Genomic DNA, 57,671 nt, shown 5'->3' with positions numbered 1-57,671 from the left:
GCAAGCCTGTTCTATTCTTTCACAGGTGGCTTGGACGCCGCTTCTTATGATTCGCCTGACGGCCTTGTCGACGGGCTGGTCTATCTGAAGCGAAACCTTGTTGTGCGCAAGCAAATTCTCCAGCGTGTTGTAGATACATACGACCGAAATGAAGACTCTCTCTCCGTCGGTGACGAGTTCTTACTCTACCGATTGGGCGAAAATAAAGATAACAAGCTGCGTGATATCGTCTCCACAATTCAAGCGGAGCAAGATCGGATTATCCGTGCCGCAAAGAACACTGCACTCATTATCCAAGGGGTCGCCGGAAGCGGTAAAACGACGGTAGCCCTACACCGACTCGCATTCCTTCTCTATCAATATCGCGAACAAGTCCGAGCGGAACGCATGATTATATTCGCGCCCAACTCGATGTTCTTGGACTATATATCGGGCGTATTACCTGAGCTCGGCGTCGGCAATATTCAGCAAAGCACCTTTACCGATTGGGCGTTGAATGTGCTTGACAATGAAGTGCAAATCGCAGATCAAGAGCACACGCTGCAGCGCTGGTTCGCCCTCGGAAGCAAACGACCTCCGGTTGACGATCAAGCACCAGGCCGTTTCAAGGGAGCTATCGCCTTCAAGCACTTCTTGGATGACTGTATGAACCGTATTGAAGAGACCTATGTTCCCAAAGCCGACTTCTCGCCTTGGGACGGGGTTAAGCTTCCCATCGCCACCATACGAGAATGGTTCTTCGTCGAGAACAAGCATTACCCGATGATCAAACGCCGTGAACGTGTTGTCGCACGTATCAAGCGTTGGATGGAGATGCAGCTCGATAAAGTTTGGGAACAAAGCCTGAAGAAGGAGCTGAAGAAGAAATCAGCTCAAAAACTACGCACCTACCTTACAGGCTGGCCCGAGTATACAGCATTTTCCTTTTACAAAATGCTGTTCACTGACAAAGGTCGACCAGACAGCCTGCCAGCCGATCTCCTTCAAGGCATACCAGAATCTATCGTGACCTCATCTGCGAAGCTTTTTAAGAAGAAGGAAGTGCAGCTTGAGGATCTTGCTCCTCTTCTCTACATCCACACGCGACTTCATGGCATTTCATCGGAACGACTATTCGATCATGTTGTCATTGATGAGGCGCAGGACTTCTCCCCATTCCAAGTGGCGGTATTAGATGCGTATACGCGAAATAGTTCCTTCACCATTCTAGGCGATTTATCGCAAGGGATTCATGCTTATCAAGGCATTCAAGATTGGAAAGAATTTTCCAGTTTGTTCCAAGCGGAAGAAAACGGATATTTCGAGCTTGAACGAAGCTATCGTTCGACAATGGAAATCATTCAATTTGCCAATCTGGTGCTTCAGCGCGGTGTTAGCAACCCCTTGCTTGCAGTTCCTGTCTTCCGCAGCGGGAACAAAGTCCGCGTACTACAAACAGAGCCCAAAGAGCGACTGCCGCTGCTGCAAAAGGCGATCAAAAGTTTACAAAATGGTACTTCCAGCACCATTGCTGTTGTGGCGCGTACCGAGAAACAAGCGCAAGAGCTGCATGAAGCTTTGACCGTTCTCGGTATCGAGACGAATCTGATCACCTCCAAGCAGCGCGTCTATCGCGGCGGCATTTCCGTACTGCCTGTTTATTTAACTAAAGGCTTAGAATTCGACGCGGTTATTCTGATGGATGTTACTGCGGAGCACTATGAAACCACGCTCATGGATGCAAAGCTGCTCTATGTGGGATGCACACGTGCTCTGCATGAACTCTGGCTGCTCGTGACGGGGGATATGTCGCCGCTCGTCACAACAGACGATTCAGATATCACAACAATGGCTTTTCCATCCTAAGTTTTACATGGATATAAAAAGACACCTATTCTCAGATCACAAGGATCCGGAAATAGGTGTCTTTTTACCCATCTTAGTAAGCGACCAATACGCCGCCTTCGCCTGCGTAGCTACCAATCACAGTGCCCATATTGGAGAACAATACGTTGCGAAACGGATGCTTTTCCAATAGCTGAGCCATGAATTCACGCGCCCTCGCTTCACAATTACTGTGCGCAATCGCTATGACGTCTTTCTCGTAATCATGCTCTTTATCACCGAGATACGAGATTAACCGCTTCAAGGCTTGCTGCGTGCCGCGAATTTTCTCAACAACTTCAATCGCGCCTTCTTCGCTAGCTTTCATGAGCAACTTTATATTCAAAACAGACGCCACAGCACCACGCACTCTATCGAGTCTTCCGCCTTTGATGACATTTTCAAGTGTGTCTAGGAAAAAAAAAGTCCCCGCGTTCGTTACCGCTTGTTGAATCGAAGCTATAACTGACTCATATGCCATTCCACTTGCAACCATCCGAGCGGCTTGATACACGAGAACACCTAATCCGAGTGAGGTTGTTTTAGAATCAATAACCTCAATTCTGCCTGTAAAGCCATCTTCCAACAGCATCTCTTTCGCCATAACCGCGTGATGGTACGTAGAGCTTAACGCCGATGAGAGACAAATCACCAGAATATCCTGATCGGGTCCCGACTTCTTAAATTCACCCAGGAAATGACCAGGTGCAGGGCTAGAGGTCTTTGGCAACGCGCTCTCTCGCTTCATTCTTGCATAGAAATCGGCAAGTTCCATATCTGGCGACATACATTCCTCGCCAAACTGAACGGACAAGGAAACGATCCCTACGCCTATTTCATCCACAGTACTTCTCGGAAGGTCGCAGCTGCTATCGGTGATAATCTTGATTGTCGTCATGAATGTCCACTCATTTCTTATTTTTTGGCGAAAATAATACCTACCGTATGAGGTCCACAGTGGCTTGAAATGACGCAACCGGTTTCCGTTAAATAGATGTTTTTCACGTTTGTATGCAATTCAAATTGCCGTTTAATGTATTCAGCTTCCTCGGATGCTTGCGCATGTGTGATGAACATAAATTCTGTATCCATTTCATCTTTGAACGCCAATGCATTTTCGAGCAGTTGGTTCAGCGCTTTTTCTCGTTTACCTCTAACTTTGTCCGTTAGCTGCATAGCGCCGTCTATGACTTTGACGATAGGTCTAATCTTGAGCAAACTCCCAATGAAAGCTTGTGCACTCGAGCATCTGCCGCCTTTATGTAAATACTCTAATGTATCAATAATGAACGACACTTCGATTTTGCTCTTTAAAGGCTCAACGATCGCTACAATCTCAGATTGGCTTCGTCCTTCTAATGCAGTTTGCGCAGCCTTAACTACTAGTACGCCAATACCCGTTGATAGGTTTCGAGAATCGATCACCCTAATTCTACCAGCCGGAAAACTATTTGCTGCAATAATTGCATTCTGGACAGTGGACGATAATTCTGAGGATAGCCCAATATAAACAATATCCTCTCCTGCCTCGATCCATGGGGCAAATGCCTTCTCAAAGTCAATTGGCGATGGCGCAGCTGTTTTGGGCAGCTTCCCCGTATGTGTCACAAAGTCAAACAGCTGCCCAGCGTTTATGTTAACGCGATCCCGATACGATTGTTCCTCAAATATCACATATAAGGGTACGATCTCGATTTGGTAGCGTTGCAAAATTTCTTCACTCAAATCACACGTACTATCAGTAAAAATACGAACACGTGACATCCGATCCTACCACCTTATCTACATGTTGCCTTTAAAATAAGTATATCTATCATTCGTTCAAATTTGTATACAGTAAAATAGAACGACTAAAAAAGATCAATCCTGCAATTTTAGACAAATTTCGCTAAAATCCGTAAATTGTCATCCCGCCATCCACGAATAGCGTTTGGCCTGTGACATAATTAGCCGCATCGGAAGCCAAGAATACAGCTGGACCGACTAGCTCTTCAAGCTCACCTACTCGACGCAGTGGAGTTCTTGCTATTATTTCGGCTAAATAATCGGGCTGACTCAAAATGTTCTCCGTCAGTGGTGTTTTGAAATACCACGGACCAATGCCATTCACCAAGATGCCATATTTTCCCCATTCCAGGGCGAGTACTTTCGTCATCTGGATCATGGCTGCTTTCGTTGCAGCATAGACGACACCAGTACGGAGCGCAACCTGTCCAGCAACCGAGGCGATATTGATAATTCGCCCATATTCACGCTGCTTCATATGGCGGCCGACAATTTGTGAGCACAAAAATGCGGATTTCAAGTTCGTCTGCATAATCGTGTCCCACTCTTCATCCGTGACAGCCAAAGCCTGGCTGCGGATGTTCATACCAGAGTTATTGATGAGAATATCAATGCGAGCAGTCTGTGCAATGATGGCTTCAACCGCTTGTTCGATTTGTTCACGATTGGTAACATCCACAGTAAATGGATAGGCTTGTCTGCCTAATGCGCGGATTTCCTGCGCTACGTCTTCCAGATCGGATGCCGTTCGAGCGAATATGGCGACATCAGCTCCTGCTTCTGCTAAGCCAACGGCAAGTGCCCGTCCAATACCTCTGCCAGCCCCCGTCACAAGTGCAACTTTATTATTTAGTTGAAATGAAGGTAAATACATGGTTTCAACGTCCAATCTATAGAAGGAATTGTTATTCTGCAAAAGAAAGTAGGGTTTAATATGCAATACTCCTTGAAAGAAGAGAAAGCAAATGCGTGTACGCACGGAATTGGCGTCGTGCTCAGCCTGGCAGCACTTGTGCTGCTCATTGTTCAAGCGTGCTTGCACGGAAATGCTTGGCACATCGTCAGCTTTAGCATCTTTGGTACAGCGCTTGTTATTCTGTATACATGCTCTACACTGCTCCACAGTATCACGAATGCGAAAATAAAAGATGTCTTCGAAATTCTCGACCACTCGGCCATTTATTTGTTAATCGCTGGAAGTTACACCCCTTATTTACTCGTTACGTTACGGGGAACTCTTGGCTGGACCTACTTCGGCGTCATTTGGGGCTTAGCCCTCATCGGCATTGTTTTGAAGCTATTTTACGTAAAAAGATTCATCCTGGTTTCAACCTTATGCTATATCGTAATGGGATGGTTAATCGTTCTCGCATTTAAGCCGCTCTATGTTCATTTGCCTCTAGGCGGCATAGTTTGGCTAGTTGTAGGTGGCTTACTTTACACACTTGGCTCGATTTTCTATGTATGGAGGCGCATCCCCTATCACCATGCCATATGGCACTTATTCGTGCTGGCTGGCAGCGCCTGTCATTTCATTTCGGTTTTTGATTATGTCAGATAGGTTCATCCTAGACAAACAACTGCTGAAGCTGCTGCAAGGATACGGTGACCTCTAATTGATTAGCAACTTTCTCATAACCAAGTTGGTTAGGGTGAATTGCATCTTCAGACAAAAAGCGCGCCGCTTGACCGACAAATGCATCATAGACTTGAACAATTTGGATATGAGGCTGTTCTAGTTTCCTCAGAAATAAGTTAAAACGTTGCACCCAATAGGCTGCATCTGGTACCTGTGGCAGTGGGTTATATAAACCAATAATGGCGATTAAATACGGGGCCTGAATGCCTTTACGCAGCTTCTTAATTTCATTGATGAGCTTCTTATAATTGGACTCATAGGTATGAAGCGCCTTCTTGAGAATCGAATTGTCTCCATCATAGAAAAATGGAATTGCCGCTTGAATCAAATCGTTCCCGCCTGCTGTAATGGTGATGAGAGTCGCTTCCTGGATCGCTTTACGAATTTGCGGATCGGATTCTATCGTCTCCAGCAATTGTGCTGTCGTAGCTCCATTCGTGCCTGCATGCTGCAAAGCTACAGGTACTTGGAGCATGCTTTCTAACCATTGTCGGTAGATTGACACGAAGCCTTGACCTTCCTCAGCACCATAACCAACGGTTAAAGAATCACCAAACGCCAAATATTGAATTCTTTTTTCCATCGCTATCCTCTCCCTAAAGCGTGACGTATATTACTATATGCGCCACCGCCCAGTTTGGGAAGGGATACCTATACGGGTTCATTCGTCGTTTTTTTGGCGCTTACAAGCTGACTAACATAATCTTCGATTTGTGCCTTCTCCGCATACGTGAATTGGAATTCACTATCACAGCCTTCATCGTGCAGGACAATTTGCACAATCTCGCTGACTGTATTGCAAATAACAAGAATGGATGGTGCAAGTAGACCTTCAGGGAGCTCTTCCCCTTCAGCCATATGGATACCTAAGAAAATGTCCCGCCATTGACCGCGGCTATCCTCTTCAAGAAAGGATAAGCTAAATCGGTGTTCCTCGTGCTCTGCCCCATATTTCATCATCGTCTATTCCTCCACTTTCATAAGATCACGAATGATCATGCTTATCGCGTAACGAGCTTGCATTTGGTAGTTCTCGCTTCTTTATACTACAATGGAGTTAAGAACCATTCAACAAAGGAGAAGACAACTTATGAAATCAATCATATCTCAAACCATAGAATGTAACGCAGCAAGATTCAAAGACATCTCCCGCTTCATCGGGGCGAACCCAGAACTTGGACATGAAGAATTCCTTGCATTTGCTCGATTAACGGAAGAATTAGCCTTTCATGATTTTACAATTGAACGTGGTGTCTTAGATATTCCTACGGCTTTTATCGCAACTTATGACTCCGGAAAGCCAGGTCCCGTTGTAGCCTTCATGGCTGAGTATGACGCACTCCCTGACCTCGGTCACGCCTGCGGTCACCACCTCATTTGTATGATGAGCATTGGGGCTGCTATTGGCCTCAAATCGGTTCTAAATGAAACCGGCGGCAGCATCCGTGTCTATGGAACACCAGCTGAAGAAACCAAGGGTGCCAAAGTCCCCATGGCAGCTGCAGGACTTTTCCGAGACGTCGACATCGCCCTTATGGCGCATCCTTATCACTCGTATGAAAAATCAGGCGAATCGCTGGCTATGGATGCCATCGAATACGAATTCTTCGGCCGTTCCGCTCATGCCGCGGCACAACCTTATGAAGGCATCAATGCGCTCGACGCGGTATTGCAGCTATTCAACAGCATCAATGCGCTTCGCCAGCAGCTCAAGACCGATGCCCGCATTCACGGGATCATCAGTGAAGGCGGTAAAGCACCGAATATCATACCGGATTATGCGGTTGCCAGATTTTACGTCCGCTCAGCTACCCGTACCTACACGAATGAGCTGGTACAAAAGGTCCTGCACTGTGCAGAAGGCGCGGCACTTCAAACTGGCTGCACATTGAAAACATCGTTCTATGAGTATTCCTACGATGAACTTCGTACAAACGAAGCCTTATCGGGCGTGTTCACTGATCAATTGTTTGAGCTTGGCATCGATCCGAAAGAAATTGAAATCGGCAAAGACCACGGTTCCTTGGATCTTGGCAATGTCTCCACCCAATGTCCAACCATCCACCCATTTGTGAAGGTTGTGAATGAACGACACCTGCTTCATACGAAGGAATTCCGTGATCTCGCTATGACAGAGCCTGCTTTGGACAGCATGCTCTTTACGGCCAAAGCACTTGCGTACACGGCTTATGAAGTACTTTCCAAACCTGCCTTATTAGCATCAATCAAAGCAGAATTTGAAGCTGCAAAATGACCATTTTTCCGTTCTTCCAGCTGTGCAAGAATCGTAAAAAACAAGCCCATACCGATTAACCCGCTAACCGCAATCATTGAAGCCATTAACCACGATGACAGCATACCGCCAAGGATAACCCCGAGCCCGCCTAGAAACGTAGCTCCTCTATATACCATGCCAAATAAGGCCATATAGGAGCTGCGCGCATGGTCGGGTGCCAGGTTGCCGAGGTAAGCTTGCTTAATCGGCACATACATCAGTTCACCAACGGTGGCAATCAGCATCGAAAGCAAGAGCAGTCCAGGTTGGTTGCTGTAAGCCAGATAGCTATACCCCGCAATATAGCAAGCATATCCGATGAATAGCACTTTCCGGTCAGAACACCTGCGCATGCGAACCCCCATAAAGACAGAGAGAACAACCACGAGCACTGTATTCTCCGTACGCATAAAACCTAGCATTTTAAGGCCATCAATCCGCCAACCTTCGGTTACCCACGGGAGTAGCGGCGTATCCACCATCTCTTTCCCCAAACGAACTGCCACATAATTACCAAGATGAAACTCCACTGAAACTAACAGCAACGAAGCGATTGTGAAAATCATAAACGTCTTATCACGCATCACCATGCGGTAATTCGCCCAGATCGAAGGACTATTTTTTCTCGTTTTATCGCCTTTTGCGATCATTTGAGGCTTATAATCATCCTGAAATTATTAACCTTTGTTCAATTAAAAAGAATAAGAAGTTTATGGCTTCTCATTACTACGCAAAAACAACGCAACACCAATTAATAGCAAACAGCCAGCCCACAACTGCATCGTCGTAATCGTTTCACCTAGCAAGAAATAGGCTAAAATAGAGGCGCCAAGCGGCTCGCCAAGTACGGTCATGGATACCGATGAGGCCTTCATATATTTCAACAACCAGTTAAACACATAGTGTCCAAAAATCGTAGACACGAAGGCTAGGAGGAAAAAGATCGCCCATTCTTTCAACGGATAGCCTGTGAACGATTCACCAGAGTAAACATTCGTAACCGCAAGCGTTAGCCCCGCAAAAAGGAACACGAGAAAACTGTACACATACGCTGAGATGCGCTCGCGCAAGCTTTTGCCAAGTAACATATGTAACGCAACCGCGATCGTCCCTACGAAAGACAATACATCCCCTTTGAGCGCTTCTCCGGAAAATTGAAAATCGCCCCACCCGATGCAAATCGCTCCAACAATCGCAATACACATCGCAATTAATGCGGTACGACTTGTCCGAACGCCATGAAGTAGAAAGGCTCCAATAAGTACAAAGATCGGCTCAAGCGTCAAAATTGCAGTCGAACTGGCTACCGTCGTATAGCGCAGCGAATCCATCCAAAATAAAAAGTGCAAACCAAGCGCAATACCCGAAACAGCTGTACGAAGCCAGTCTCTCAGTTTGATTCTCGCAAACTCGTTACGATAATTCCACAGAAAAGGCAGCATTAACACGTTGGTCATTAGCAGCCTATACATGGCGATCACAGAAGCCGAAACGTCCGACCATTTTACAAAAATAGAGGAAAATGATATCGCTATAATACCGATCAAAAGGAAGATTGGAATGGGAATTTTCGTTTTATTCATGGCATTCATGGTAAATAACTCCTTATGTATCAGATCGCTTCTTGTTGTCGTCAAATAAGTATATAGGAGGATGATCGGATTGCCAATCTTTTTTGGTCAATGTTCAATTAATTGAAAACAAGAAAAACCCTCCGTTTCACCTATTTCACATAGGCAAAACGAAGGGCTTTCGTTACAGAATTAGTCCAAAACCGCGGACATATGTTTGTTCGTTACAGACCAGTGCGATGTATTCCAAATGGATTCCTTATTTTTGAAATAAAGAATTTGCGGGGAAGCATGCTTGATACCTAGGTCCTCTGCGATTTGATTAGAAACCGGACGTGACTCAATGACTTTCACTAAGAAATAATCAACAGCCTCATTGTGTGTACCAGATAAATATTGTTCATATTCATCAAGCGCGCTTGCACTTACTGGACAAGTTGTACTGTGCTTAAGAATAACAGCAGGCTTTTCGATGGAACGATCAAGCACTTCCTGCCATTCTGTTAACGTAGTTAACTCTTTCCAAACAGACATGTTTCACATCTCCTTTCTCTACTTACTCCTCAAAATTATAAGGTAACGACTTGGCATATGCAACTAACTCTCGGAAGAGGCCTTACCGAGAGCTGAGGCTGTCTCTACATGGTCTTGGTCTGTCAGAACATATCTAAGAAGTACAAACTCATTTTCTTACTCTAAGCTGTCTTTTAAGTTTTTCAAATGGAGTAGCATAGGAATCTTCATATTTTTTACAGGTTAAATTCCAGTTGACAGCATAAGTCTATCTATGTTCATAGCCATACGAATAGATAGATGTTGTCGTTAACCCACGCTGAGTTTACCTACATATTGTCATGGTGCCCTTCGATCGGGCTCAGATATCCAATAGAAGTGTTCAACCACTTCTATTCCGTCATTGCATAGACAAGCTGGCGGAATAAGAGTGGTCAACCGCTCTTAACGAGCTATGATTGTCGTTCCAGATGCCATCAGATGCCCCATAGAAGTGGTCAACCACTTCTATTCCGTCATTTAATAGACAAGCTGGCGGAATAAGAGTGGTCAACCGCTCTTAACTGGCGCTAATAGCCGCTCGGTCGGGCTCGGGCTCTCAAGTAGACCTAGGCTATATCTGATACTCCTGTTTAGGAGGCTCACTTACAAAAAAACCCTTCGCGCCAACTGGCAACAGAGGGTTTGGTGTATTTAAGATCTCACATGCAGGAACTGACGGAATAAGAAGACAGCCTTCAGTTTCAATAGATCATTTACTTTTTTGAAATCCACTTGCAAAAGATCACTAATTTTCTCTAACCGGTACGTAACCGTATTACGATGAATGAATAATTGCTTAGCCGCTTCGCTTACTTGGCCATCATTTCGAATAAATACTTCAAGTGTTCGAATCATCTCTTGCGAGTACTCTGGATCCTTCTCTAAGAGAGGACGTAAAATCTTGGCACAGTAATCTTCCATCATTGGAGAAGACAAATGCTGAAAGAGATGAGCGAACTCGATCGTCTCATAATGGAGAACCCGATCTGGCAAACAGAGCTTCTCCGCCATCCTTTGTGTCTCACCACATTCTAAGTACGCTTCACGAAGTGCCGTTGGCTTCACTTTCAGAGCTGAAGTATAGAACACCATGCTATCTGGATCTGATGCCCTTCCTGCATCTCCTTCATATTTACTTAATAGTTGCGACAGCTCTTCTTCTGGAAAGCCATCCGCTTGTGTTGTGGAATAGATCGAGAACATCTGATCCTTCAGAATAAAATGATGTCCGCGCAAATTGCTTGATTTGGCATGAGCTTCCATGTATTGCTTTAGTTCTTTGAGTTTCTCATTGGTCGTTTCCGCAACCAGAGACTCCTTCTTACTCTTTCCGATGACACATTGATAGGCGCCCGTGAATATGAATAAACCTCTTTCTTCCGCTTGTTCCATGAACTCATCAAGGGACGTCCCTTTATCCAAGTAGCGGATCAGGTTATTCTGCATATCCCGCTCAGCTGAAGCTTCCACATGCGATCGGAACGTATAATTCATATGAAAGGTCAGAATATCAGCCGCTTGCTGGAACAAACCTTCCTCTACGGTAGCAAGTAACAGGGCATCAGGAATGATTAGCAAATGGCCAAGCGGCTCGTCATCCTGTTGCTGCAAGCCAACGCGATAAGCCCGATCCTTCCCAGCGTAAACCCAACCTGATTTACGTTTTTTCGGCCAATTTTGAGCTAACTGATCCGGACTCCATGAACTAGTATTATATAAAATTTGCCCTCTTGCACCGACGACCGCCATGGGATACCCTAGAATTTCGCTTACGAGCTGAAACATGGAGAGCATATTATCTTGCTTTAGCCCAAATTGCATCAGCTTCTTCTGCTTTTCGAGTACGGTTTGCAGCAATTCTGTGTTCCGGCGATATTCCGCATTAAAAAGTGCATTCATTTGATCCGAAAAAGTAAATTGAAATGGCATCTCAATGATCGGAAAATGCAAGCGATCCGCCTCATCCATAACAATTTGCGGCAGCTCCGTCCAAAATCTCCCGAGCTTAATCCCTAGACCTGCGGCTCCTCGGTCATTTAATTTGCGCAGGAGGTTCACGGTTTCTTGCGGGCTGTCTTTCATCGCGAATGCGGTTGTGAACAGCATCTCACCCGATTTCGTCCAATCCGCAATATCAGGTGCGTCCATCACATTGACTGATTTAACGATACGGGATTCCCCTTGTTTCCCGGCGACCAACTTTGCTTCCGTTAACGGATAAATCGCTAACGCTTCACGAATGGTAAGATGCATCGTGCTTCCCCCCTATGCCTTTTAAACGATTATAGGATGACCTTATGCTTTCAGTCAATGAATTTGTGTCATGAAACATGACATGAATAGAAAATTTATGAAATTTTCATGAAATTTATTAATGTTATGTAATATTATATGACATTAGAATTATAGAAGAACCCTCACCACCACATCCATTGTGGTAATGAAGGCTCCATTGCTCAAACGTTTTCTCTAAATAACACGAAACGATCCTGTCCCCATCGTCCCCAAATTCCCTTCACCATCCTCGACACGACCTTGCGCTGTAATCATTTTACGTGACTGATGGACAAGTTCTGCTGTCACCAGCAGCCGTCCAGCATAAAGCGGAGATACAAAATGCACATTCAGATTCGTCGTTACGACCTTCTCCTCCGGCCTAGCTACCATGGCTATTATCCCCATAGCAGTATCCAATAGAGATGACGTGACACCGCCGTGAACCATACCTATCGGATTCAAATGATGCGGCTTAGCATCCAGGGCAATTGTAATAATACCGTCCTTCATACTGACAAATTCACAGCCCAGATAACCCCAGAAGGTGGGCTCCGCTGCGGCGGCGAGCTGCTGCAATCTTCTGATTATACGATCGTTTCCATCATCCATTGGACTCCCTCCTTCTTTGTAAGGACTGCCCCTACGCATGATCGTCAAACCCTTCACTTCTTCACTTCTTCCTCCAACAATTGACGCCGCAAGACCTTACCAATCATCGTCTTCGGCAGGGATTGCCGGAATTCAACTTTACGCGGCACTTTATAAGCTGCTAAACGTTCCCGGCACCAGACGTCCAACTCCTTCTCAGTAAGCGTCATGCCTTCCCGTAAGACGATAAAAGCTTTCACGGTTTCTCCACGGTACTCATCAGGAACGCCGGCTACAGCCGCTTCTAGAATGGCAGGATGTTCATAGAGGACCTCTTCTATATCGCGAGGATAAATATTAAAGCCACCTGCGATGATTAAATCCTTCTTCCGGTCAACGATCGAAAAGAAGCCATCCTCATCCATGCGTCCCATATCACCGGTATATAACCAGCCGTCTTTGATCGTCATCGCCGTTTCTTGCTCGCGCTTCCAATAGCCCTTCATGACTTGAGGGCCTTTGATAATAATTTCACCGATTTCACCAATTGGCAACTCTTCACCCGAGGCAGAATCCACCACTTTCGTATCCGTATCCGGAAAAGGAACACCAATCGACCCAATTTTCCGAAAACCCCAGATCGGATTCGCATGCGTAACGGGGGAGGCTTCCGTCAACCCATAGCCTTCTATTAATTTACCTCCGGTCAATGACTCAAATCGTTCTTGAACCTCCAAAGGCAGCGGCGCAGAACCGCTTACACAAACGTTGATCGAGGAAATATCAACCTCTTTCACCCGCTTATGGTTGATTAATGCCACATACATGGTAGGCGCTCCAGGGAAAATGGAAGGTTTTAAAGTATGAATCGTATCCAAAATCATATCAATATCGAACTTCGGAATAAGGATTAGCATACCCGCCCGAAACATGGCTTGATTCAAAAGAACAGTCAAACCAAAAACATGGAAGCAAGGAATTGCTCCTAAGAAACGATCTCCTTCAGGCTGTACACGATAGCACCAATGACTCGTCTGATACGTATTAGCAATTAAATTCGTGTGAGTCAGCATCACACCTTTGGATAGTCCCGTGGTTCCTCCTGTATATTGGAGCAGCGCAATATCTTCATCGGCGCTTACATCCACACAAATAGGCGTTTTGGCAGCAGCATGCACTAATTTCTTGAACGCATAAACACCATCACCATAGGTGACATCCAGCTTAGCGCCATCCTTTTTCATTTTAATCGGGTATAAAAGATTTTTCGGAAACGGTAAATAGTCCTTAATCGATGTCACAATCACATGGCGGATAAATGTTCTTGCTTTTGCCTTCTGTACACGATCGAACAGCAGATCTAACGTTACTATCACCGTTGCTTCTGAATCAGAGAGCTGATGAATCAGCTCTCTCTCCACATACAACGGATTCGTCATGACAACAATCCCGCCCATCATTAACGTACCGAAATACGCGATAATAGCCGAAGGACAATTCGGCAGCATGATCGACACCCGTTCTCCAGGTCGTACCCCAAGATCTGTCAGCACATGTGCAAATTGATAGGACGCTTGAAGCAATTCGCGATACGATAGCTTTTTCCCCAAGAAATACAAGGCAGGCCGTTCGGGAAATTGATTTGCGGAATCAACCAACAGACGTGCTAGATTATGTTTCGGATACTCGTAAGTCGGCGCCACTTCCGCTGGATAATGACGCAGCCAAGGCTTTGTCTCCCTCATACAAAACCATCCCCTTCAGGTTCATGACATCGATATTTTATCCGATGAACTTCTCACCCTGAATTACACGTGCGGCGATGTCACGCTTCAACCCCACCGTATTGACACTGCTCCGTCTAGACAGTTTTTTTAGTAAGGATAGTTGAGTCCGAAGCACATCTCCTTCTTCCATCGTACTGAGCGCTTCTTTCGCATATGCCTCTATTTTGTCAAAAGCTTCATGAACAAATACCGTTGTAAGTTGAATCGCGTTATGCGCCTTCCCTTCACCAAGCTTGTGAATAAGCTTTTGTGTGCGCAGAAGACCGCTTTCTGCTGCAAATATTTGAATCATGATATCCGCTAGGTTGCTCAAAATCTCTTGGTTTTTTTCAAGCGCCATGCCATATTTCTGAACAGCAAGCCCACCTACCATGAGGAAAACCTTCTTCGCCATCGTGACTAGATGCGCTTCTTCCGCAAGAAGGCCTTCGAACGTTTGCCCCGGCATATAAGATAGCAGCTCGCCTTGCAGTTCCTGCGCTTTTTGCAGCAAAGGCAGCTCACCCTTCATCGCTTTCTTCACAAGTGTACCAGGAATGAGCAACCGATTAATTTCATTCGTACCCTCGAAAATCCGATTAATCCGTGAGTCGCGATAGATACGCTCAACTTTATATTCTTGGATGAACCCGTATCCGCCATGAATTTGCAGTCCTTCGTCCGCAACGAAGTCTAGTACCTCCGAAGCGAACACTTTATTAATGGAGCATTCCAGCGCATATTCAGAAATCCCCTTGGCTGACGTTTTCCCTGCATCTGGACTTGTGTGGTCAATATCCTTAAGAATGTTATCAAAAAGGCCCGTCGTACGGTATACCATGCTTTCAAGGATATACGTTTGAATGTTCATCTCTGCCAACTTTTTACCAATCAATGGAAACCTTGAGATCGGTGTCTGGAATTGCTGACGCGTATTCGCATATTTGACTGCAAGCTCAATCGTTTCTTTAGAAGCACCTAGACAGCCTACAGCTAATTTATACCGACCAATGTTCAAAATGTTAAAAGCGATGAGATGACCTTTCCCGATTTCTCCGAGCAGGTTTTCGACAGGCACTTTCACATCCTCGAAAAATAAAGGACGCGTTGAGGAGCCTTTAATCCCCATCTTTTTCTCCTCGGGGCCCATTGTAAAGCCAGGATCGCCTTTCTCTACGATAAACGCCGTGAAGTCCGTTCCATTGATCTTCGCGTATACGATAAAAATATCAGCGAAACCGGCATTCGTAATATAGAGTTTGGAGCCGTTTAACAGATAGTGCTTCCCGTCATCAGAAAGTCTAGCAGTTGTTTTCGCACCAAGGGCATCCGATCCCGACGTCGGTTCCGTTAAGCAATAGGCAGCAATCTTAGCACCGGTGGCAAGGTCAGGTAAATACTTTTTCTTCTGTTCAGGCGTACCGAAGAAAACGATAGGCAGTGTTCCGATGCCGACATGTGCGCCAATCGATAAAGCAAATGACGACGCTCGCGCTAAATTTTCGCTAATAATCGTGGAGCTCACCTTATCCAAGCCAAGACCGCCGTAAATTTCCGGCACATCCGCACCAAGCAACCCGAGGTCACCAGCACTGCGCATTAGCTTTACGGTTAAATCATAATCAAGTTTCTCCAGATGTTCGTCATTCGGCAGGACTTCGCCATTCACGTAGTCACGCGTTGTTTCTGCAATCATGCGATGCTCTTCGGTGAAATCCTCAGGCGTTACGATAGAATGAAAATCAAGATCTGATATGACAAAGCTTCCGCCAACGATTTTGTTCGACATGAGACAACTCTCCTTTGATTGGATATTAAACATTGCGATCTCTACACGCGATTATTCAGGAGCATGCACTTGAAAAACACCTGCCGCTCCCATACCCCCGCCAATACACATCGATACGACGCCATACCCGCCGCCGCGGCGCTGCAACTCATATATCAAGCTTGTTGAAAGCTTCGCTCCTGTACAGCCAAGCGGATGACCAAGGGCAATCGCCCCGCCATTCACATTCACTTTCTCCTCATCAATACCGAGCTCGCGCACAATATGAACACATTGCGAAGCAAAAGCCTCATTAATCTCAAAGAGATCGACTTGATCCTGCGAAATACCTGCCATTTGCAGCGCCTTCGGGATCGCTTTGACGGGCCCAACGCCCATGATTTCCGGCTCCACCCCGGAAAGCGCGAACGACAGAAACGTCGCCATCGGCTTCAGCCCGAGCGCTTCCGCGCGCTCGCGGCTCATCAGTACGGCCGCCGCTGCGCCGTCCGACGTCTGTGACGCGTTACCCGCCGTCACAGAGCCACCCAAGCTGAACGCTGGCTTCAGCTTGCTTAGGCCTTCCACGGATGTATCAGGGCGAACGCCCTCATCCGTGGCAAACACGTACTCACGAACGTAGGCTTTGCCGCGTTCGTCCACGCCCTTCACGCTCGTGCTCACCGGCACGATCTCATCGGTAAAGCGACCGGCGGCGATTGCAGCCGCCGCCTTCTGATGGCTGCGCGTCGCGAAGCCATCCTGCGCTTCGCGCGAGATGCCGAAGCGCTCCGCGACGGCTTCGGCCGTGTGCCCCATGCCCATGTACACCTCGGGCATGGTCTCGACGAGCCGCGGATGCGGCGAGAGCTTGAAGCCCGTCATCGGGACGTGGCTCATGCTCTCCACGCCTCCGGCGATGATCACCTCGGCGTGGCCGAGCATGATGCGCTCCGCCGCATAAGCGATGGCTTGCAAGCCGGAGGAACAGAAGCGATTGACCGTGATCGCTGGCACGGTCACAGGAAAGCCCGCATACAGCGACATTGTGCGGGCAAAGTTCAGCCCTTGCTCGCCTTCGGGCATCGCGCACCCGATAATGATGTCCTCGACATCACCCTTGTCGAGTCCGGGTACACGCCGTACAGCTTCTTCGAGTACGGCTTTGCCTAGATCTTCTGCGCGCGTTTGTGCGAAACTGCCTTTTTTCGCGCGCCCAACGGCGGTACGTGTTATGGATACAATGACGGCTTCCTTCATCGAACTCACCTCATTAGGAATAATTGGATAAAAATTTCACATTTAACATTTCTGTATATTCATCCGGTTAACAAGTACTCTAGGGTCACGATGTGATCTTTCAGCCTCACTTCTATCCCTAAAGGGAACGAGAGTGCGCTATTTCAGTCATTTCAGCCTATTTGGGCGCGTAAGGGAACGTGAGTACGCTATTCTCTCGAAATTAAAGCCAAATGCTCAGATTTGGAACAAATAGCGCACTGTAGTTCCCCTTCACTACAAAGCCAGGGTTATTGAGCACAAATAGCGTCTCTTTTTTCCCTCCGCGTACCTTTCCTGCCACCCGCCAATCAATCTACCTACCACTCACCACAGCTTTACGCATCACCGCACGCAAGCTAATTCCGCAAAGCCTTCCCCTTCGAAAGCATATACTGCATCCGCTGCTGCGTCTTAAGCTCACCACACAAGCTCAAGAATGCCTCGCGCTCCAAATCCAACATGTATTGCTCCGTCACCATCGTCCCTGCTGGTACATTACCTCCAGCCAACACATGTGCGAGCTTATTCGCAATCAATTGGTCATGAGATGAGATATAGCCGCCTTTGCGCATCGTGTATGCACCGACCTGCATAACCGCTTTCCCGTTCTCACCCACAACGCGGATTTTCTCTTGTGCTGGCGGTGTGTAACCCGCTGCATCCATCCGAAGCACCGCTTGCTTCGCTTCATAAATTCTATGATCCGAATTTACAACGACAGAATCTTGCGCTCGCATATAGCCGAGACGTTTCGTATCATGGCCACTCGTGGATACCTTCGCCATCGCCACAGTCTCGAACACGGCATTGATCCAAGGCTGTAGATCAACTTCGGGGTCTCTCACTTGTTGACTGGCCAGCATCGCCAACTCTTTGCATCCGCCGCCGGCAGGGATTAGACCTACCCCCGTTTCAACGAGTCCGTAGTACGTCTCTGCAGAGAATATCGTTTGATCCGCCGGCATACAGGCTTCTACTCCGCCGCCAAGCGTCATTTTATGAGGGGCAGCAACCACAGGTTTATCCAATCTCTTCAGCTTCAGCATGGCGTTTTGGAACAATCGGATGATGCCATCCACTTCGTCCCATTCGCCATCCTGCGCCTCCATCAGCAACAGCATCAGATTGGCACCGACGCAGAAGTTTTTACCTTCATTTGCGACAACCAGCCCGCGATAATTACTTCGTACCTCATCCACACTTTGCCCAATCATCGTAAGGATATCCGCGCCAATCGCATTGTTCGGGGAATTGAACTCCAGGCAAGCCACGCCATCTCCGATATCAATTAAACTCGCTCCGCTGTTCGAGCGGATGACTTTGTTTTGCTGTTTGAGCGCAGCAAGTGAAATGATCTCCGGTCTGGACTCAACCTCTCGAAGCTCCTGATTCAGGATTGCAAAGGTTCGACCCTCTTGCCGTTCATAGAAGCTATCGTGACCCGCAGCAATCCACACTTTTACCCAGTCAGGGACTGTGCTGCCTTCCGCTTCCATGCGATCAACGGAACGCTTCAAACCAATCGCATCCCATGTTTCAAAAGGTCCCAATTCCCAGTTAAAGCCCCACTTGAGCGCATTATCGATGTCCACGATGTTATCCGCGATTTCATCGCGCTTCTCAGCCGCATAGAGGAGAACTGGCTTCAAAATGTTCCACGCCAGCTCCGAGTACCGATCCTTCGCGCCCAATAACGCTTTAATCTTTGCAACTGTTCCCTTTGCCTGTTTGGAGGCTTCCAAGGATGCTGAACTAATATTACGGCTGGCTGAATATTCCATCGTTGCTAGATTTAGAGCCTGAATTTCCTTGCCTTCAGCGTTTTTCACTTTCTTATAAAAGCCCTGACCTTGCTTCTCGCCGATCCAGCCTTTGGCCACCATCTCTTTCAGGAGTGCAGGTGTATCGAAGACATCCTTTTCTACAGGATCCGTCACAAGTTCGAACACATTGTTCGCAACATGAACGAAGGTATCGAGTCCAACCAGATCCAACGTGCGGAAAGTTGCGCTTTTCGGCCGCCCCATGGCAGGTCCTGTAACCGCATCTACCTCTTCAACTGTATATCCTTTCGCCAACATTTCACGTAGCGTAATCAAAAGCCCATACGTACCAATCCGGTTACTAATAAAGTTAGGCGTATCCTTGGCTTGAACAACACCCTTGCCCAGCTTTTTCTCACAAAAATCAGTCATGAAGGTAATAATAGCTGGATCCGTCTGCTCATTCGGAATAATTTCCAATAATTTCATGTAACGCGGTGGATTAAAGAAATGAGTTCCTAAAAAGCTCTTTTTGAATGCGGCCCCAGCGTTTTCGACCATGGCATTGATGGAAATCCCCGATGTATTTGAGGACACGATGATTCCAGGTTTCCATACCGATTCAATACGTGCGATAAGTTCTTGCTTGGCTTGCAGATTCTCAATGATGACTTCAACGATCCAATCGACCCCGCTCAGCTTCGCCCAATCATCCTCGATATTCCCTGGTGTTATGCGCGATGCAAAAGCTTCGCTATACAGAGGTGCCGGATTCGTTTTCGCAAGCTTTTCCATGGCACTAACGGCGAAACGATTACGTACTTTAGGATGATCCAGCGTGAGTCCTGCTGCTGCTTCTTGTGGTGAAAGCTGCTCAGGCACTCGGTCGAGCAATAAGACAGGAATACCTACATTGGCTAAATGCGCAGCAATACCGGAACCCATTACACCCGAGCCAATTACTGCAGCCGTACGAATAGTTGTCATGAAATCATCTCCTTAAAGTTTTTCGATAGAAAAACTAGCTTCGAAAGCATTACCTAAGTTTTTCGATAGAACACCTAGCTTCGAAAGCATTCGCTACACCCTTTTTTCAGTCAGACCAAACACTGATTGTGCAAGAATTTCCGCGATATCTCGCGCTTTTACTTGTTCCTCTACTTCTTTCAGCTTCGTGCCATCCTCAACCATCGTTAAGCAATAAGGACATGCGGAGGAAATGACTGTTGGTTTGACGCTCAACAACTGCTCCGTACGCGCCACATTCACACGAGTACCCGCTGTTTCTTCCATCCACATCATGCCGCCTCCGGCTCCACAGCACATGCTGTTCTCTCGGGAACGCGCTTGTTCCACAAGTTCCACGCCAGGGATCGCCCTTAACACATTTCGCGGCTCCTCATACACCTCGTTATAACGGCCCAAGTAACAGGAATCGTGATACGTGATGCGCTCATTAACCTCATATTGCGGAGTCAAGCGCCCTTCTTTAACCCACAAGTCCAGCAGTTCCGTATGATGATACACCTCAGCAGTTAGGCCAAATTCCGAATACTCATTTTTGAACGTGTGGTACGTATGCGGGCATGTCGTGACGATTTTCTTCACCTTGTACTTCTGAAAAGTCGTAATATTATCCGCGCACAGCTGCTGGAACAGGAATTCATTCCCCATCCGACGAGGCGTGTCACCGGAATTTTTTTCCTCATTTCCTAATATGGCAAAAGAGATACCAGCCTCCTTCATTAATTTCACGAATGCATGGGTAATTTTGCGGCTGCGATTATCGTATGCTCCCATCGAACCCAGGAAGAACAAGTACTCAAATGTTGGATTCTCTTTAACCGTTCGCACTTGAAGCGCATCTTCAGGGTCTACCTCTTTGACCCATTTCACACGATCGTTTCGGGAGATCCCCCATGGGTTACCTTGTCTCTCGATATTCTGCAGAGCACGCCTGCCGTCATGAGGCATACTGCCTTGTGTTAACACCAAGTGCCTGCGCATATCAATGATTTTATCCACATGCTCATTCGCGACTGGACACTGATCTTCACAGTTACGACAAGTTGTGCAAGCCCAAAGCTCCTCTTCGGTGATCACACCGCCTATCAACTCAACCTCTAACGGATCTCCTTGCGATTCCGGCGCAAACAACATGGCAGGCACCCAAGGTGATTTTGAGGTGATCGCCGCACCTTTATCTGTCAAATGATCGCGCAGCTTCGTAATGAGATGCATCGGTGACAGCAGTTTGCCTGTCGTATTGGCGGGACACACGCTCGTACATCGTCCGCATTCTACACAAGAGTAGAAATCCAACATCTGCTTTTGCGTAAAATCTTCGATTTTGCCGACACCGAACGACTCCGCTTCTTCATCCTCCAAATTCAGTGAAGCCAGTTTGCCTATTGGCTCGGTGCGCCGCAGCAAGATGTTGATTGGAGCGGTAATAATGTGAAAATGCTTGGACTGCGGCACATATATGAGGAAAGATAGCAGAATCAGCAGATGCATCCACCAGCCTGCATAGAAACCAACTGTTGCCGCTGAAGATGATATTCCATCGAATAAGGCAGCCCATGCTGAGGTCAGCGGGGCGAAGCCTGAAGCTGAGAGACCTTCCCGGACACGTTCAAAGCCGCCACTCACAACTATGGATAGCATCAAGAACATAATAAAAAATACAACAATACTTGGCTTCCAGCCTCGTTTGAGACGTTTGAGCTTTTCGATGTACCGGCGATAAGTTGCATAGCCCATAGCCAGTACGATCAAGCCAACCGTTACTTCCTGCATGAGTGTGAAATATTTGTATCCAGGAATCGGTAACCCTCGGTCAATTAATCCTTTTAAAATTAGGTCGAGCGCGCCTAGCTGTAGAATAATGAAGCCATAAAAGATCACGATATGCATAATGCCGCTCTTTTTATCCTTCAATAACTTCGTCTGGCCAAACACTTGAACCATAAAACCTTGGAGCCTCGTCTTCGCTTCTTTCTTTAAATTCACCGATTTCCCCAACTGGATATATAAATATCGGTGATAAACGATCCGGCCGAACCCAAAGAGCGCCAAACCCGTAACCGCCAAAAAAAGGAGAAACTGAATCAGCGAACCGATCATGGAGGACCCTCCTTTGTATTTAATTTAATAGCACCGAAGAGACGGAACGTAGTTCCATATCTTTTAACCATCTTCCATGTAAACGTTTACATTATCCAATCAGAAAAAAGCAAATTCCATTAGTCCCTTTTTAATAAGAGTAGAAACATGCTTCATTGTGAAAAGTAAGCCGACAAACCTCCCTACTTGCTTGGTTAAGCGGAATAAGTCGTTGACAAGGCGTACTACGTATTTTATGATGATATTACGAAAATGAATGAGTATTCATTCACCGATATCTGTATTCTAACACCGAGGTGATCTTCTTGACAAGTGGCAAAAAACCAGACAAGTATTATGCGATTCTCGAAGGTGCGATGAAAGTATTTGCTGAAAACGGCTTTCACAAATCGCAGGTTTCGCGTATCGCCAAAGAGGCCGGCGTCGCAGATGGCACTATTTATCTGTACTTCAAAAAGAAGGAGGATATCTTAACTTGTCTTTTTCAAGAGAAACTAGGCGAACTTGTTGAGAAATTCAACAATGCAGTCCGAGAAAGTATGAGCGCGAAAGAAGCTTTACGCAAAATTTGTGAAATTCATTTTAGCGAATTAGAAAGCAACATTCATATGGCTTATCTCACGCAAATTGAGCTGCGTCAAAGTGATTTGGAGCTTCGCAAAGAGATTGGCCTTGCCCTCAAGAGATATATTATCCTCATTGAAAATATATTAGAAAAAGGAAAGAGTGACGGCAGCTTCCGTTCGGATCTGGATGTGAAGCTGGTAAGGCTACTTATTTTTGGGGGCATGGATGAAGTCGTCACATCTTGGCTGATTTCCGGCCAGAAATATTCCTTAACGGCTCAGGTTGACCCAACACTTGATTTTTTCTTGAGAGGCATTGAGTCGTGAATAAAAAGTTCAGCATGTCAACTTTTCAGCACCGAGAAGGTGAATGCAAGATTCGATGTCGAGTATGCGTCTTGAAATACTTCGTGATCAAAAGGTAACTCTATTTCATGTATATTCAGAAGGGAGCTTGGACATGGACATTTTTGTATTATTGAAGCAAACGTTTGATACAGAGGAGAAAATCGTCTTGCAGGATGGCGTCGTTCAAGAGGATGGCGCGAAGTTTGTGATTAATCCATACGATGAGTATGCGGTTGAGCAAGCTATTCAGCTGCGCGATGAGCATGGCGGTAAAGTGACCCTTCTTTCAATCGGGCCTGATCGTACCGCTGAAGCACTTCGAACTGCACTCGCGATGGGCGCTGACGAAGCCGTGTTGATCTCCGATGATCGGATTTTGGGCGATGAGTTTGAAATTGCTGAAATTTTGGCTCAGTATTTGCGTGACCAATCTGTGGATCTAGTATTAGGCGGGAACTTCTCCGTCGATAACGGAGCAGGTCAAGTTGCTATCCGACTAGCTTCTCTACTTGGCTTGCCTCATGTTGCTTCAATTACAAAGCTGGATATTGCAGGCGAACAAGCGGTCGTTCACCGCGATGCCGAAGGGGATATCGAAGTGATTGAGGTCCCACTCCCTGCTCTCTTTACCGCTCAGCAAGGTTTAAATGAACCACGCTACCCTTCGCTTCCAGGTATTATGAAGGCGAAGAAAAAACCTTTCCTACACCTAACCCTTGATGATATTACTGGCGCAGATGCCATTCTGGCCAAAACAGCACGCCTGGCCTTATCTTTACCGCCTGAGCGCAAAGCTGGCCGCATCCTCAAAGGTGATCTTGCCAGCCAAGTAACTGAACTCGTTCAAGCACTGCGTAACGAATCCAAAGTGATTTAACATTACCCCACAAAGTGACGTATGCCTTCGACGTGTATTCGAGTTACTTTGCGGGGACCCCGAAACGATTAAAAACTAGGGAGGTTACATCGATGGCAAAACAATTTCTCGTAGTTGCAGAGGCTCGCAGTGGCAAGCTTCGTCAAGTATCCTTTGAAGCTTTACGTTCCGCACAACTTTCTGCTGCGGACGGTGATACATTAGCTGCCGTTGTGATTGGCGGCGCTGGAAGCAAAGATTTGGCCGGCGAGCTTGCCGCTTATGGTGCAGAAACCATTTATGTCGTTGAAGATGTTTTATTGGAAAGTTACAACTCGGAGGCCTATCTAAGTGCATTGCTCGCTGTGACTGCGGTTGCGGGACCAAATGCTTTATATTTCGGCCACACGGCAATGGGCCGAGATCTTGCTCCACTGGCCGCAGCTTCGCTATCCGCTGGCCAGATTTCCGACGTAACCGCCATCGAGCGGAGCGGCGATAACGTGCTGTTTACACGACCGCTTTACGCTGGCAAGGCTGTCGAAAAGAAAGCGTTTACCGACCCTGACGCACCATGGGTCGTCACTGTACGACCGAACAACATCGCAGCAAGTGAGCCTGACGCGTCGCGTCAAGCTACGATCATCGATGTTGCCTATCCCGCTCCCTCCCTACGAAGCATCATCCGGGAGGTCGTGAAAAAAACGTCCGGCGCCATCGACTTGGCTGAAGCCAAGATCGTGGTCTCCGGCGGACGGGGCGTGCGCAGCGCCGATGGGTTCCAGCCGCTCGAAGAGCTGGCTGCCGTTTTAGGCGGCGCGGTTGGGGCTTCCCGCGGAGCCTGCGACGCGGGGTACTGCGAATACGCGATGCAGATCGGTCAGACCGGCAAGGTCGTGACGCCGGAAATTTACATCGCGTGCGGCATAAGCGGCGCCATTCAGCATCTGGCGGGGATGAGCTCTTCGCGTGTCATCATCGCCATCAACAAGGATGCGGAGGCGCCGATCTTCAAAGTCGCCGACTACGGTATTGTCGGCGATCTGTTCGAGGTCGTGCCGCTGCTGACCGAGGAGTTTAAGAAGCTGCTGGCGTAAAGCAGACTGGTAAGACTATTATCGAAATTGCTAGCGCAGTTTACCGCGTAGAGAATGAACGAATCGTGAATACTGGATTCAAATCGACCGCGGAGGCATACGTGTACAGCTGGAACGAAACGTTTAGTTTGAAGCAAAAAAAAGCTGCTCCTTGCCAGCCATTCGAGGCCAACAGGAACAGCTTTTTTTATCCCTACATTCCTCTACTTCCCCTTCCCCACCCAAGCATCCAACCTAGCAATAATATCCCTCATAACTTCATCCCGGTTGATTTCATTCAGCATTTCATGTCGTCCACCAGGGTAAAGCTTATAGCTGACATCCTGAACCCCAAGTTTCTCATAGGCATCAATCAGTCTGCGCACACCCTTGCCTTGTCCGCCAACAGGATCTTCATCACCTGAAAATAGATAAATCGGGATATCCTTGCGTATTCGCTTCACATGACTAGGTTGATGAATTTCTTTCAAACCTTTGAAGAAGTCTCTAAAATACCCTGACGTAAAGATTCCACCACAGTATGGGTCGTCGATATAAGCATCTACCTCACGCTCATCTCTACTCAACCAATCAAATGGTGTACGATTCGGCTTAAATCGGGCATTAAAGGTCCCAAAAGAGAGCGCCGTCAGCAGCAAGCTCCGAAAATGATCTCCACGGAAAGCGGCTTCCAAAGTCGCAATCGCAATGCCAACTCCAAGCGCTGCACCTTCTTTTCCATTAGAGCCTGATAAAATAAAGCCCTGAACATGATCGGGATACTGCTCTACGTGTGACACCATATAATACTGAGTTAAAAATGAGCCCATACTATGCCCTAACATAAAGAGCGGCAGAGAATCTGCCTTTTTTTCTTGGCTGTTATCTTGCGTCTCTTGCATTTTATCTTCAAATCGCGAACGAATTTGCAAGGTAATTTGACCCATAGCTGCAGCTATGGCATGAAAGCTATCCTTGCCAAATTTGCCTACAGCATCCAGTGATCCAGCCGTTTGGCCATGCCCCAAATGATCATTCGCGTAGACGGCATATCCACTTTTCGTTAACACTTCGGCTAAACGCTCATATCTGGCAGCTGTTTCTGCCATTCCATGAGCAATTTGCACGATGCCCTCCACCGTTACCTCTTCTGAAGGAAGCCACTCGTACACATAGTGTTTGATTCCCTGCGCATCTTCCCAAATAAAGTGTCCTTTACGCATAAGATTCCCCTTCCAAATCCCGCTTTTATTCCTCTCTAGTATACGTCTTCTGACGCATGAAAACAGCCCCCTTTCCTATAGGAAAGAGGGCCGCTGTATGAGTGCATTAACATACTATAACTATACTTTACTTTTTTGTTTGTTCGATTTCACAGCTTGCAAAGGGACTTGCGCTTGCGGGATTGCCGCGGTTTCGAATCTCTTTCTCTCTGTTTTATCAATTTGCGTTATTTTACCATCGTGAACAACGATTTGCACAGATCCATATTCGAGTCCATCCAAAATTTGCTTAATTCGCTCTACCCAAATTTCATCTAATTCCAATGGTTTCGCCATCCTCATGCCTCCAAATCAAATTAAATTGTCCAATCGTTCCACTCTTTGTTTCGTTTATAGGTATAATTCAGCCAATTCCCCGTTTTCTCCAGCAATTCAGTTGTTGATGGTGATGTCGAGTACGTATGGTTAGCTTGATACACGAGCTCCAAGTCACATTGTCCTTCTTTGCGCAACCAAAACATTTTTTGATACAACGGCGCATAATCGACAGGTATCGTTTCGTCAGCAGTTCCATGGACCACAAAAACATCCCCAGTAAATTTACGTAATTGTTCAAACGGTTGATGCTGAGATAAGGATTCGAAGAATCGACTTGTCAGTCTATAACCATGATGATCGATCGTACCGCCCAGAGGCAGTTTCTCATACTCGTTTTTGCCGACGATACGCATAATATCGTTATGTGGATGTGCAACAGCTGACCAAAGTACCAGTGTTTTCACACGATGATCTTTAGCTGCCGTCAGGACTGCTGCGGCTCCGCCTAAGCTATGTCCTAACAGAATTACTCTACTGAGATCCACACAATCAATGGAAACACCGTAATCAATCACGCGGCGTGTCTGTTCAATAAGTACATCTAGACCACCTGCACCATAATCCCCTGTACTTTCTCCGCAACCGCCGTAATCAAAACGAAGTACAAAATAACCTTGTGCACTAAAAGAACGAGCCGCCTTTACAAAAAGCCGGTCAACACCGATTCGACTCCCAATAAATCCGTGACAAATGATGATTAAGGGCCAACGCTGACAATCGGCTTGAACCGCTGAGGGTTGCTGTGTAGGGTAATGTAACGTTGCGGCTAATTCGACATTGTCGCTTTGAATCGTGATGGCATGCTCCATGCTGGTAACTCCCTTTCATTACTCATATTATTCTGATGAACTTACTCGGAATTAGAATGTAAATTCATATTAGCACGGGAAATGAAAGGTGTCAATGCATCATTTACTTAAATTATCCAATCATTTTGAGCGAAGTCAAGTAAGTAACGGCTTATGTAAGAACCCTGAGAAGTAACATTCTTTTTACCTTTAAGATCTGCTAAGGCTTATCTGGTCGACCCAGTATGTAAATGTCTTAAATTACACCTTTATACTTGGTTTTAGATTTGAAACTCATGTTAACACCGCTTTTTATGCCTTCTACGGTTTAATCGAAAAAAATGCCTAGCTTCTACTATATGCTAAAAGAAAAATCTAACACCATGCATATATTCCTCAAAAACGTATTGACAGAATAATCCTGACGCTGTTATAGTCATTTTTATAAAACCAAGTAAGTTAGTATGTTTTATGAGAATAGGTGGTGTTCCATGCGTAACAAGGTTTTTAAAGCGACGGTTCGATCCGTGCTTATAGGCTACTTAATTGTGTTTCTTCTTATCCCCATTGCTTCCATCTATGTTAAAGGATTTTCGTTAGGATGGGAACCTTTTTGGAAAGAAGTCACAGGACCTTTAGCATGGAAGTCGATTGTATTAACGATTAAGCTCAGTATTATCGCGACAGTGATTCAAGCAGTGGTAGGAACGATCATCGCATACGTTCTCGTCCGTTATCGTTTCCGCGGACAGAGTATTCTTAACAGCATGGTTGATCTTCCCTTTTCACTCCCGACCTCAGTTGCTGGCTTAATGTTTCTAACCCTACTAGGACCACAAAGTCCACTAGGGACTTGGCTAGATCATGCGGGGATTAAGCTTCTATATAATCAAACCGCAATCGTTATCGGTCTTGTCTTCGTAACTTTTCCATTCGTTGTTCGTACGGTTCAGCCTTTGTTGGAGCAAATCGATCCAGCTGAAGAGCAAGCAAGTTTCACATTAGGCGCTAGCAGATTCTATACGTTCTGGCGCATTATACTACCAGCTCTTTTACCCGGTACGATTGCCGGCAGCATGCTCGCTTTCTCCCGCTCACTCGCAGAATTTGGTGCCATTTCCCTTATCTCCGGTAATTTACCTGGGAAAACAATGGTGGCCTCAGTCTATATATATGGTGAAACGCAGAACTACAATCCAGAAGGTGCAGCTGCCATCTCACTTGTCCTCCTGACACTCTCCGTTCTGATTCTATGGGGAATTCATGTATGGACTCGCGGAAAGGGGCGGCTAGCATGAGAAGATTATTAATCGGTATTTCTTTTTTGGTTATATTCCTACTAATTATATTGCCTTTCTTGGGAATTACCTTTGGCGCATTTGAAGATGGTCCGCGTGCCTTCCTTGATGCACTTGTTCGTCCCGAAGCTCTACACGCATTGAAAATATCGTTGATCATCGTCACCATCGTAACTGTGCTCAATGCCATTATCGGTATTTATATTTCCTTAGAAATTGTAAGAGGCTCTTGGATCTCTCGTTGGCTAAAGCCCATCATTAATGCCTTAATTGATCTCCCTTTTGCGGTATCACCTGTCATTGTGGGATTAATGGTGATCTTAATTTTCGGTCCAAATACCGCGCTAGGCGCTTTCCTGGAAGACCATAACATGAAAATTGTATATGCCATTCCTGGTATGGTGATCGCAACCATGTTTATCACATTTCCTTTGATGGTCCGTGAAGTTGTTCCTTTACTTGAAGAAATCGGCACACAATCAGAAGAAGCCTCTGCCACCTTAGGTGCTGGCCCATGGCGTACATTCTTCCAAGTGACGTGGCCGAGTATTCGCTGGGGCGTCGTGTATGGTTTGATTTTGACTATCGCTCGGTCGCTCGGTGAATTCGGATCCATCTTGGTTGTATCTGGCAACATCATTAATCAAACTCAAACGGCCACTACACTTGTCTATCAAGACGCTGAACAATTCCAACTCGTAGCAGCCAATAGCGTGGCTTTCGTATTAGGTCTTATATCCATCACGATTTTGTTAGCACTAGAATGGTTGAAACGAAGAAGCGAAGCAACGAGAAGCAATGGAGGAGGATCCCCGCATGCACATTGAAGTGACCAACCTAAATAAACATTATGGTGAATTTCATGCAATCAAAGACGTTAATTTTAAAATACAAGAAGGGCATCTTGTCGGATTGATTGGACCGAGCGGTGGTGGTAAAACCTCCATCCTGCGGATGTTATCTGGACTTGAAAATCCAACTGGCGGCGATATTTATTTCGATGGCAAGTTAGCGACTCATCTCCCTGTTCAGGAAAGAGGCATTGGATTCGTTTTTCAAAGCTATGCGCTTTTCAAGCATATGACGGTGTTTGACAACGTCGCCTATGGGTTGAAGGTGCTCAAGAAGTCGAAAGCCGAGATTCAAGATCGCGTTGCCTATCTGTTGAAATTGATGGGGCTTGCGGGCCATGAGCGCAAATATCCGCACCAACTATCAGGCGGACAACGCCAACGGGTTGCCTTCGCTAGAGCTTTAGCGCCTGAACCGCGGCTTCTTCTGCTCGACGAGCCTTTTGCCGCAATCGATGCCAAAATTCGCAAAGAGCTTCGCGTTTGGCTGCGAAATCTCATCAATGAATTCAAAGTAACGACCCTATTCGTTACGCATGATCAGGATGAGGCGATCGAGGTTGCTGATGAAATAATTCTGGTGCAAGGCGGGAAAATCGAACAGCAAGGAAGTCCTTGGGAAATTTATACGAAGCCTGCTTCTTCTTTCGCAGCGTCCTTCATTGGTGAATCTAACGTCCTTTCTACCTATACACCGCTTGTCGGATTCCCTACACTTGAGGATCTTCAAGAAAACGGCAAATGGCGTTCTGATGTGAATGTGTTGATCCGGCCTGAAAATATCGAGGTTCGTCCACATAACGTTAGTCATTTAGCAACTGCCGGCGAGAAAGGCAAAGTCACCCATGTCCACTTCCGCGGGGATTCCTGGTATTTGGAAATGGATACAGGTCATCTCAAACTTTTTGCTTATCAACCTGTGAAAGAACGCATTTATCAAGTTGGTGATGAAGTCAACATTCTTATCCATCAGATTTCTGTATTTACCCAATCAGGTACAACCTGGATTGATAATCAGGCCAAACAAGATCCACAGCCTGTCTTCATATAATCAATAAAAAATAAGCTTTAGAAAAGAAGGGGAGTTGTTAACCATGAAAAATTTCAAAACGCTTGGCCTTGTTACTGCAGCCTTATTCACAGCAAGTATTACGCTAACAGCATGCGGATCCGGCACGACGAAAACGGGTAGCACAAGTGCACCTACAGCCGCGGCAACAACTGCTGCAACAGCTGCAGCAAGTACGACACCGAAAGCCGAAGGCGGTAAAGTAACCATCACCATCGGGGCTTACTCCATTTTGAAGGATTCCTTTGAAGTGATCTTACCTAAATTTAAAGAAGACTATAAGAAGAAAACAGGTCAAACGGTTGAATTCCAAGAATCCTATGTGGCATCCGGTTCACAAGCTACAGCCATCATACAAGGCTTCGAAGCTGATATCGCTCCACTTTCTCTCGAAGGCGATATTCAAAAAATCGTAGAAAAAGGCTTAATCACAAATGACTGGAAAAACAACAAATTCAAAGGTTTCGTAACAACCTCTATTGCAGCTATTGGTGTACGTGAAGGGAATCCAAAAGGAATTAAAGACTGGTCTGATCTAACTAAGCCAGGTGTTGAAGTCCTCATCCCGAATCCGAGCACGTCCGGTGGCGCTAAATGGGATATCAATGCCGTCTATGGTGCTGGTCTCAAAATTTCCGAAGCCGCTGGTAAACAAGATCCTGCTGCTGCCAAAGATCTCGTAGCTAAAATTTACAAAAACATTAAAGTACTCGATAAGAGCGGCGCCGATTCCCTCACGACTTTCGATAAAGGTGTAGGCGATGCGATCATTACTTACGAAAACGAACTTGTTGCTCGTATTCAATCCGGTAAGAAATATGTAGAAGTGATTCCACAATACACGACTTCCATTGAGAATCCAGTTGCAATTATTGATAAATACGTTGATAAACATGGTAATCGTGAAGCTGTTCAAGCTTTCTATAACTACCTATTCTCTGCTGATGCTCAAAAAGTGTTTGCTGATAAAGGTTTCCGTTCTGTGCTTCCAGAAGTCGCTAAGCAATATGAGAAAAACTACACAACACCTGCTGGTCTATTCAATATCGAATACCTGGGCGGTTGGGATAAAGTGAACAAAGAGCTTTACGGTAAAGGCGCTATTTGGGAGACGATCCTTGCCGAAGGCGGAGCTAAGTAAAAATAAAGTTTAGACGAATAACCCCCAGAGCTTGAGTACTCTGGGGGTTATTTTAAATGAGGTAATCGCTCACTAATTTCAAATCAATTTTGCACAAATACTGCGGATCAAGTCATGCTGGGAGTCCCAGCTTTTCCAAACAGCTCGCGCCCATAACTGAATCACCACATCCCTTTCCTCATCTCCCGTCGCTCGTAATACATCTAGTACTGTGAGCTCACTGCCTTGTTGAGGTGGTTGTAAATGTGTCCATGTTTTGGGCCATTTCGACAAAGCCATATGCGCCTGCTGCACCCTTCTCCCCGTAAATCCATCCTCGATTGCTAAGCACAAGCCAACCAATGAAAAGATCGTCGTGATCGGCTTCGAATTACCTCCTGCATGCTGCGCACCATACGCGTCCACACACGTCTGATGTGTGAAATTGACATCGTTTCTCGAAATGTTATACGCAGTTAATTCGCCATAGAGCTCCCAGCACTCGCCTGAAGTATGAAAGCGATCCATCGCTGCTAGATGTCGATTTGGAAGCTCCAGTTGGCAGCCTGGGCATGGGATAAGTTCATTTTTTGAGATGATGGACCGCCTCCTCTTGGCTCCATTTCAGCGTCGCACCTTCAACCTGCTCCGGATATTTAATCCGTTTCAATTCTGCCACGATGATGATGGTGATTATCACCAACAAAAACCATGAACTAATTTTACCCCAATGAACAATTCGCCAAGAAATTTCTTGATCAGGGTAGCGCCAAGCGCCAAGAAAGGTGGATATATTTTCAGCCAGCCAAATAAAAAAAGCAACTAACACAAGGGAAAGTATCGTGTGCAGATGATAGGTCTTGGTCGTGACCGTGAACCGAATATTGGATTTGTAAAACAGAATTACTATCCCACAAATGAGAATCCACCTGATATCATACGTAAAATGATGTGTAAAAAAATTGGCATAAATTCCTATCGACATCAGGATCGCAACAGAAGTTCTAGGCCAATGGACAAGATGTAAATCGAATCGTTTCCATGCCTGACACACGTAACTAGACACACTGGCGTACATGAAGCCGCTATATAACGGGACACCAGCTATTTTCGTCCACCCTTCCTCTGGATAAGACCACGAACCCATGTGCACTTTATACAACTCGAGTCCAAGTCCGATGATGTGAAATACCGTGATAACCTTGAGTTCATCTACGCTCTCTAGCTTCGTCAACACCAATACCATTTGTGCAAGGATGCACACGAGTAAAATGAAATCATAGCGATGCATGAAAGGCAACGGCACAGCTTTGGATACAGCCAAAGTCAAAAATATGACAACTGGAAAGATGCAGCATAAGGCCTGTTTCCAACCAAAAATGAGAAAATCCTTTACATGTTCTTTCTTCATCGGTTCTCCTGGGATACGTTTGATTTCATATATTTGACTTCTGCATGATTCAAATTAACCAGTTCTTCATCCACCATCGAATCATCTTGTTTGTTGATCTTTTGCCGCCATATTTCATTCCCTCTGTACCATTTGTTCGCCTTTTGATAAAATTCATGATTCTTCTCTTTCACTTTATAACTAAAAGGTAAATCCGCATTGCAGGATATCGTGCCTTCTAAGTACTCCTCTGTCACCTCAAGATTGAATTGAAAGCGATGTGGTGTCGGATTATAAAATTGCAAATCTACGTAATTATAAAAAACACTCGTCCCCGTCCCAAATGGAATTACTCTGCGGTCGTCCGGAAAAAGATCAAAGCTGTGATGGTGTCTTTCTTTTATCACTAGCGGTGTATGTAAAGCTAACCAGTAAAGCATATTCGCTAATTGACATAGCCCACCTCCCGTTCCAACACGAACTTCGCCATGCGATAGCATGAGGCCCTCGATATATCCTTTTTCTTTACTTGTCACACCGATTAGCTTCCAAAAGGAAAAAGTTTCACCAGGATGAATCACGATCCCATCTACATGCTCCAGAGCGATTTTCAAATTCACGATTTTATTTTCTTGTAAAATAGGATCCGTATTTCCAAGCACTCGCCGTAAAATCGATTTATGCTTTTTCGCTGTATATGCAAGCATCTGTGCACCTTTACCACGAGCATATTTGACGCTAGGATTTAGATTCATGATGTGTCGCTTTAACATGAGTTGCTTGACACGGAGCCCATATAAGAATGGAAATCGCTTGCCTATACGTTGCTTAATATCAACAAGTTCCATTGATTTTTCATCCTTATCTTCCAAAATGACATAGAGAAGCTTACTCCTCCTTTAAATTTGACTTCAAAAGCAAGTAAAAAGTTGTGGTGTAGAAAAAGTTTCCATTACTTCCTTATAACAGATATTACCCAGATTCGACCGGTGGTTTTATCCAAGAATAACTTTACAGTTCCAGATTCATTTTTATTTAATCGTTGATACCCCGTTCCCATCCCTGTAACACTACGTCCTGGCATTAAAGGTATGGGATAAAGATTCCGATTTGAAAGAAGTTCATATCGTTCATAAACCGTTATTTCTTCGCCTTGTTTAAGGTTTATTCCATCTTTCATGTTGAGTACTTTTTTGATAACAATATTGGTCGATACTAGTTCCTCGCCGACATGCTGCTTACCCGTTCCAGTGACTTCCACTTCCGCATCGATAAGAGTAGGTAAGAAATCATATATCCCATACGTTTGGTCTCTTTTATCTAAAATAAGGTACTTATCTGTTAGGAGATAGGATATGGCAGCAGTTGCAACTACGATGACACTTGTAAGCCAAATCTTCTTAGTTCTCGTCTTCATTGGGCAGCCTTTCTTGTAACCTGTTTTGGATACAACCTTGAATCCTCTTCTACTATTCAATAACTATCCAGTTATTCCTTCCTTTTCCAACGTAAAAAAGCAACTCCCTCGCGGGAACTGCTCCATGTAACATGTAGACTGAATTCTTATAAACGTGTTTCTTTGCGCAGCTTGCGGGCAGTAAAACGCGCCTCCGCGGATTCGAACAACCGTTTCTCTTCATCCGTCTCTGCGATAATGCCAGGCACGGGACTTGGCTGTCCCTGCTCATCTAATGCGACAAAAGTAAGGAACGAAGTGGCTGTACGTTTCTTTTCGCCGGTTAGAAGGTTCTCCGACTCAATTTTCACATAAACCTCCATCGAACTGCGATGCGTCCACGTGACAAATGCTTCCAACTGAATCGCCTCGCCAAGCTTAACCGGAGCAAAAAAATCCAAGCTATCGCTCGAGGCTGTTACCACGCTCTTACGACAATGTCGCATCGATGCGATGGTTGCAACTTTATCTATATACTGCATAACACGACCGCCAAACACAGTGTTATGGTAGTTCGTGTCCGCCGGCAAAATAATTTCTGTCAACACGGTTCGAGACAGTCTTGCTGCTTTGGGTTCCATAGTGCTTGCCTCCGGATGATGACCTCAGACATGGCATAGATACTGCAGTCATACTTGTTTTAGTTGTAATTCAAAGTGAGTTTACTAGCCGCCTCTTTAGCTAGGCTGCGCGCCTCTTCCACCGTTTCCCCAGAACTAAGGGCTACTGCCATACGACGACCTACTTTTGTTTCCGGCTTGCCAAACACACGAACTTGCGTATTCGGTACGGATAACGCCTCATCAATACCACTAATCGTATATTCAACTTGCTCGCGATCTGCTTTTAACGTGTAACTTGCACCAGGAGTTAACAAGCGAACTCCCGTAATCGGGAATCCGAGAATGGCTCTTGCGTGCAGCGCAAACTCGCTAAGATCCTGAGTAGCCATCGTAACCATACCGGTATCATGAGGGCGCGGTGATACTTCGCTGAAGTAAACTCCATCTGCCGAAAGGAATAATTCAACGCCGTACAGCCCATGGCCTCCGAGTGCGTCCGTAATGGTCTTTGCCATTTGCTGGGCATCGATAATTTGCTGTTCAGACATCGTATGCGGCTGCCAGGATTCGATGTAATCACCGTCTTTTTGAATGTGACCGATTGGCTCACAGTATGTTGTCCCTGAAACAGAACGAACCGTCAACAAAGTAATCTCGGATTCAAAATGGATAAATTCTTCGACGATGACACGAGCGTTCTTGGCACGTCCACCTTCCATTGCAATGTTCCACGAAGCTTCTACACCCTCAGGCGTGCGGCAAACACTTTGCCCTTTGCCGGAAGAGCTCATGATCGGCTTGATCACACAAGGTGTCCCGATCACCGAAACAGCTGCGTGCAATTCTTCAAGACTATTGGCAAACTCATATTTGGCTGTGCGCAAGCCCAAAGTTTCGGAAGCAAGTCGACGAATCCCTTCTCTGTCCATCGTCAAACGGGAAGCTGTCGCCGTGGGGATAACACGGTAGCCTTCTTTTTCTAGGTCGACAAGAACAGAAGTAGCGATGGCTTCAATTTCGGGCACGATGAGATCAGGCTGTTCTTTTTCGATAATCGCACGAAGCTGCTCGCCATCCAGCATAGAAATTACGTGGCTGCGATGTGCAACCTGCATTGCTGGAGCGTTCGCATAACGATCTACGGCAATCGTCTCAATTCCGAGACGCTGCGCTTCAATAATGACTTCTTTACCAAGCTCGCCAGAGCCAAGCAGCATGATTTTCTTGGATTTGTTAGATAAGGGTGCTCCGTACATATGATGACATGCCTCCTAAATGAATGATGAGTTCAAGCTATAAATGTTTGTTGCCTATGAAATTCATCCGATATTTGTCGGAGTTTGGCGAAATTTACCTAGAATGACCCTGATCTATTGTACTGGATTTTGAGGTTAAAAGATAGATGAGATCTGTCTTTTGAAAGTAATTAATAGATAATCCGGATTGCAATTGCCAACGAATTCTAGCTGAAAAGTGGATACCAAGTAACGGAAAAAAGTAAAGTAAATTTGCTGCTTTTGGATAAATTTGGGATGATAAATGGATTTTCTCCAGTTAATTTCAGGATATTGGGGTGATAACCGAAAATCTTATAAAATAACTGGAGTTTACTCTCAAGTAAGAATCGATTTCAGCAAGAGCTTGCGCAAAATCGGCACGAGTTGTTCGTGCAGCTCCTCGACGTTCGGAACAACAATGCTGCTTCGCCCATACATATTACGCATCGCATTCCGCTGTGTTTCGTGCACGGTTCCGTTTGCGAGAAACACGCTGATCACCTCGACGCCCATGCGTCTAGCTTGCAGAACGGCTTCGTGCGTATCAAGGATGCCGACATCGTTGTAGTTGGCTGCTGAAGGCTCCCCATCCGAGAACACGAGGAGGATGCGCTGCCGCTCTGTGCGCCGCAGCAGCTGCTTCGTCATCTCGCGAATTGCGAAGCCATCGCGATTGTCTTGCTGCGGCTCTAGCTGCATCAGAGCCGCTCCGCTCCCGTCCGCGAGGCAGGAGCCGAAGTCCACCGCAACCTGAAACAGGTTCGGTGCCTCCTGCTCTGTGACGCGGTCCGCGTCCTCCCAGAATCCCACAATTTCGTGGGGGATTCGCAGATCTCTCAAGGTCTCGTGGAATAGCACGAGACCGAGCTTGGTTTCGTCCATTTTGTCATACATGGACGCCGAGCAGTCGACGAGCAGCGCGAACGCTGCGTCTAGCTGGGGTGCAGGCGCGCGCTTCTTATAGAAGAGGCGCGGCAGCTCTTGCGTGACGGCTCGCGTTAGCCGCTTGTCGAGCCGCCCAAACAGGCGATCGCCGCGCGGGGCGATCCGCTTCTGCTCCAGCGTGCGTCGTATCTCACGCTGCAAGGGCTTCGCGAGCAGCGCTGCGCGCTCGCGGAGGCGCCTGAACCCGTCCTCCTGCGCAGCAGTAGGACGTTCAGGCAAGAGCCAGGTCGCCGTCGCATACGCGGCGACCTCGCCCTCCCCGTGCCCCGCAGCCGCGGGCACGGAAGCCCCTTGGCGCCGCTCAGCGGCGGCGCCGGTGCGCTGGGCGCGCTGCGAGCGCCCCTGGGTGATGGCGAGCGCCTGGTCGGCGGCATCGCCCTCACGGGGCGCAGAGCCCTGCGCGGCGGTGCGTGCGCCGCGCTCTAGCTCGAACCGCAGCAGTCCTGCGCTGCGGTCGCTGCTCTCGCGATGCCAAGTCGGCAGACGCTCTTGGCCTGGCAATTGACGCTCCCCCTCTTGCTCGGGGAGCACATCATCGTTGGCGAGCCGCTTCGCGCGCTTCAGCTCGCCTTTATAATCCGCAGGCAGAGGAGCCGCGATGCCGCTTCCCTGCTGCGTCCAGAAATACGCAGCCACAGCATCACGCTCCAACCAACCCGACAACGCGTCGATTATCCTTTCACAATAAGTTGCAACCTCGGAGGTATGCGTCGCTTCTTCTACTTGTTCCAATACGGCATAGAGCCCAGTTAAACGGCCAGATATCTCACGTCCAGCTTCAAATAACCCACTCTGCCACGACTTCCCCGTGAACCATCCATACACAAGCAACAGCATAGCATCCGCGAGCTCCCCTTTACTCATATGGGTTCGGAGCTTATGCTGGAAATATCCACCTAAGATGCGATGGCGATGTGCAAAAACAGCTCCCGTACCCGGACGTTGACTGCGGCAAATCCGCTCTAAGCGCATATCTTCACAAAGTGCAAATAAGCTATTGGCCAGCTTTGGAAACTTAGCATTCGAACAATAGTGAAGGTAAGAGCCGACTGCCTCACTCCCCGTAAACCAAGCACTGCCAAGACAACGCAGATACACATCGCTTTTCATACCAGCCGTTTTGTCGCGCAGCGGATAATCCCACCAAAACTGACTCACAGTCATTTGCGAGGCATTCTCATCATAGTGCGCGTGAAACGCAGCCTCTACTTCAAGCTTTCCGCGTTTCGTAAATAATCGAGCCAAATCAACCAGCTGCATATGCAGCATGGCATCAATTTTATCATCCAATCGGCTAAGGCTACCTACGAACATTGCATTATAATAACGTTTCAGCCGTATTCATCACAGCTGCACGTTCCCTTTCATCCTCTAGCTTATCCGCAATCGCGCGCGTAACTGCCCGCATAGGTGGGATATAAGCCGCCAAATCACACGCATCTAACAAGGCTCTGATGGATCCCGCTTCATCGGGCAGCTGCCCCATTTCAATCAGGGAAAGCAAGTCAGCAGAGAGCTGCACGAAGGTACTTAAGAGCTTCTCATCACGTAACACAGAGCGACTTTTTAATAACTGAAACAACAATTCACCTTGCAAATAAGGAACATCAATGGTGACAAAACGATTTTTCAGCGCTTCATTTAAAGGTACCGTGCCAACATATCCCTCGTTAATAGCAGCAACGACTCTAAAATTCGGATGAGCCGTAATGACTTCACCTGTAAAAGGATTCGTTATGGATCTCCGATGATCAAGCACGCCATTAATTAATGGCAAAGTTTCCGGTTTGGCCATGTTAATTTCATCAATATAGAGAAAATGTCCTTTGGTCATGGCTTTCATAATCGGCCCAGGGATAAAAACAATCTGACTTCGTCCCTGATCATCATGCGTTAATGTTTTAAAGCCTAGTAACGCCTCCGCATCCAAATCCGTGGAACAATTGACGCTATGCATCGGTTGATTGAAGACCGCTGAAACGTGCTCTGCTAGTTTCGTTTTACCAGAGCCTGTTGGCCCCTTTAACAGCACATTTTTGCCTAAAAAGAGTGAAAGAATCGCATCCGTGAGAAGCTCATCAGTTGGTGCTTCATACGCAGCGACTCCTATCAATTTACGATCTTCAGCTGTATGTACAGTCCGTTTGTTCTCTTCCAGACTTGTACGAATTTCAATTGGTAAGGCTTCTATCTTCAAAAAATCTGTCATCATCGCGTTGGTGATCCTCTCCTGATTGCATTATTCTCTAACTATTATCAGGAAAGCGCGAATTGTCAAGCCTCATCAAGTTAGCCAAGGCTCCTCAATGACAGCATGTGCGTAGAAAGCCATGGCTTCTCCGAGCAAGGGCAGCATGGTTTCGAAGGAAATTCGTTGTACAGCTGCGCCAAGCTGTACATACTCACATATTCTCGAGCTGCAGTAGGAACGAACCTTGTATTTATTACTCATTTGCTGCTATTAAATGTATATTGCACCATAGTATTGAACTCATGCAAGTACGTATCCATGCGTTTGTTTTTTCGCTGCTGCATGTCATAGTACATCATCCGATTTACGAAAAGCGCATTGGAAGAAATGAATATGTGCGACTCCGGATAAATACGCGTTAACACATGCCTGATCGCATTCATGCTCTCATTGGGTAACGGTTTGGCGGAGACCCAATCCATTTGAGCACCCATGCCCGAGCCGAACAAACCCGCTTCTGTTGCTGGATCGTTATACTTGCTTAATTGCTTTGAACGTTCATTAGTTCCCTTATCCTCGAAATCCCCCATATCCACAGCAACGTAAATATTTGTATCTGTCATTGCGATTGAAGTCGAGCCCAGATGTGCCTCTTGCATCACCTGATCTGCCAATTCACGATTCATAGAGAGATATGTATTACTATGTACGGAGCCATCACTTGCTTGTGTTTGCCCCCTTGTTGATTGTTCAATGTGCGTATCACTTGTACCAGTTTGCGTAACATTTTCCAACTTAGTTCCACTCGAATCTGATAAGCTGACACTTTGTATGGAAACTGCAGCTTTCTCACTTTTGTTAGAATTAACGGCTGAACACCCAGTCAAGCCGACGAGTGCAGCCGTCATGATGACTGACATTTTCACAGCTTTCATCGTCATTCCCCCTATTTCTCTATATCTGTGTATATCACACTTAAACTTACTTACTTGCTTGAAAACCATCCGCTTCTTTCGTGTACGCAATTAGCGCAATTTCGTACCCTAATTCCTCTTTCATACGAGATTCGAGATTGCGAAGATCCTGCATTAATTCCTCGTGACTACCTAAATTTGCAAAATGATACGATTCCATGCTCATGATTCAAGTACCCCCCTTTCTGACTCTCATTTGACGATAATGTTAATATGGTCAGATTCCCTTATTTTTACTAACAAAAATCTGAGAATCTTCAGCCTATAGGATTTGGCCATATTTACGTAAAAACTCCATAAAAGCTGCACTACCGCAGTTTTTATGGAGCAGGTATTGTGGTAACTCAATTGAGCGACCTTTATAGGAGTTAATTTCGATTCCAATCTACTCTTCCTTCTTGCGTGTCTCATCAATCTCTTCTAGGAGTTTGCGTACAGCTTCCGGATCAACGTTTCCTTGATCATGAAAAGCTCTCAGCTTTTGCATCAAATCGGCAGCAATCGCCTCATCTTCACTTTGCTCAGCTTCATGAGAAGGATCCCACCAAATATAGAAGCCTTCTGGCCCATTTCGCAAAAAGGAGGACTTCCAATGCTCGGGGTATGCGTACCCCTGCTCACCAAAAATCATGCCAAGCACATCATCACTCTCAATCGGCATTAAATAGTGAAAGGACTCCGGCTCTCCCGTATTCGTGAAATCTCGATGCATATACGCATAATGCAGATAGTGCTCACCTGTCTCGGTATCCTTAGAAACTTCGTACAGATCTAACTCCGTTTGGAGCAGTTCATTCACGGAAATCATACGCAATGCGATCGTTTCTGCAGAAATTTTCTGTTCTTTTGTTAAGGATGCTTCCAACTAACTCTCCTCCTATCTCAAAGCCGCTATCTAGCATGCTGAATGTGACTAAGAATCCGATCTCCGTTTGGATTCCACCAAAGAATCACGCAGGGATCGTTTCGGCAGCTTCCATTTATAGTTGACGGAGAACATGCGCAATATGACAATAAGTGCAAAAAGAATAGCTAACTGCCACGTGCCTTGAGACCACCCAAGTCCGACTAAAGCACCTGCGAGCATACCCCAAACGGCATAAATTTCATCTTTGAGCACGAGCGGCTTCCGACCTGCTAACACATCGCGAACCATACCTCCGCCAATCCCTGTTAGGACCGCCGCGACAATAATCGCGCTTAATGGGTGTCCCATATTCGTCGCATAAAGCGCCCCTTGGATGGCGAACGCCGCGAGACCAATCGCATCGAAAAAAGCTTCCCACGTTTTCCATAACCGTATGTACTTCACTGGCATAAAGAAAACAACCGTCATTGCAAACAGAGCGATTTGGAAATACATGCCTTGTTCCCACAGGAGCACGATCGGTTTCCCGATAAGCATATTGCGGATAATCCCTCCACCAAACGCAGTAACAAGCCCAAGTACATAGACACCTAAGATATCATATTCCTCTTCCATCGCAACGATCGCACCACTCACTGCGAAAGCAATCGTTCCAATGATACTAAATAACTCCCAGTTCACTTCTTGCAGCCCCTGTCTACTCGATGTCCCAGTTCAATTTCACTTCATCACCTGTTTGCGACGAACGGTAAATCGCATCTAGGATCAAATTATTCGTGTAGCCTGACATGACAGAAGTTATCGGCTGAGAACCGTTCACGATGCTGGATAAGAAATGCTGCACCATACGTGCACGCGGGTCATCATTGGCTGTAGGAGCAGATAGCTCCGTTTCAACGATACGATCAAATTTCTCTGCAAACAATTTTCCTTTCGCACCTTTCACATAAGCGCCGCCCTCTGTTCCAAGCAGCTGAACAACTGGCAAATTATCCGTTTCCAGTAATCCCGCCCAGCTGACATCCAGGGAAAGTGTAGCACCATTTTCAAACTTGATCAAAGCCGTGGCCAAATCCTCGACATCAAACTTCCCTTGCCAGTTGGGTGCTCCCCATGTTCCAATACCCTGCTTGCGCGGTCCAAACTCCGCATAAGTTGAACCATAAACGGAAACCGGCTTTGGATTCCCCATCAAATACAGGGTTAAATCTAACATATGTACACCAAGATCGATAAGGGGGCCTCCGCCTGATTTTTCCATTTGCGTAAACCATGTTCCCCAACCTGGAATCCCTTTACGTCGCAAATAGCTTGCTTTCGCATGATAAATATGACCGAGCGCACCTTTCTCGACCTGCTCCTTTACCGCAATGGACGCTGCTTCCCAACGCATTTGGTGAGGAATCATGAGGATCTTGCCTGCTTTGCGTTCTGCTTCTACAATTTGACGAGCGGAAGCTAGATCAATCGCCATCGGCTTTTCAAGCATAACATGCTTCCCTGCTTCTAAAGCTTGTACCGCAATTGGCGCATGCCACTCATTCGATACAGCAATCACAACTGCGTCAATGGAAGGATCCGCTAACAATTTATCTGAATTTGCATATACCTGTTCAATGTTGTGTTCTTTTGCTCTCGTTTCAGCAAGCGGTAAGTAAACATCCGTCACACCTGCAAGCTGAGCCCCTGGTATCGATTTGAAAGTCTCCATATGAACATTCCCGATGTTTCCAGCGCCAATAATTCCAATCCGAGTTGGTTTTGCTACTGTCATTTCTGTGACCCTCCAGAACCTGTTAGAATACAATCTTATCTATTATAAATGGGGTTAACTTCCCCCGCAACCACGAATCTTGCGCTCCAAAATTTATCTTATCGGAACTAGCCCTGTCGCGCTATTATTCACATATAATAAAATGCTAAAACTTTTTTAATAGTTGCACTCGAACATATCTAACATTTGAAATGTATCCTAAATAGTGTAAAGCAGCAATAAAGCAGCAGTTACAGTGTAAAGGAGGGCTTGAACATGCAAGCTAACACGATCCGCTTCAAAAATAAATCGATCCCTGTGATGAATTTTACTCATAAACGTTCCCAAATGGAGTTACTCTCGACTAAATTGAAGGAATACGAACTTCATTTTGAATTTCGCAGAAAATTAAAAATGATCTCGATGATCGAGATCATTGGTGATGTAGCTATTTTCAAATACAACGATGGCACTAAATTGTACCTAGAAGTTTCCTAATTGGACGGTGGAAAATATTCTTTATTCAGCTGATCAAGCTCCTGTAGAGAGCGTCGAGCCCATGCTTCCATGTCCGACAGCTTATCGATTTGAGCCAATAGCGCTCTCTTCAGAGATTCTTGGTAACCTGGTACGGCACCTGCATAAGGACGAATCGTCGCAATCGGCATTAACGCAATCTCTAGATGGGATAACGCCCGTCTTTGATGAAAAAAAGCTACGCTTGGATCCATCGGATTATGTAAATCTCCTTGTGTTGGGTGCTCCTTAACAGCTAGAATGCGAACAGCCGCCTTCATGCTTGAGGACAATTCAACAACCTCACCAAAATAAACCCCTGTTTTATACTCAGCGATAACGTGGTCTCCAATTTGAAAACTCATCGTATGATCAACTCCTATTCTTGTTTAACTAATAACATTAGCTTGCGATACAGCTCATCCACGGATTGCATCCGATATATAAATTGCTTATCTTTACCTGACTCAATGATTACAATACACGGAACACTTGCAATTTGCCATTCTTGACTGATTTGCGGCAGAAAATTAATATTGCATTTCACAATCGGCAAATTGGGCTTCATCGTCAGAATAATGTCCAACATGCGCTCTGTTACCTTACAAGTACCACATAGTGGTGTGTACATAAAGACAGCAAAAGGTCCTTCTCTTACTTGATTAACACGTACTAACAGGTCTTGCTGGGATAATTCTTGCATAACTCACAGTGCCCCTCTTTCATCCAACCATACCAAGCTTTCGAAGGCATAGTCAATTAGATCGGAGAAGTCATCCAAGTGGCTTTCATCAATTTTGCGGCCAAAGGAAAGCGTGATGAGATTACGGTATTCTTCCGGTTGTTCACCGTATAGATACGAAATCTGCTGTGTAATCCGAGGACGTTGCTCCCATATGGCGTTCAATTGCGCTTCAATGTTCGGACAATCTAATTCTGCATCGCTCACATGCGTGTGAAGCTTGATCAACAGGGTACAACCCGGCTTAGCCGTTGGATTTTCTAGAATTTCTGCTGCCAAATCGCTTAGATGAACATGGAGGTATATCTCAGCTTTATTTGGCAGGCCTACTTGTCTAGCAAATTCAATGGCAAATGTGCGAGACATCGAAGATAAGTCAATGAGATCTTCTCTTCGCGTAATGATGATTTTGCCTTCCAAATCCAAATCGTAGACGGCGCCTTCGAGTACAACTTTGATATTGTCATAGATCGTAGGATCAAACATCCCCACACACCTTCTTTCATCTTTTCTTTGATTCGATTATACTATGGTTATACCACGTAAAGAAGGTGTTCTTATGTCAGACAAGCCTCAAGACCAGCAGGCCGACCAGGTCGAGCCACAAGGTGTCAAAAAAGTCAGCTTAGCCGATGCAATTAAAGCAAAACTAGCTCAGAAGCAAGCGGATCAAGCCGCAGCGCGTGCCAACCCCAAAGCAGCTGGAAATAGTAATCAAACTGCGAAAAGCCAAATGACCAAAAAAGTAAATAATCAACGCCGTCGCACTGGCGGCAGCTAGACAACACTTTGTGTAGCTAAAAGCGCCCTGAGAGTAAGACGTCAGGGCGCTTTTTACATTTATGCTATGCTTACGCGTATTGAATTTCGCGTTGTTTTTTCACATCTTCGCTTTCTAGGTACTCATCATACGTCAGCATTTTGTCGATGATACCTTTCGGTGTCAACTCCATGACGCGATTCGCAATCGTTTGAATGAACTGATGGTCATGGGAGACGAACAACATCGTACAGTCGGAATCTACAAGGCCATTGTTAAGCGCTGTGATGGATTCCAAATCCAAGTGGTTCGTTGGCTCATCAAGAATAAGCACATTCGCACCGCTCAACATCATTTTGGAGAACATGCAGCGTACTTTTTCTCCTCCGGAAAGGACATTCGCTTTCTTCAGCGCTTCCTCACCTGAGAACAACATGCGTCCTAGGAATCCGCGAAGGAATGACTCATCCGGATCTTTGGAGTATTGACGCAGCCAATCCACTAGCGTTAATTCGGAATTAAAGTAATCTTGGCTGTCTTTTGGGAAATACGCCTGCGATGTCGTTACGCCCCATGAGAACGTGCCACTGTCTGCTTCCATTTCGCCCATCAAAATTTTGAAAAGCGTCGTTTTGGCAATACCGTCTGGACCCACGAAAGCGACTTTATCCCCTTTGTTCAAGGTGAACGAAACATTATTCAATACTTGAACGCCGTCAATTGTTTTGGAAAGCTGCTCAACGGCAAGCAATTGCTTACCAGCTTCACGCTCACCTTTGAAGTGAATGAATGGATATTTACGGCTGGAAGGACGAATATCTTCAAGCGTAAGCTTCTCCAATTGTTTTTTACGGGAAGTCGCTTGTTTGGATTTGGACGCATTCGCACTAAATCGAGCGATAAAGGCTTCCAACTCTTTGCGTTTTTCTTCGGTTTTCTTATTCGCATCACGTGCTAAACGAAGTGCCAATTGACTGGACTCGTACCACCAATCGTAGTTACCCACGTACATTTGGATTTTACCAAAGTCGATATCGGCGATATGTGTACATACTTGGTTCAAGAAGTGACGGTCATGTGATACCACGATAACAGTGCCTTCGAAACGGGACAAGAAATGCTCCAGCCAGCGAATGGACTCTAAGTTCAAATGGTTGGTAGGCTCATCGAGTAGGAGAATGTTCGGATTACCGAAAAGCGCTTGTGCCAAGAGCACACGTACTTTCTCGTTACCGTCTAAATCTTTCATTTTGGTGTCATGCAGGGACGTCGGGATTCCGAGACCGATCAAAAGCTCAGCTGCGTCAGATTCTGCTTGCCAGCCGTCTAGATCTTGGAATTCGCCTTCAAGCTCAGCTGCTCTCATGCCATCTTCTTCGGAGAAATCAGCTTTTGCGTACAAAGCATCCTTCTCTTCCATGATTTTGAACAGGCGCGCGTGACCCATAACAACGGTTTTCAAAACTTCGATTTCATCAAACTCGTAATGGTTTTGTTTGAGGACAGCCATTCGCTCTCCTGGCGTGATATTGACCTCACCTGTGTTCGGCTCGATCTCACCGGAAAGAATTTTGAGAAAAGTCGATTTACCTGCACCATTCGCTCCGATCAATCCGTAGCAATTTCCTGGTGTGAATTTAATATTGGCGTCTTCGAATAGGGCTCTCTTGCCGTAACGAAGCGTCACGTTATTTACACTAATCATGGGGTCTATATACCTACCTTTATTATATTTTCTTCTATCATAACTTATTTCGTTCTATTTCTTCTACTAACTCCGATAAATAAGTCCATCTTTCCATGGCTGCTTCGAGCTCAGCTGCGTTTTGTTGCTCTTGTTCATAGAGATCACGAGCAAGATCAAAGTTACTTCCTGAGGCTTCGATTTGCTTTTTCAAGCTATCGGCTTTGTCTTCTAGCGTAGCGATAGTGTTCTCGATTTCGTCCCATTCCTTCTGTTCTTTGAACGTCAGTTTCTTGGGGCGATTCGTTGCTGCAGCCGAGCTTGCATTGGAAGAGTTAGAAGCCGTGCTGTTGCTAGCTGTTTTCGAGCTCGCTTGGCGAACGATTTCTTTCCTCGCTTGCTCCGCCTCTTCTTCTTCACGCTTATCTTCCAAGTAATCGGAATACGTACCGATAAACGGCTCGATCCCACCATTACCGTCAAAAGCAAACAGGTGAGAAACGGTTCGATCCAAAAAGTATCGATCATGGGAAACCGTTATGACAGCCCCTGAGAATTGATCCAGATAATCTTCCAGTATCGTCAAAGTTTGGATGTCCAAGTCATTCGTCGGCTCATCGAGAAGCAAAACGTTTGGCTCACCCATCAAGGTACGTAACAGATAGAGTCTTCGGCGCTCTCCTCCAGAAAGCTTGCCAATTGGCGACCATTGCAGGTTAGGAGAAAATAAGAAGCGCTCTAGCATCTGTGCGGCCGAAATGGTTTCACCATCCGACGTGCGAATCTGCTCCGCAGCTTCTTTGATATATTCGATCACGCGCATTTTCTCATCCATCGCGACGTTCTCTTGTGTGTAGTAGGCCAGCTTCACCGTCGTACCGGTCTCAATCGTGCCGCTGTCGGGCTGGATGCGCCCAGCGAGCATGTTAAGCAGCGTCGATTTGCCGCTGCCATTCGGACCGATGATGCCGAGACGATCCTTCGGCATCACGATGTAGCTGAAGCCGCTGAGCAGCGGCTTGCCGCCAGGGAAGGCCTTGGTGATGGTGTCTAGCTCCATCACCTTCTTGCCAAGGCGGCTGCCCGCCAGCGCCATGTCGAGTTTGTCAGCGGGACCGTCCACTTTGCGGTCCCGAAGATCCTCGGCGCGGTTGATACGCGCCTTCTGTTTCGTCGTGCGCGCCTTCGCGCCGCGACGGAGCCAGGCCAGCTCGCGGCGGAGGAGATTCTGCCGCTTATCTTCACTAGCGGCTTCGGAATCCATCCGCTCTGCCTTTTTCTCGAGGAACCACTCGTAGTTCCCCTCGTAGCTATAGATCTTGCCCCGGTCCAGCTCGAGAATGCGGGTAGTGACCCGCTCTAGGAAGTACCGGTCATGGGTAACGAGCAGCAAAGCCCCGCGCCACTTGCTGAGGAACTCCTCGAGCCAGATGGCCGTCTCGTTATCAATATGGTTCGTCGGCTCATCGAGGATGAGCAGATCGGCTGGTTGAATGAGAACGCGCGCCATAGCGACGCGTTTGCGCTGACCGCCGGACAGCAGGCCGACGGGCTTGTCGAACTCGCTGATGCCGAGCTTCATCAGCACGGTTTTGGCCAAGGTGCTGGCTTCCCAAGCACCTTGCTCATCCATGCGCGCCTGCGCACTAAATAGGCGCGCTTGTTTCTTCTCGCTTGCGGCGTCCAGCTCCAGCTCCGCAAGTGCCAGCTCATAGTCGCGCAGCGTCTTCATGAGCGGCGAATCGCCGTGGAATACTTGCTCAAGCACCGTAGAGTTCGGATCGAACTCTGGGTTTTGCGGCAAGTATTCCACGCGGAAATGGTTCGCGTGCACGAGCTTGCCGCGATCCGGAGCTTCCAGACCCGCTAGCATCTTCAGCAGCGTGGACTTGCCTGTGCCGTTCACGCCGATGAGGCCGATACGCTGCTTCTCGTTCAAGGTGAACGAGATATCATCGAAGAGTACCTTGTCGCCGTATGTTTTGGTGATATCGACCGCGCTTAGAATATTCATCCTTGCACCGGCTCCATGATGTACGCGGCAAGAAGGGCTGCCGTGTTCACTACAGCATCCATATGCGTACGCTCCATGCTATGTGACGCATGAACACCAGGCCCAACTAGCGCTGCACGAATATCGCGGCCGCCTCTAAGAGCAGCCGATGCATCCGAGCCATAGCGCGGATATATGTCCACCGCATAGCCGATTTCGAGCTTCTCGGCATGCTCAATCATTTTCGACGTCATCGCATAGTCATAAGGACCTGACGAATCCTTGGCACAAATCGAAACGTCGCGCTCACTTCCGCTCAAATCATCACCGAGTGCCCCCATATCGACGGCGATAAAATCGGTAATATCCTCAGGAATAAAGGCAGATCCGTGACCAACCTCTTCATAATTGGAGAAGAACAGCTTGATTGTGTAAAGAGGCTGTAACCCTTGCTCCTTCATTAGCTTAAGAAGTCCAAATAAGGATGCTACGCTAGCTTTATCATCCAAATGACGTGATTTCACATAGCCATTTTCTTTCACTTGAACTCTCGGATCGAAAGAGATGAAATCACCAACTCGGATGCCGAGTGCTTGCACATCTTTTTTGGAGGAGACAAGCTCATCAATACGAACTTCCATATTCGCTTCATCGCGTTTATACTCTCTTGCGTCCTCGTATACATGCACAGAAGGTCTCGAAGTCAGAATCGTACCATCATAGACACGTTCATCACGCGTATGAATTTGCACGTATTCATTCTCGATAGCGCCCATCATAAACCCGCCGAGTGACGTGATTTTCAACGTGCCATTCTCTTTAATGGAACGTACCATCGCACCGAGCGTATCCACATGCGCAGAGATGCCAATTACGCGATCAGAACTTGTACCAGGAACGGTAACGATACCGCAGCCTTTATTCGTATAAGAAAGCTCGAAGCCAAGCTTACTCACTTCTAGCTCTACTTTTTGCATAATGTGATGCGTATACCCTGTCGGACTAGGAGTCCGCAAGAGCATTTCAAGAACTTCTGTCATGTAAGCTCTATTTAATTTGGACTTCAATTGGATTCCTCTCCCATGTCTATGTAAGTATAGTTTTGCGCTAAACACACAAAAAACAGTGCAGCCTAAGAATTTTGGCGGGGTACCTGACAACGTCAAGAACGAGCCTCTTCTAAGGATACTACACTGTTCTTCTATGTTTTTCAAACTGGATTAGCTTACAAAATCAACGCAGATGGACGTTCCGTCCAATACTGTTTTCATATGCGCTTTGACTTCTTCGTGCACAGGATGTGTATCGTAAACCTTCAAATCGTCCAGAGAATCAAATTTCGTTATGAGTGCAATATCGTAAGAACGCTCGAGATGTAGAATGTCAGTCCCAACCTCAATGTGCCTTAAAACTGGGATTTTACCTTCCATGTTCGTAAGAACAGCTTTGGTTACTTCCACCGCTTCAGGACTGCGATCTTTGAGCTTAAAAAACACAACGTGCGTTAACATCGTGATCTCCTCCGATTTGTTTAATTGTTTAATTCGTTACTTTGGCGGACCATTCTTCAACGTCCCACACACGTGTTACCCAGCCTTCATAGAATTCAGGCTCATGGCAAACAAGAAGGACTGTTCCTTTGTACTCTTTCAAGGCACGCTGAAGCTCTTCTTTGGCTACGACGTCCAAATGGTTCGTAGGCTCATCGAATAACAACCAGTTGCTTTCTTGCATGAGCAGTTTGCATAGACGAACTTTCGCTTGCTCGCCACCACTTAACATGCTCATCGCACGGGTGATGTGTTCATTCTTGAGACCTACTCGTGCGAGTGCTCCTCTGACTTCGTTCTGTGTCATGGAAGAGAATGAATTCCATACATCATCTATCGGTGTCATACTTGGCGCTTTGACTTCTTGTTCAAAGTAAGCAGGACTCAAATAATCGCCGCGATACGTTTTCCCGCTGAAAGGCTCGATTTTGCCCAAAATCGTCTTCAATAACGTTGATTTACCAACTCCATTGCAGCCAACAATGGCAATTTTCTCCCCACGTTCAATCGTCACATTCATCCTCGGAAGCAAGGCACGATCATAGCCGATCTCCAAATCTTGCGCCTCAAATACGATTCTACCACTTGAACGCGATTCTTTGAATACGAATGTAGGTTTCATAGCCGTTTCTGGACGTTCAATGCGGTCAATTCTATCCAACTGCTTCTCCCGGCTCTTCGCGCGGGTTGAAGTTGACGCCCGCGCTTTGTTGCGAGCGATGAAATCTTCCTGTTTCTTGATGTACTCCTGTTGCTTCTCATAAGCGTCGATGTGCTGCGCCTTGTTCATTTCAGCCATATCAAGGAATTTCTCATAGTTCGCAGTGTATCTCGTCAATTTGGAAAACTCCAAATGATAGACAACATTAACGACTTCGTTCATGAATTCCGTATCATGTGAAATCAACATAAAGGCATAGGGATAATCTTTCAGGTACATTTTCAACCATTCAATGTGTTCCACATCCAAATAGTTGGTAGGCTCATCGAGTAGTAGGACAGTTGGCTTTTCCAATAGAAGCTTAGCCAATAGAACTTTCGTCCGTTGTCCACCGCTAAGTGAAGTTACATCACGATCTAACCCAATCGCATTCAAACCGAGGCCGTTGCCCATCTCCTCAATCTTCACATCTAGCAAATAGAAATCACCGATTTCCAAACGTTCTTGAATTTCGCCCATTTCCTCCAGCAGGACTTCAAGTTCTTCTGGTGTGGCGTCGCCCATTTTATCGGTAATCGCCATCATTCTTTTTTCCTCTTCATACAAAGGCAGGAACGCATCACGCAAAATATCCCGAATGGTTCTACCCGCTGCCAGCACGGAATGCTGATCCAAATAGCCATAGTGGACTCTCGGTGTCCATTCTACTTTTCCTGTATCTTTCAAAAGCTTGCCAGTTAATATATTCATCAACGTGGATTTCCCCACGCCATTCGCTCCAACGATACCTACGCGTTCACCAGCGAGTAAGCGAAACGATACATTTTTGAATAATGTACGGTCGCCAAAGCTGTGGCTTAAATCTTCAATTGTTAAGAGACTCATTTTGTAAAACCAAACCCCTGTCTTGTTCTAAGATAATCACGTATTTTACTCGCGACTTCTTATTATACCACTGCTCACGGCAGACAGGAAGTAGAACTATTTGTATTAGAGTCGAAATGTCATTTCATGTCGAATTATTCGCATAATGTCCCCGTCTTTTAGTGGATAGGCTTGATAGGTGATCATGGGCTGATCATTCAAATACGTACCGTTAGTAGAGCCAGCATCCCGAAGCTGGTAACCATTGCTAGTCTGAATAATTTCTGCATGGATTCTGGAAACACCAGCTTCTTCCAACACATAGTCAACCTTGCTGTTCGTATCACTTCTGCCGATTGTGAATAGTTGATTATTGATGGGAACCGTTTGGCTTCCGCCATCTACTTGAAATTCCAATCGGGGGCCAAGCGGCTGTTGTTTTGCAGATTTCCCTAGGAGTACAGTCGCATTTGGTTTTGAAGGGTGGAGCAGTGTTGTATGCATCGGCAGATTCTGATAGTAATGTTGCATATCCAATGGATCCGCTGCCGAGAAGGAAGAACTTGAGGCGGTGTACTCGGGATGAAGTGTTGCGATTTCGATTGGCGTTTCTTTCTCTTTCACTGCTATTGCTCTCGAGAATTTTGGCCGGCCGATACACAACAGAATAAAGCCCACATCTCCCAGCAGTAATGTGATTCCAGCGTTAAGACGGAGCGAGTTTGTTGTTGGGTATGTCAAATAATGCTGCCATAGAAAGGCAGTGAGTATAAGAATGAACGCTATTGTCATCCATCGTGCTCGCTGATTAAGGAGGATGAACGAAAGGGGGAATTTGCTATTAGGGGAATTTACTGGCGTTTGTAGGACATTTTCTTTCATTTGCTTTTGATGAGGTATAGCCAAGTTGGGAATACTAGGATGTAATTGCTTATTTTCTTCCCGCTTCCAATGCGCTTTAGGTAATCCTTGTTCTTGCGATGAGTTTACATTAGGTTCCGATTGCTCATTGATACCTAGAAGAGTTTGATTGATTTCAGATTGATCTTGATTCGGAATGATTTTAGCTGAAATTGAATATTGCTCTAGAATAGGCTCATCCATAAGTGTTAATAATGCTTCCTTATACCTATCTAGGCTCTTCATCCCCACATTCGAAGAGATCCAAGCTTGTAGGTGATCCTGCTCCACTGCCCCAATATGCACCATAAGCTTACAGAGGAGCGAATCGATAGAAAGACAGATGTCATCTCCTTCATGCTGCATGTCTAGCGGAACATACGTCAGATAAACATCCGACCAATCTTGTCCGATGAAAATGAAATTATCCTTTAACACGTAATTCATTTCAGCAAGCATGTAATTTCTGCTCTCTTCGAGTGTACACACAATTGCGTACATCAGCTTGGCTAACTGATGAATAGAGATTGCCTCCACCTTCAGAACATGGGACAGCATACGTTTGGAAGACAACCTATATTGCAGACGAAGTCGAGAATCCACCTCATAAATATCTAGCGGCAGCAGCCTCGGCACTTGATTCGCTTCCAACATCCGTACCTGCAAAGAGGAAAGTTCACTGGCTTGCAGTCCCCCTTCTTTATACAACTCCATATAGTGTCCGTGTCGATATGTAAACTCATAACGAAGTCCAAATACTTCTTGCGTTAACAAACAATCACCTCATCTCAAAACAAAGAATAGTAGCAAGCGGCAACCACACCAGGTAAAACTGCGTACATAAAGGGAAATTTGATGTTTTTTTGATGTTTAATCTCGCGTAATGTTTCAATCTTGTTGTAGGCAATAATAGCGATAAGCCATCCAGTAAATTTATAACCGACAGCTCTAACTTGTTTCTGAATAAGTATTAGGAAAAGTCCAATGAACCCTGCAAATAAAATGGCATACATAAGTGTTTGAATTACAAAAGTAACGCCCATCATTGCTCCGATAGCTGCAAAAAGCTTCACATCCCCTGCACCTAAAGCGCCTAGTAGATACAACAAAAATAGGATTAGAAAGCCAGTTAATGCACCAAGAAGGGAGAACTCTAATCCGCGCCACCCCTGTGTCCAAGTGTGAAACAATATACCGAGTATTGTTCCACACATCGTCAGCTTATTGGGCAGCTTTGAGTGACGAACATCAATAACAAACGCTATTGAAATAAAAATGATAAATAGGCCTTGAATCCATAAAATGATGTTTGCTCCTCCTTTCAACTATGCCCCTACCCAAGACCGTTCATAGGCTCTTTTTTTCAAAACGATCGTTTGACTCATAAAAGGGATCGGGAGCTTATAGGTCAATTGCGCTTCGATCCCAAAGAATGCCTCACCGCCTTGTTCCATACTCGGTAACGCCACGGAGATGACTTTAAAGTTCCCCTTATCCACGATAGATGTATCACAAAACACTAGAACAATAGATGTAAAAGCCGCTAGCATGCGCGGTTTCACCTGTGTTTCATATAGACCATTCAGCTCGTCTTGCGTCATACCTTCACCCAGCTCACGCTTCTCTTTTTCCCAACGTACGAGTTCCAAAAGAGAATCTGGTATGTAGGATGCGTACTCATCTGCATAATCCTCCGCGCTTGTCACATGGTTTCGCGCTGATTGGACATGATCAACTGCAGCATTTAACATGTCCGCAGCACGGCTTTGATCATATTTTGATCGGGCTTCTTGGACCAGAATTCGAACGGGATAAAGTTGACCCGCTATCGACTTTGTAGCCTCAGAAACACCTGACTGCACCGCCATTTCGACGAGGGCAATTTGAATGAAAAGCACAAGTCCTACAACAAAAGCTAGAAACAAAGGCAAGATGAGCGAAGCTTCAAGGACAATACCACCTTCTTGCCCTTTGTACAATTTTCGAAGCAACTTCATTTCTCCCTTCTCAATACGATACGACAGCTGTTCGATTTATTTGACATTGCATACCGACGACTTGACACCCTAAAAGTCCAGTCCCATCCAACAATTTCATTACTTGTGGGATAAACCAAAGTCTTATTTCACTCGTCGCATTTGCTTGGACATAGGATGCTTCTTGGCTGAGATCTCGGCCTGTTTCTAATTGTAGGAGTGCCTGCATTCTGGACATTAGCTTAGCATTGTTACTATGAAGCATGAGGAAAAGGTGTACATAGTCTTTGTACGTCAACTTGAGCGCAGCTGCTGAAAGCTTAGACGATAATTCAACAGCGTCACCTTTTACCAGCGCGTTCATGTCTACTAGAGCTTCTACTGCACCTTGGGCCGCTGCAGCCAATAGCATGAGTAATGGGGACCCCATGTTGAGCAATTCCTTTTTCGGATCTATTAAGCCTTCAACGGTACGAATGGCTAAACGCAATGAAAACATTTCCGCATAAGCCGATGATATGTTGGCGGCACACGATGAAAACCCGTACAAAAGATACTCAACTTCTTGGTTTTTTAACATATGAGTACCAGAGTCATCTAGCTCATTGGACAGTTTCGGCTGGCCATTTGGCTCTTTTTCTAATCCGTAGGTTCGAAAGTTAAACTTCGTGAGGGCATATTCATTTACATAAAGTTCATCTCGTAACGTTTCAGCAGCGTTATTAATCGCACCCAACATGTCCATCGCCCTCAGACTAGTTGATTCTGCTTTATCTAAGTCATAGGCAATATCATTCCCGATCATCGTATCTTGCGCATTCGCTTGGCGATATTTCTGATAAAAACCTGATTCGCCTTGGAGTTTGTTGTATTGTACAGTATCACCGGATTGTGAATTCGTTAGGCTACACCCACCGATGGCTTGCTTTGCCTGATCCAGAACAGCTTGAATTTTATTCTTCTGAGTCTGCTTATTTATCGTAGTTGCTTCATTCGCATCCATTCTAGATTTCTCTAACATGCTTTGTTTCCTGTGAAAATCATCTGAAACTGTCCAATAGGTTTCATTGGCTTGATTGACCTCGCTTGTATGCTCTGACGTAAACAAGAAGACACGCTCAATCAAAGATTGTAAAGCTGAAAATAACGCAGCAATACTCGCGATTGACATTTGATAGTGATAGAAATAATCATCACCTATAAGAGAAACATGCTGAAAGACTTCACTTGCTCCTTGAGCACCCTTGGTAGATGAGTCCGAGATCCCAGTTAACTTTATACGAATATCATCATTTTTCTGCTTGGCCAGTCGAAGGGCTGGTTCAATCACTTGTTGCAGCTGAGAAATTTCTCGCTCATTCGCAGCAACCTCGAGCTTCGTGCTGATAACTAGAGCGGTATAGTTGAGTATTTGTTGGACTAAATTTTGGAGGTCACCAATCTTCTGAGAGAGGATACTAGCTTGTTCTTCAAGTGAACTTTTGGCTGTAAGTATTGTTTGAACACTTGCTACACCCTCTGCTCCCGTTTTACTCAAAGCAGATATCGAAAGATCCATTTCCCTAATCGAGTTCGTGAGTGATTGCAATTCCTCACTAATCTGACTAATTTCACTTCGAACTTCGTCAACTGTATGGATGCCTATGCGTTCTGCCAGCTCATCTAAATCAGCAATTCTTGTTCGATAGTAACTATGAAAGGAGCTTATCTTTGCATGCAGCGCTTCCGCACTCTGCCATGCTTCGTCAAGCGCGCCCTCACGCTGCTCAATCAACCTCTCTAGTTCTGCTGCCTCTTTGGCGAATTGCGAACCAAGCTGAAAAGGCTCACGAACACCGCTTTTTTGAAATTTATCAGCGATTTCAAGGGTGTATTCGATGGGGGCTTTAATTTTCATATCTTCTATAAGTTGATCTTCGAAAATGATATGGTTTGCAAGTGCATAAACGGGTGTCACGTTCATGGACTCCTCCACAACTTTGGTGTTAATGAAGTGAAATGCATTCGAAGATACGCCGCCCGATAAGTTTCTCTCAAATACATCTTGAAATAGTTGCTCTGACTCCTCCTGAGAAAGGCCCATGCCATACAGTCCTCTCTTCTGCAGCTCGATATCAAAGGAGGACATGACAGATCGAGCCGCCGCCTGAACGGCGGACTCCGTCTCTTTCTCTGCTACTTTGATTCGAGCAAAATCAATGAGCACGGCTTGAAATAAGAAAATCGGCACGATAATGAGTATCAAATAAACCGATACAGTGCCGTTCTCTGCAAATAGGAATCTCCTCAAAGTCTCTCCTCTTTCTAATTGTGAATAACCACTACAATCCCTTTGCGTTCGAGTTCTTTGCGAAAAGCAGCTGAAGGCATCCCTTTGCCGCTGGCGTCCTTCTTAAAAAAGTGCCAGACAATACCTTTCACCGTCGGATCATGCTGAAGCAACTCGACGTCTTTTGGCAGCTGTTCAGCCCTTAGCTGGGCTTCCGTCAAACTATAAAAGGCTTGATGACCAATCCCGCGTGCGTCTAAAGCATCGATTTTTCTACTTTTACCAGAAACCGTAGTCCGCACAACCTCCGTACCACCAACCAGTGATCTCAAATAAGTGGATGCCTGACGTTCTGATTGGATGGTGACGCCAGGACCCGATAAATCACTCTTCACAGGCTCTACAAGAGCTGCTTTTGCTTTCTGGGGAGAAATCCGACCAACCAACGTCGGCAAATAGGTGCGTGTCAAATCTATGGTCCGGATTAGCTCAATTGAATCTACTACGTG

The 57,671-nt window shown here is 46.0% G+C and carries 57 protein-coding genes (2 of these 57 only partly in view); 12 read left to right on the top strand and 45 right to left on the bottom strand.

Annotated elements, in window-relative coordinates; all coding sequences use genetic code 11:
* On the top strand, positions 1-1,845 hold the 3' portion of the coding sequence (locus AC58P7_RS05685; protein WP_497340676.1) for a HelD family protein. It extends 318 nt beyond the left edge of the window; the window shows 1,845 of its 2,163 coding nt (coding positions 319-2,163); the start codon falls outside the window, past its left edge; the stop codon is at positions 1,843-1,845.
* A gap of 73 nt (positions 1,846-1,918) precedes the next feature.
* Here the strand turns inward: AC58P7_RS05685 and AC58P7_RS05680 are convergent, their stop codons facing one another.
* From AC58P7_RS05680 to AC58P7_RS05670, 3 genes are all read right to left on the bottom strand, one after another.
* Positions 1,919-2,761: a DegV family protein gene (locus tag AC58P7_RS05680; RefSeq protein ID WP_497340674.1), complete on the bottom strand. Its 843-nt coding sequence runs from the start codon at positions 2,759-2,761 to the stop codon at positions 1,919-1,921.
* 17 nt (positions 2,762-2,778) lie between these two features.
* The gene (locus tag AC58P7_RS05675; RefSeq protein WP_497340672.1) at positions 2,779-3,627 is read right to left on the bottom strand and encodes a DegV family protein; all 849 of its coding nucleotides are present in this window, start codon (positions 3,625-3,627) and stop codon (positions 2,779-2,781) included.
* Positions 3,628-3,751: 124 nt separating this feature from the next.
* The gene (locus AC58P7_RS05670) at positions 3,752-4,522 is read right to left on the bottom strand and encodes an SDR family NAD(P)-dependent oxidoreductase (RefSeq protein ID WP_497340921.1); all 771 of its coding nucleotides are present in this window, start codon (positions 4,520-4,522) and stop codon (positions 3,752-3,754) included.
* A 60-nt stretch (positions 4,523-4,582) separates the two neighbouring features.
* Between AC58P7_RS05670 and trhA the strand changes: the two genes are divergently transcribed.
* Positions 4,583-5,209, top strand: a complete 627-nt coding sequence (gene trhA, locus AC58P7_RS05665; RefSeq protein WP_497340670.1) for a PAQR family membrane homeostasis protein TrhA — start codon at positions 4,583-4,585, stop codon at positions 5,207-5,209.
* Positions 5,210-5,216: 7 nt separating this feature from the next.
* On the opposite strand, the gene AC58P7_RS05660 is transcribed toward trhA, so the two are convergent.
* Both AC58P7_RS05660 and AC58P7_RS05655 read right to left on the bottom strand, forming a co-directional pair.
* Positions 5,217-5,870: a GDSL-type esterase/lipase family protein gene (locus tag AC58P7_RS05660; protein ID WP_497340668.1), complete on the bottom strand. Its 654-nt coding sequence runs from the start codon at positions 5,868-5,870 to the stop codon at positions 5,217-5,219.
* Positions 5,871-5,938: 68 nt separating this feature from the next.
* Positions 5,939-6,247 carry a hypothetical protein gene (locus AC58P7_RS05655; protein WP_497340666.1) on the bottom strand — a complete coding sequence of 103 codons (309 nt, stop codon included), beginning with the start codon at positions 6,245-6,247 and terminating at the stop codon, positions 5,939-5,941.
* 130 nt (positions 6,248-6,377) lie between these two features.
* Between AC58P7_RS05655 and AC58P7_RS05650 the strand changes: the two genes are divergently transcribed.
* Positions 6,378-7,541, top strand: coding sequence for a M20 family metallopeptidase (locus tag AC58P7_RS05650; protein ID WP_497340664.1), 1,164 nt, complete (start codon positions 6,378-6,380; stop codon positions 7,539-7,541).
* Here the strand turns inward: AC58P7_RS05650 and AC58P7_RS05645 are convergent.
* From AC58P7_RS05645 to AC58P7_RS05600, 10 genes are all read right to left on the bottom strand, one after another.
* A complete protein-coding gene (locus AC58P7_RS05645) occupies positions 7,475-8,212 on the bottom strand; it encodes an MFS transporter (RefSeq protein ID WP_497340662.1) in 738 nt (245 codons plus the stop codon). The genes AC58P7_RS05650 and AC58P7_RS05645 overlap by 67 nt on opposite strands.
* A gap of 60 nt (positions 8,213-8,272) precedes the next feature.
* Positions 8,273-9,154, bottom strand: coding sequence for a DMT family transporter (locus AC58P7_RS05640; RefSeq protein WP_497340660.1), 882 nt, complete (start codon positions 9,152-9,154; stop codon positions 8,273-8,275).
* Positions 9,155-9,325: 171 nt separating this feature from the next.
* Entirely contained in the window at positions 9,326-9,667 is a 342-nt protein-coding gene (gene ytxJ / locus AC58P7_RS05635) for a bacillithiol system redox-active protein YtxJ (RefSeq protein WP_497340658.1), read from the bottom strand.
* A 672-nt stretch (positions 9,668-10,339) separates the two neighbouring features.
* Positions 10,340-11,941, bottom strand: coding sequence for a PucR family transcriptional regulator (locus AC58P7_RS05630; RefSeq protein WP_497340656.1), 1,602 nt, complete (start codon positions 11,939-11,941; stop codon positions 10,340-10,342).
* Between the two features lie 216 nt (positions 11,942-12,157).
* A complete protein-coding gene (locus AC58P7_RS05625) occupies positions 12,158-12,574 on the bottom strand; it encodes a PaaI family thioesterase (RefSeq protein WP_497340654.1) in 417 nt (138 codons plus the stop codon).
* A 53-nt stretch (positions 12,575-12,627) separates the two neighbouring features.
* The gene (locus AC58P7_RS05620) at positions 12,628-14,298 is read right to left on the bottom strand and encodes a long-chain-fatty-acid--CoA ligase (protein WP_497340652.1); all 1,671 of its coding nucleotides are present in this window, start codon (positions 14,296-14,298) and stop codon (positions 12,628-12,630) included.
* Positions 14,299-14,335: 37 nt separating this feature from the next.
* On the bottom strand, positions 14,336-16,108 hold the full coding sequence (locus AC58P7_RS05615) for an acyl-CoA dehydrogenase FadE (RefSeq protein WP_497340650.1): 1,773 nt from the start codon (positions 16,106-16,108) through the stop codon (positions 14,336-14,338).
* Positions 16,109-16,159: 51 nt separating this feature from the next.
* Positions 16,160-17,347: an acetyl-CoA C-acyltransferase gene (locus AC58P7_RS05610; protein WP_497340648.1), complete on the bottom strand. Its 1,188-nt coding sequence runs from the start codon at positions 17,345-17,347 to the stop codon at positions 16,160-16,162.
* A gap of 377 nt (positions 17,348-17,724) precedes the next feature.
* Positions 17,725-20,118, bottom strand: coding sequence for a 3-hydroxyacyl-CoA dehydrogenase/enoyl-CoA hydratase family protein (locus tag AC58P7_RS05605; RefSeq protein ID WP_497340646.1), 2,394 nt, complete (start codon positions 20,116-20,118; stop codon positions 17,725-17,727).
* A 93-nt stretch (positions 20,119-20,211) separates the two neighbouring features.
* Positions 20,212-22,257, bottom strand: coding sequence for a (Fe-S)-binding protein (locus tag AC58P7_RS05600; RefSeq protein WP_497340644.1), 2,046 nt, complete (start codon positions 22,255-22,257; stop codon positions 20,212-20,214).
* 305 nt (positions 22,258-22,562) lie between these two features.
* On the opposite strand from AC58P7_RS05600, the gene fadR reads away from it, so the two are divergent.
* The 3 genes from fadR to AC58P7_RS05585 all read left to right on the top strand — a co-directional run bounded on the left by fadR (position 22,563) and on the right by AC58P7_RS05585 (position 25,124).
* Positions 22,563-23,150 (top strand): fatty acid metabolism transcriptional regulator FadR, encoded by a 588-nt coding sequence (gene fadR, locus AC58P7_RS05595; RefSeq protein ID WP_497340642.1) that lies wholly within the window; start codon positions 22,563-22,565, stop codon positions 23,148-23,150.
* A gap of 133 nt (positions 23,151-23,283) precedes the next feature.
* Positions 23,284-24,048, top strand: coding sequence for an electron transfer flavoprotein subunit beta/FixA family protein (locus AC58P7_RS05590; protein WP_497340640.1), 765 nt, complete (start codon positions 23,284-23,286; stop codon positions 24,046-24,048).
* A 92-nt stretch (positions 24,049-24,140) separates the two neighbouring features.
* On the top strand, positions 24,141-25,124 hold the full coding sequence (locus AC58P7_RS05585) for an electron transfer flavoprotein subunit alpha/FixB family protein (protein WP_497340639.1): 984 nt from the start codon (positions 24,141-24,143) through the stop codon (positions 25,122-25,124).
* Positions 25,125-25,327: 203 nt separating this feature from the next.
* Here the strand turns inward: AC58P7_RS05585 and AC58P7_RS05580 are convergent, their stop codons facing one another.
* The 3 genes from AC58P7_RS05580 to AC58P7_RS05570 all read right to left on the bottom strand — a co-directional run bounded on the left by AC58P7_RS05580 (position 25,328) and on the right by AC58P7_RS05570 (position 27,513).
* Entirely contained in the window at positions 25,328-26,326 is a 999-nt protein-coding gene (locus AC58P7_RS05580) for an alpha/beta fold hydrolase (protein WP_497340637.1), read from the bottom strand.
* 120 nt (positions 26,327-26,446) lie between these two features.
* Complete coding sequence (locus AC58P7_RS05575) at positions 26,447-26,662, bottom strand: YezD family protein (RefSeq protein ID WP_497340635.1); 216 nt, start codon at positions 26,660-26,662, stop codon at positions 26,447-26,449.
* Between the two features lie 20 nt (positions 26,663-26,682).
* Positions 26,683-27,513 (bottom strand): alpha/beta hydrolase family protein, encoded by an 831-nt coding sequence (locus AC58P7_RS05570; RefSeq protein WP_497340633.1) that lies wholly within the window; start codon positions 27,511-27,513, stop codon positions 26,683-26,685.
* A 470-nt stretch (positions 27,514-27,983) separates the two neighbouring features.
* Here AC58P7_RS05570 and cysT point away from each other — a divergent pair, with 470 nt between their 5' ends.
* The 4 genes from cysT to AC58P7_RS05550 are packed head-to-tail and all read left to right on the top strand — an operon-like array spanning position 27,984 to position 31,851.
* On the top strand, positions 27,984-28,790 hold the full coding sequence (gene cysT / locus AC58P7_RS05565; protein WP_497340631.1) for a sulfate ABC transporter permease subunit CysT: 807 nt from the start codon (positions 27,984-27,986) through the stop codon (positions 28,788-28,790).
* The gene (locus AC58P7_RS05560; RefSeq protein ID WP_497340629.1) at positions 28,787-29,617 is read left to right on the top strand and encodes a sulfate ABC transporter permease; all 831 of its coding nucleotides are present in this window, start codon (positions 28,787-28,789) and stop codon (positions 29,615-29,617) included. The genes cysT and AC58P7_RS05560 overlap by 4 nt, the downstream gene beginning before the upstream one ends.
* Complete coding sequence (locus AC58P7_RS05555; protein ID WP_497340627.1) at positions 29,607-30,692, top strand: ABC transporter ATP-binding protein; 1,086 nt, start codon at positions 29,607-29,609, stop codon at positions 30,690-30,692. The genes AC58P7_RS05560 and AC58P7_RS05555 overlap by 11 nt, the downstream gene beginning before the upstream one ends.
* A 43-nt stretch (positions 30,693-30,735) precedes the next feature.
* Positions 30,736-31,851, top strand: a complete 1,116-nt coding sequence (locus AC58P7_RS05550) for a sulfate ABC transporter substrate-binding protein (protein ID WP_497340625.1) — start codon at positions 30,736-30,738, stop codon at positions 31,849-31,851.
* Between the two features lie 78 nt (positions 31,852-31,929).
* Here AC58P7_RS05550 and AC58P7_RS05545 read toward each other — a convergent pair whose 3' ends face one another.
* From AC58P7_RS05545 to AC58P7_RS05480, 14 genes are all read right to left on the bottom strand, one after another.
* Positions 31,930-32,409 carry a DUF5946 family protein gene (locus AC58P7_RS05545; protein WP_497340919.1) on the bottom strand — a complete coding sequence of 160 codons (480 nt, stop codon included), beginning with the start codon at positions 32,407-32,409 and terminating at the stop codon, positions 31,930-31,932.
* A 4-nt stretch (positions 32,410-32,413) separates the two neighbouring features.
* Positions 32,414-33,241 carry a DUF817 domain-containing protein gene (locus tag AC58P7_RS05540; RefSeq protein WP_497340623.1) on the bottom strand — a complete coding sequence of 276 codons (828 nt, stop codon included), beginning with the start codon at positions 33,239-33,241 and terminating at the stop codon, positions 32,414-32,416.
* Positions 33,238-34,068, bottom strand: coding sequence for a VanW family protein (locus AC58P7_RS05535; protein ID WP_497340621.1), 831 nt, complete (start codon positions 34,066-34,068; stop codon positions 33,238-33,240). The genes AC58P7_RS05540 and AC58P7_RS05535 overlap by 4 nt, the downstream gene beginning before the upstream one ends.
* Positions 34,069-34,172: 104 nt before the next feature.
* Positions 34,173-34,697, bottom strand: a complete 525-nt coding sequence (locus tag AC58P7_RS05530) for a hypothetical protein (RefSeq protein ID WP_497340619.1) — start codon at positions 34,695-34,697, stop codon at positions 34,173-34,175.
* Positions 34,698-34,783: 86 nt separating this feature from the next.
* Positions 34,784-35,257, bottom strand: coding sequence for an acyl-CoA thioesterase (locus AC58P7_RS05525; protein ID WP_497340617.1), 474 nt, complete (start codon positions 35,255-35,257; stop codon positions 34,784-34,786).
* A gap of 59 nt (positions 35,258-35,316) precedes the next feature.
* On the bottom strand, positions 35,317-36,495 hold the full coding sequence (gene purT / locus AC58P7_RS05520; protein ID WP_497340615.1) for a formate-dependent phosphoribosylglycinamide formyltransferase: 1,179 nt from the start codon (positions 36,493-36,495) through the stop codon (positions 35,317-35,319).
* A gap of 357 nt (positions 36,496-36,852) precedes the next feature.
* Positions 36,853-38,751, bottom strand: a complete 1,899-nt coding sequence (locus AC58P7_RS05515) for a nitric oxide reductase activation protein NorD (protein ID WP_497340613.1) — start codon at positions 38,749-38,751, stop codon at positions 36,853-36,855.
* Between the two features lie 28 nt (positions 38,752-38,779).
* Positions 38,780-39,670, bottom strand: a complete 891-nt coding sequence (locus tag AC58P7_RS05510) for an ATP-binding protein (RefSeq protein ID WP_497340917.1) — start codon at positions 39,668-39,670, stop codon at positions 38,780-38,782.
* A 75-nt stretch (positions 39,671-39,745) separates the two neighbouring features.
* Positions 39,746-39,913 carry a hypothetical protein gene (locus AC58P7_RS05505; protein WP_497340611.1) on the bottom strand — a complete coding sequence of 56 codons (168 nt, stop codon included), beginning with the start codon at positions 39,911-39,913 and terminating at the stop codon, positions 39,746-39,748.
* Entirely contained in the window at positions 39,910-40,587 is a 678-nt protein-coding gene (locus tag AC58P7_RS05500) for a hypothetical protein (protein ID WP_497340609.1), read from the bottom strand. Before AC58P7_RS05500 ends, AC58P7_RS05505 begins: the two co-directional genes overlap by 4 nt.
* Positions 40,588-40,633: 46 nt before the next feature.
* The gene (locus AC58P7_RS05495; RefSeq protein WP_497340607.1) at positions 40,634-40,792 is read right to left on the bottom strand and encodes a hypothetical protein; all 159 of its coding nucleotides are present in this window, start codon (positions 40,790-40,792) and stop codon (positions 40,634-40,636) included.
* A 219-nt stretch (positions 40,793-41,011) separates the two neighbouring features.
* On the bottom strand, positions 41,012-41,491 hold the full coding sequence (locus tag AC58P7_RS05490; protein WP_497340605.1) for a hypothetical protein: 480 nt from the start codon (positions 41,489-41,491) through the stop codon (positions 41,012-41,014).
* 48 nt (positions 41,492-41,539) lie between these two features.
* Positions 41,540-42,175: a trimeric intracellular cation channel family protein gene (locus tag AC58P7_RS05485; protein WP_497340603.1), complete on the bottom strand. Its 636-nt coding sequence runs from the start codon at positions 42,173-42,175 to the stop codon at positions 41,540-41,542.
* A gap of 16 nt (positions 42,176-42,191) precedes the next feature.
* Positions 42,192-43,268 carry a Gfo/Idh/MocA family protein gene (locus AC58P7_RS05480; protein WP_497340601.1) on the bottom strand — a complete coding sequence of 359 codons (1,077 nt, stop codon included), beginning with the start codon at positions 43,266-43,268 and terminating at the stop codon, positions 42,192-42,194.
* 255 nt (positions 43,269-43,523) lie between these two features.
* Here AC58P7_RS05480 and AC58P7_RS05475 point away from each other — a divergent pair, with 255 nt between their 5' ends.
* Positions 43,524-43,745: a hypothetical protein gene (locus AC58P7_RS05475; RefSeq protein WP_056621044.1), complete on the top strand. Its 222-nt coding sequence runs from the start codon at positions 43,524-43,526 to the stop codon at positions 43,743-43,745.
* Here the strand turns inward: AC58P7_RS05475 and kapB are convergent.
* Genes kapB through AC58P7_RS05460 form a run of 3 tightly spaced genes read right to left on the bottom strand, consistent with a single transcriptional unit; the run spans position 43,742 to position 44,991 of the window.
* Positions 43,742-44,128: a kinase-associated lipoprotein KapB gene (gene kapB, locus AC58P7_RS05470; RefSeq protein WP_497340599.1), complete on the bottom strand. Its 387-nt coding sequence runs from the start codon at positions 44,126-44,128 to the stop codon at positions 43,742-43,744. The genes AC58P7_RS05475 and kapB overlap by 4 nt on opposite strands.
* 14 nt (positions 44,129-44,142) lie before the next feature.
* On the bottom strand, positions 44,143-44,466 hold the full coding sequence (locus AC58P7_RS05465; RefSeq protein ID WP_497340597.1) for a thioredoxin family protein: 324 nt from the start codon (positions 44,464-44,466) through the stop codon (positions 44,143-44,145).
* A gap of 3 nt (positions 44,467-44,469) precedes the next feature.
* Positions 44,470-44,991, bottom strand: a complete 522-nt coding sequence (locus tag AC58P7_RS05460; RefSeq protein ID WP_497340595.1) for a hypothetical protein — start codon at positions 44,989-44,991, stop codon at positions 44,470-44,472.
* Positions 44,992-45,034: 43 nt separating this feature from the next.
* Between AC58P7_RS05460 and AC58P7_RS05455 the strand changes: the two genes are divergently transcribed.
* Positions 45,035-45,286: a hypothetical protein gene (locus AC58P7_RS05455; protein WP_497340593.1), complete on the top strand. Its 252-nt coding sequence runs from the start codon at positions 45,035-45,037 to the stop codon at positions 45,284-45,286.
* 70 nt (positions 45,287-45,356) lie between these two features.
* On the opposite strand, the gene AC58P7_RS05450 is transcribed toward AC58P7_RS05455, so the two are convergent.
* From AC58P7_RS05450 to AC58P7_RS05405, 10 genes are all read right to left on the bottom strand, one after another.
* The gene (locus tag AC58P7_RS05450) at positions 45,357-46,970 is read right to left on the bottom strand and encodes an ABC-F family ATP-binding cassette domain-containing protein (protein WP_497340591.1); all 1,614 of its coding nucleotides are present in this window, start codon (positions 46,968-46,970) and stop codon (positions 45,357-45,359) included.
* 37 nt (positions 46,971-47,007) lie between these two features.
* A complete protein-coding gene (locus AC58P7_RS05445) occupies positions 47,008-48,963 on the bottom strand; it encodes an ABC-F family ATP-binding cassette domain-containing protein (RefSeq protein WP_497340589.1) in 1,956 nt (651 codons plus the stop codon).
* On the bottom strand, positions 48,960-49,982 hold the full coding sequence (locus AC58P7_RS05440) for a M42 family metallopeptidase (RefSeq protein ID WP_497340587.1): 1,023 nt from the start codon (positions 49,980-49,982) through the stop codon (positions 48,960-48,962). The genes AC58P7_RS05445 and AC58P7_RS05440 overlap by 4 nt, the downstream gene beginning before the upstream one ends.
* Positions 49,983-50,162: 180 nt before the next feature.
* Positions 50,163-50,453, bottom strand: a complete 291-nt coding sequence (locus tag AC58P7_RS05435) for a Dabb family protein (protein WP_497240083.1) — start codon at positions 50,451-50,453, stop codon at positions 50,163-50,165.
* 28 nt (positions 50,454-50,481) lie between these two features.
* A complete protein-coding gene (locus tag AC58P7_RS05430) occupies positions 50,482-52,038 on the bottom strand; it encodes an ABC-F family ATP-binding cassette domain-containing protein (protein WP_310223895.1) in 1,557 nt (518 codons plus the stop codon).
* A 105-nt stretch (positions 52,039-52,143) separates the two neighbouring features.
* Entirely contained in the window at positions 52,144-53,691 is a 1,548-nt protein-coding gene (locus AC58P7_RS05425) for a DUF6382 domain-containing protein (RefSeq protein ID WP_497340585.1), read from the bottom strand.
* A gap of 14 nt (positions 53,692-53,705) precedes the next feature.
* Complete coding sequence (locus tag AC58P7_RS05420) at positions 53,706-54,242, bottom strand: prepilin peptidase (RefSeq protein ID WP_497340584.1); 537 nt, start codon at positions 54,240-54,242, stop codon at positions 53,706-53,708.
* Complete coding sequence (locus tag AC58P7_RS05415) at positions 54,243-54,908, bottom strand: TadE/TadG family type IV pilus assembly protein (RefSeq protein ID WP_497340582.1); 666 nt, start codon at positions 54,906-54,908, stop codon at positions 54,243-54,245.
* A gap of 16 nt (positions 54,909-54,924) precedes the next feature.
* The gene (locus AC58P7_RS05410) at positions 54,925-57,183 is read right to left on the bottom strand and encodes a TadE/TadG family type IV pilus assembly protein (RefSeq protein ID WP_497340580.1); all 2,259 of its coding nucleotides are present in this window, start codon (positions 57,181-57,183) and stop codon (positions 54,925-54,927) included.
* Positions 57,184-57,197: 14 nt separating this feature from the next.
* Positions 57,198-57,671, bottom strand: partial view of a TadE/TadG family type IV pilus assembly protein gene (locus tag AC58P7_RS05405; RefSeq protein ID WP_497340578.1) — the 3' portion only. 435 nt of this gene lie beyond the right edge of the window; only the last 474 of its 909 coding nucleotides appear in the window; the start codon falls outside the window, past its right edge — the gene reads right to left on this strand; the stop codon is at positions 57,198-57,200.

The organism is Paenibacillus sp. J22FR5, assembly GCF_059691975.1.
The sequence above is the reverse complement of the archived record's forward strand: the minus strand, read 5'-3'. Positions and strand labels throughout refer to the sequence as shown.

Coding starts and splice junctions, on each gene's coding strand:
- trhA (WP_497340670.1), top strand. CDS start 4,583: ATGCAATACTCCTTGAAAGAAGAGAAAGCAAATGCGTGTACGCACGGA.
- AC58P7_RS05630 (WP_497340656.1), bottom strand. CDS start 11,941: ATGCATCTTACCATTCGTGAAGCGTTAGCGATTTATCCGTTAACGGAA.
- AC58P7_RS05675 (WP_497340672.1), bottom strand. CDS start 3,627: ATGTCACGTGTTCGTATTTTTACTGATAGTACGTGTGATTTGAGTGAA.
- AC58P7_RS05445 (WP_497340589.1), bottom strand. CDS start 48,963: ATGAATATTCTAAGCGCGGTCGATATCACCAAAACATACGGCGACAAG.
- AC58P7_RS05555 (WP_497340627.1), top strand. CDS start 29,607: ATGCACATTGAAGTGACCAACCTAAATAAACATTATGGTGAATTTCAT.
- AC58P7_RS05435 (WP_497240083.1), bottom strand. CDS start 50,453: ATGTTAACGCACGTTGTGTTTTTTAAGCTCAAAGATCGCAGTCCTGAA.
- AC58P7_RS05640 (WP_497340660.1), bottom strand. CDS start 9,154: ATGAATGCCATGAATAAAACGAAAATTCCCATTCCAATCTTCCTTTTG.
- AC58P7_RS05570 (WP_497340633.1), bottom strand. CDS start 27,513: ATGGAGCATGCCATCACGATTCAAAGCGACAATGTCGAATTAGCCGCA.
- AC58P7_RS05655 (WP_497340666.1), bottom strand. CDS start 6,247: ATGATGAAATATGGGGCAGAGCACGAGGAACACCGATTTAGCTTATCC.
- AC58P7_RS05645 (WP_497340662.1), bottom strand. CDS start 8,212: ATGATCGCAAAAGGCGATAAAACGAGAAAAAATAGTCCTTCGATCTGG.
- AC58P7_RS05465 (WP_497340597.1), bottom strand. CDS start 44,466: ATGCAAGAATTATCCCAGCAAGACCTGTTAGTACGTGTTAATCAAGTA.
- AC58P7_RS05540 (WP_497340623.1), bottom strand. CDS start 33,241: ATGAAGAAAGAACATGTAAAGGATTTTCTCATTTTTGGTTGGAAACAG.
- AC58P7_RS05455 (WP_497340593.1), top strand. CDS start 45,035: ATGGTTATACCACGTAAAGAAGGTGTTCTTATGTCAGACAAGCCTCAA.
- AC58P7_RS05650 (WP_497340664.1), top strand. CDS start 6,378: ATGAAATCAATCATATCTCAAACCATAGAATGTAACGCAGCAAGATTC.
- AC58P7_RS05680 (WP_497340674.1), bottom strand. CDS start 2,761: ATGACGACAATCAAGATTATCACCGATAGCAGCTGCGACCTTCCGAGA.
- AC58P7_RS05550 (WP_497340625.1), top strand. CDS start 30,736: ATGAAAAATTTCAAAACGCTTGGCCTTGTTACTGCAGCCTTATTCACA.
- AC58P7_RS05475 (WP_056621044.1), top strand. CDS start 43,524: ATGCAAGCTAACACGATCCGCTTCAAAAATAAATCGATCCCTGTGATG.
- AC58P7_RS05590 (WP_497340640.1), top strand. CDS start 23,284: ATGGACATTTTTGTATTATTGAAGCAAACGTTTGATACAGAGGAGAAA.
- AC58P7_RS05580 (WP_497340637.1), bottom strand. CDS start 26,326: ATGCGTAAAGGACACTTTATTTGGGAAGATGCGCAGGGAATCAAACAC.
- AC58P7_RS05660 (WP_497340668.1), bottom strand. CDS start 5,870: ATGGAAAAAAGAATTCAATATTTGGCGTTTGGTGATTCTTTAACCGTT.
- purT (WP_497340615.1), bottom strand. CDS start 36,495: ATGTACGGAGCACCCTTATCTAACAAATCCAAGAAAATCATGCTGCTT.
- AC58P7_RS05585 (WP_497340639.1), top strand. CDS start 24,141: ATGGCAAAACAATTTCTCGTAGTTGCAGAGGCTCGCAGTGGCAAGCTT.
- AC58P7_RS05615 (WP_497340650.1), bottom strand. CDS start 16,108: ATGTCGAACAAAATCGTTGGCGGAAGCTTTGTCATATCAGATCTTGAT.
- AC58P7_RS05495 (WP_497340607.1), bottom strand. CDS start 40,792: ATGAGCATGGAATCGTATCATTTTGCAAATTTAGGTAGTCACGAGGAA.
- cysT (WP_497340631.1), top strand. CDS start 27,984: ATGCGTAACAAGGTTTTTAAAGCGACGGTTCGATCCGTGCTTATAGGC.
- AC58P7_RS05575 (WP_497340635.1), bottom strand. CDS start 26,662: ATGGCGAAACCATTGGAATTAGATGAAATTTGGGTAGAGCGAATTAAG.
- AC58P7_RS05510 (WP_497340917.1), bottom strand. CDS start 39,670: ATGACAGATTTTTTGAAGATAGAAGCCTTACCAATTGAAATTCGTACA.
- AC58P7_RS05610 (WP_497340648.1), bottom strand. CDS start 17,347: ATGAAGGAAGCCGTCATTGTATCCATAACACGTACCGCCGTTGGGCGC.
- kapB (WP_497340599.1), bottom strand. CDS start 44,128: ATGAGTTTTCAAATTGGAGACCACGTTATCGCTGAGTATAAAACAGGG.
- AC58P7_RS05525 (WP_497340617.1), bottom strand. CDS start 35,257: ATGGAACCCAAAGCAGCAAGACTGTCTCGAACCGTGTTGACAGAAATT.
- AC58P7_RS05625 (WP_497340654.1), bottom strand. CDS start 12,574: ATGGATGATGGAAACGATCGTATAATCAGAAGATTGCAGCAGCTCGCC.
- AC58P7_RS05500 (WP_497340609.1), bottom strand. CDS start 40,587: ATGAAAGCTGTGAAAATGTCAGTCATCATGACGGCTGCACTCGTCGGC.
- ytxJ (WP_497340658.1), bottom strand. CDS start 9,667: ATGTCTGTTTGGAAAGAGTTAACTACGTTAACAGAATGGCAGGAAGTG.
- AC58P7_RS05460 (WP_497340595.1), bottom strand. CDS start 44,991: ATGTTTGATCCTACGATCTATGACAATATCAAAGTTGTACTCGAAGGC.
- AC58P7_RS05670 (WP_497340921.1), bottom strand. CDS start 4,522: ATGTATTTACCTTCATTTCAACTAAATAATAAAGTTGCACTTGTGACG.
- AC58P7_RS05440 (WP_497340587.1), bottom strand. CDS start 49,982: ATGACAGAAGTTCTTGAAATGCTCTTGCGGACTCCTAGTCCGACAGGG.
- AC58P7_RS05600 (WP_497340644.1), bottom strand. CDS start 22,257: ATGATCGGTTCGCTGATTCAGTTTCTCCTTTTTTTGGCGGTTACGGGT.
- AC58P7_RS05560 (WP_497340629.1), top strand. CDS start 28,787: ATGAGAAGATTATTAATCGGTATTTCTTTTTTGGTTATATTCCTACTA.
- AC58P7_RS05450 (WP_497340591.1), bottom strand. CDS start 46,970: ATGATTAGTGTAAATAACGTGACGCTTCGTTACGGCAAGAGAGCCCTA.
- AC58P7_RS05620 (WP_497340652.1), bottom strand. CDS start 14,298: ATGAGGGAGACAAAGCCTTGGCTGCGTCATTATCCAGCGGAAGTGGCG.
- AC58P7_RS05505 (WP_497340611.1), bottom strand. CDS start 39,913: ATGAGTAATAAATACAAGGTTCGTTCCTACTGCAGCTCGAGAATATGT.
- AC58P7_RS05535 (WP_497340621.1), bottom strand. CDS start 34,068: ATGGAACTTGTTGATATTAAGCAACGTATAGGCAAGCGATTTCCATTC.
- AC58P7_RS05605 (WP_497340646.1), bottom strand. CDS start 20,118: ATGACAACTATTCGTACGGCTGCAGTAATTGGCTCGGGTGTAATGGGT.
- AC58P7_RS05480 (WP_497340601.1), bottom strand. CDS start 43,268: ATGACAGTAGCAAAACCAACTCGGATTGGAATTATTGGCGCTGGAAAC.
- AC58P7_RS05430 (WP_310223895.1), bottom strand. CDS start 52,038: ATGAGTCTCTTAACAATTGAAGATTTAAGCCACAGCTTTGGCGACCGT.